Source organism: Ruminococcus sp. (assembly GCF_017549005.1).
Classification (GTDB): domain Bacteria; phylum Bacillota; class Clostridia; order Oscillospirales; family Ruminococcaceae; genus Ruminococcus.
Genome location: NZ_JAFYYT010000055.1, coordinates 57672 through 107604 on the forward strand (window position 1 = coordinate 57672; position 49933 = coordinate 107604).

Annotated in this window: 40 protein-coding genes (1 of these 40 running past the window's edge); 38 read left to right on the forward strand and 2 right to left on the reverse strand. The window is 48.0% G+C overall.

Going from position 1 to position 49933, the window contains the following annotated elements; translation table 11 throughout:
• From thiI to IKW96_RS13975, 33 genes are all read left to right on the forward strand, one after another.
• Positions 1-816 carry the 3' portion of a tRNA uracil 4-sulfurtransferase ThiI gene (thiI, locus tag IKW96_RS13815; protein ID WP_296576156.1) on the forward strand. The gene continues 363 nt to the left of window position 1, outside the view, so only the last 816 of its 1179 coding nucleotides appear in the window; its start codon lies off the left edge, out of view; the stop codon is at positions 814-816.
• Positions 817-885: 69 nt separating this feature from the next.
• Positions 886-1422 (forward strand): CinA family protein, encoded by a 537-nt coding sequence (locus tag IKW96_RS13820; protein WP_296576158.1) that lies wholly within the window; start codon positions 886-888, stop codon positions 1420-1422.
• Positions 1422-3185, forward strand: a complete 1764-nt coding sequence (gene srtB / locus IKW96_RS13825) for a class B sortase (protein WP_296576162.1) — start codon at positions 1422-1424, stop codon at positions 3183-3185. The genes IKW96_RS13820 and srtB overlap by 1 nt, the downstream gene beginning before the upstream one ends.
• A 6-nt stretch (positions 3186-3191) precedes the next feature.
• Positions 3192-4142: a class B sortase gene (locus IKW96_RS13830; protein WP_296576167.1), complete on the forward strand. Its 951-nt coding sequence runs from the start codon at positions 3192-3194 to the stop codon at positions 4140-4142.
• Between the two features lie 31 nt (positions 4143-4173).
• Positions 4174-5475, forward strand: coding sequence for a SpoIID/LytB domain-containing protein (locus tag IKW96_RS13835; protein WP_296576173.1), 1302 nt, complete (start codon positions 4174-4176; stop codon positions 5473-5475).
• A gap of 413 nt (positions 5476-5888) precedes the next feature.
• Positions 5889-6320: a division/cell wall cluster transcriptional repressor MraZ gene (locus IKW96_RS13840; RefSeq protein ID WP_296576177.1), complete on the forward strand. Its 432-nt coding sequence runs from the start codon at positions 5889-5891 to the stop codon at positions 6318-6320.
• Between the two features lie 58 nt (positions 6321-6378).
• Positions 6379-7320 carry a 16S rRNA (cytosine(1402)-N(4))-methyltransferase RsmH gene (gene rsmH, locus IKW96_RS13845; protein ID WP_296576180.1) on the forward strand — a complete coding sequence of 314 codons (942 nt, stop codon included), beginning with the start codon at positions 6379-6381 and terminating at the stop codon, positions 7318-7320.
• Positions 7313-7816, forward strand: a complete 504-nt coding sequence (locus IKW96_RS13850; protein ID WP_296576183.1) for a hypothetical protein — start codon at positions 7313-7315, stop codon at positions 7814-7816. Before rsmH ends, IKW96_RS13850 begins: the two co-directional genes overlap by 8 nt.
• Positions 7817-8143: 327 nt before the next feature.
• Complete coding sequence (locus IKW96_RS13855) at positions 8144-10567, forward strand: penicillin-binding transpeptidase domain-containing protein (protein WP_296576186.1); 2424 nt, start codon at positions 8144-8146, stop codon at positions 10565-10567.
• Between the two features lie 69 nt (positions 10568-10636).
• A complete protein-coding gene (locus tag IKW96_RS13860) occupies positions 10637-12076 on the forward strand; it encodes a UDP-N-acetylmuramoyl-L-alanyl-D-glutamate--2,6-diaminopimelate ligase (RefSeq protein WP_296576189.1) in 1440 nt (479 codons plus the stop codon).
• Between the two features lie 25 nt (positions 12077-12101).
• A complete protein-coding gene (mraY, locus tag IKW96_RS13865) occupies positions 12102-13145 on the forward strand; it encodes a phospho-N-acetylmuramoyl-pentapeptide-transferase (protein ID WP_296576193.1) in 1044 nt (347 codons plus the stop codon).
• Between the two features lie 32 nt (positions 13146-13177).
• Positions 13178-14458 (forward strand): FtsW/RodA/SpoVE family cell cycle protein, encoded by a 1281-nt coding sequence (locus IKW96_RS13870; protein ID WP_296576196.1) that lies wholly within the window; start codon positions 13178-13180, stop codon positions 14456-14458.
• A 2-nt stretch (positions 14459-14460) separates the two neighbouring features.
• Positions 14461-15594 carry an undecaprenyldiphospho-muramoylpentapeptide beta-N-acetylglucosaminyltransferase gene (gene murG, locus IKW96_RS13875; RefSeq protein ID WP_296576200.1) on the forward strand — a complete coding sequence of 378 codons (1134 nt, stop codon included), beginning with the start codon at positions 14461-14463 and terminating at the stop codon, positions 15592-15594.
• Entirely contained in the window at positions 15591-16469 is an 879-nt protein-coding gene (locus IKW96_RS13880) for an alpha/beta hydrolase (protein WP_296576203.1), read from the forward strand. Before murG ends, IKW96_RS13880 begins: the two co-directional genes overlap by 4 nt.
• Before the next feature lie 52 nt (positions 16470-16521).
• A complete protein-coding gene (murA, locus tag IKW96_RS13885; protein WP_296576206.1) occupies positions 16522-17781 on the forward strand; it encodes a UDP-N-acetylglucosamine 1-carboxyvinyltransferase in 1260 nt (419 codons plus the stop codon).
• Positions 17782-17803: 22 nt separating this feature from the next.
• Positions 17804-19042, forward strand: coding sequence for an FtsQ-type POTRA domain-containing protein (locus tag IKW96_RS13890; protein ID WP_296576210.1), 1239 nt, complete (start codon positions 17804-17806; stop codon positions 19040-19042).
• Positions 19043-19230: 188 nt separating this feature from the next.
• Complete coding sequence (ftsZ, locus tag IKW96_RS13895) at positions 19231-20382, forward strand: cell division protein FtsZ (protein ID WP_296576214.1); 1152 nt, start codon at positions 19231-19233, stop codon at positions 20380-20382.
• 187 nt (positions 20383-20569) lie between these two features.
• Positions 20570-21190 carry a helix-turn-helix transcriptional regulator gene (locus IKW96_RS13900; RefSeq protein ID WP_296576217.1) on the forward strand — a complete coding sequence of 207 codons (621 nt, stop codon included), beginning with the start codon at positions 20570-20572 and terminating at the stop codon, positions 21188-21190.
• 388 nt (positions 21191-21578) lie between these two features.
• A complete protein-coding gene (locus tag IKW96_RS13905; RefSeq protein ID WP_296576222.1) occupies positions 21579-23033 on the forward strand; it encodes a hypothetical protein in 1455 nt (484 codons plus the stop codon).
• A gap of 111 nt (positions 23034-23144) precedes the next feature.
• Entirely contained in the window at positions 23145-23714 is a 570-nt protein-coding gene (locus tag IKW96_RS13910) for a sigma-70 family RNA polymerase sigma factor (protein ID WP_296576225.1), read from the forward strand.
• A gap of 97 nt (positions 23715-23811) precedes the next feature.
• Entirely contained in the window at positions 23812-24087 is a 276-nt protein-coding gene (locus IKW96_RS13915) for a zinc-ribbon domain containing protein (protein ID WP_294752007.1), read from the forward strand.
• 98 nt (positions 24088-24185) lie between these two features.
• Positions 24186-25622: a Nif3-like dinuclear metal center hexameric protein gene (locus tag IKW96_RS13920; protein ID WP_296576229.1), complete on the forward strand. Its 1437-nt coding sequence runs from the start codon at positions 24186-24188 to the stop codon at positions 25620-25622.
• Between the two features lie 9 nt (positions 25623-25631).
• Positions 25632-26459 carry a putative RNA methyltransferase gene (locus IKW96_RS13925; protein WP_296576232.1) on the forward strand — a complete coding sequence of 276 codons (828 nt, stop codon included), beginning with the start codon at positions 25632-25634 and terminating at the stop codon, positions 26457-26459.
• A 110-nt stretch (positions 26460-26569) separates the two neighbouring features.
• Positions 26570-28318 (forward strand): NFACT RNA binding domain-containing protein, encoded by a 1749-nt coding sequence (locus IKW96_RS13930; protein WP_296576236.1) that lies wholly within the window; start codon positions 26570-26572, stop codon positions 28316-28318.
• A 1-nt stretch (position 28319) separates the two neighbouring features.
• The gene (locus IKW96_RS13935; RefSeq protein ID WP_296576240.1) at positions 28320-28838 is read left to right on the forward strand and encodes a DNA-3-methyladenine glycosylase; all 519 of its coding nucleotides are present in this window, start codon (positions 28320-28322) and stop codon (positions 28836-28838) included.
• A gap of 5 nt (positions 28839-28843) precedes the next feature.
• Complete coding sequence (locus tag IKW96_RS13940; protein ID WP_296576243.1) at positions 28844-29629, forward strand: AraC family transcriptional regulator; 786 nt, start codon at positions 28844-28846, stop codon at positions 29627-29629.
• Positions 29630-29954: 325 nt separating this feature from the next.
• Positions 29955-30764, forward strand: coding sequence for a polyphosphate polymerase domain-containing protein (locus IKW96_RS13945; RefSeq protein WP_296576245.1), 810 nt, complete (start codon positions 29955-29957; stop codon positions 30762-30764).
• Between the two features lie 4 nt (positions 30765-30768).
• On the forward strand, positions 30769-31512 hold the full coding sequence (locus tag IKW96_RS13950; RefSeq protein ID WP_296576248.1) for a DUF4956 domain-containing protein: 744 nt from the start codon (positions 30769-30771) through the stop codon (positions 31510-31512).
• Positions 31513-31620: 108 nt separating this feature from the next.
• Positions 31621-32961 (forward strand): carbohydrate-binding domain-containing protein, encoded by a 1341-nt coding sequence (locus IKW96_RS13955; RefSeq protein ID WP_296576251.1) that lies wholly within the window; start codon positions 31621-31623, stop codon positions 32959-32961.
• A 548-nt stretch (positions 32962-33509) separates the two neighbouring features.
• Positions 33510-34154: a hypothetical protein gene (locus IKW96_RS13960; RefSeq protein WP_296576253.1), complete on the forward strand. Its 645-nt coding sequence runs from the start codon at positions 33510-33512 to the stop codon at positions 34152-34154.
• A gap of 47 nt (positions 34155-34201) precedes the next feature.
• Positions 34202-36799 carry an ATP-dependent chaperone ClpB gene (gene clpB, locus IKW96_RS13965; protein ID WP_296576257.1) on the forward strand — a complete coding sequence of 866 codons (2598 nt, stop codon included), beginning with the start codon at positions 34202-34204 and terminating at the stop codon, positions 36797-36799.
• 567 nt (positions 36800-37366) lie between these two features.
• Positions 37367-37642: an HU family DNA-binding protein gene (locus IKW96_RS13970; protein ID WP_294752033.1), complete on the forward strand. Its 276-nt coding sequence runs from the start codon at positions 37367-37369 to the stop codon at positions 37640-37642.
• Positions 37643-37661: 19 nt separating this feature from the next.
• Positions 37662-38099: a DUF6465 family protein gene (locus IKW96_RS13975; protein WP_296576262.1), complete on the forward strand. Its 438-nt coding sequence runs from the start codon at positions 37662-37664 to the stop codon at positions 38097-38099.
• Positions 38100-38220: 121 nt separating this feature from the next.
• Here the strand turns inward: IKW96_RS13975 and IKW96_RS13980 are convergent, their stop codons facing one another.
• Positions 38221-40395 (reverse strand): dockerin type I repeat-containing protein, encoded by a 2175-nt coding sequence (locus tag IKW96_RS13980; protein ID WP_296576269.1) that lies wholly within the window; start codon positions 40393-40395, stop codon positions 38221-38223.
• 313 nt (positions 40396-40708) lie between these two features.
• On the opposite strand from IKW96_RS13980, the gene IKW96_RS13985 reads away from it, so the two are divergent.
• From IKW96_RS13985 to IKW96_RS14000, 4 genes are all read left to right on the forward strand, one after another.
• Positions 40709-42715 carry a dockerin type I domain-containing protein gene (locus IKW96_RS13985; protein ID WP_296576272.1) on the forward strand — a complete coding sequence of 669 codons (2007 nt, stop codon included), beginning with the start codon at positions 40709-40711 and terminating at the stop codon, positions 42713-42715.
• 37 nt (positions 42716-42752) lie between these two features.
• Positions 42753-44903 (forward strand): glycosyl hydrolase, encoded by a 2151-nt coding sequence (locus IKW96_RS13990; protein ID WP_296576275.1) that lies wholly within the window; start codon positions 42753-42755, stop codon positions 44901-44903.
• Positions 44904-45210: 307 nt separating this feature from the next.
• Positions 45211-47178 (forward strand): GGDEF domain-containing protein, encoded by a 1968-nt coding sequence (locus IKW96_RS13995; RefSeq protein ID WP_296576278.1) that lies wholly within the window; start codon positions 45211-45213, stop codon positions 47176-47178.
• Positions 47150-47701: a GNAT family N-acetyltransferase gene (locus IKW96_RS14000; RefSeq protein ID WP_296576280.1), complete on the forward strand. Its 552-nt coding sequence runs from the start codon at positions 47150-47152 to the stop codon at positions 47699-47701. The genes IKW96_RS13995 and IKW96_RS14000 overlap by 29 nt, the downstream gene beginning before the upstream one ends.
• Before the next feature lie 28 nt (positions 47702-47729).
• On the opposite strand, the gene cls is transcribed toward IKW96_RS14000, so the two are convergent.
• Positions 47730-49262: a cardiolipin synthase gene (gene cls, locus IKW96_RS14005; protein WP_296576283.1), complete on the reverse strand. Its 1533-nt coding sequence runs from the start codon at positions 49260-49262 to the stop codon at positions 47730-47732.
• Between the two features lie 74 nt (positions 49263-49336).
• Here cls and IKW96_RS14010 point away from each other — a divergent pair, with 74 nt between their 5' ends.
• Positions 49337-49780, forward strand: a complete 444-nt coding sequence (locus IKW96_RS14010) for a thioesterase family protein (protein ID WP_296576286.1) — start codon at positions 49337-49339, stop codon at positions 49778-49780.
• Positions 49781-49933: the final 153 nt, after the last annotated feature.

The window sequence follows — 49933 nt, forward strand, 5'->3', positions numbered from 1 at the left end:
TCTCCCGAGATATGCATGGAGCTTGGCGGAAAGCTCCTCGAGAAGTTTCCGCATCTGACCGTTGATGTCAAGAACCCCGAAGTCACGGTAACTGTTGAGATACGCGACGAGAACGCTTTCGTTCACGCCGAGAACATCAAGGGAGCAGGCGGACTTCCCGTTGGAAGCAGCGGAAAGGCTATGCTTCTCCTTTCAGGGGGTATTGACAGCCCCGTGGCAGGCTACATGATGGCAAAGCGCGGTATCCACATCGCCGCTATCCACTATGTGAGCCCTCCCTATACATCCGACCGCGCACAGCTCAAGGTGGAGCAGCTCTGTCAGAAGCTGACGGACTACTGCGGCGGCATCGCATTCTACTGCGTACCCTTTACCGAGCTTCAGGAGGCTATCAAGGACCACTGCCCCGAGGAATTCTTTACTATTATAATGAGAAGGCTCATGATGGAGATAGCTCAGCGCATCGCCGAAAAGGACAACTGTCTTGCACTTATCACAGGCGAGAGCGTGGGACAGGTGGCAAGTCAGACGATGGCGGCTATGGTCTGCACCGACGCAGCCTGCCGTATACCCGTGTTCCGTCCCTGCGTGGGCATGGACAAGACCGAGATAATCGAAATCGCACGTAAAATAGATACATTCGACACATCAGTGCTCCCGTATGAGGACTGCTGTACCGTATTCACTCCCCGTCACCCGAAGGTAAGACCTGTGCTCAGTGATGTGGAAAAAGCTCAGAACAGCTTTGATTTTGAGCCGCTCATACAGAAAGCTGTCGAGGGAACTGTTATGAAGACCTTTAATTACGGAGATTAATTTTAAGTTTTTCACAAATTAATCACATCATTTTTGTGAGATATTAACTAAAGCAAGGACGGCGATTTAGTGGTAAGCGTTAAATTTTCTGAAACTGATACCGATAAACTTGACAAAACAGTAGAAAATGTTGTAAAATTATTAGAACGAAAAAGTCTGACCATTGCTACAGCGGAGAGCTGTACGGGAGGACTTCTTTCAGAGCTTATAACATCAGTATCGGGCGCGTCTGCGGTATTCGAGCTTGGGATATGTACTTATTCCGAGCGAATCAAGACCGAATTTCTGGGAGTTCCTGCCGAAACGATTCGGGCTTTCGGCGTAGTGAGCGAACAGACGGCATTGAGTATGGTCAGAGGGCTGAAACAGCGCTCAGGAGCAGACGTGTGCGTTTCCGTGACGGGTATTGCAGGTCCATCGGGCGGAACTGCTGATACTCCCGTGGGAACGGTCTATATCGGTTTCGATATTTGCGGCAGGGAATTTGTAAAACTTCCGGAGCTATGTAAGCTCAGCGACATGAGCAGGGCGAATATCAGAAAATGCGCCGCTGCTTATGCCTTTGAAATCGTCGAAAAAATGCTGATGGAGGAGATTACAGACTGATGAGCGACAAGTTCAATGAAGAAAGCTCAGAGGCTCAGCGCAGAGCTGAAAAAATAAAAGCGATCAGAAGGTCGATACACAGTGAAGCGGAAGTCGCTCCTACGACCTATGATAATAAAAACGAAACAGAACGCACGGAGAGCATATCCGACCGCATAATGAGAGCCAAGGAAAAGAAAATGGCTACAGCGGCGGACATACTTGAAGAGCTTGACGCTGCTATCGCTTACGAAAAGGCAGCGGCTGCAAAAATGGCTGAAGAAGCTGCCAGAGTTGCGGAGAAGGCTGCCGAAAGCGCTTCACCTGATATATCCGATCTGCTTGACGGACTTGAGACACCCGCACATGAGGAACTCAAGGAGATAGCGGAGGAGATCGCAGGCGACTTTACAGAAGTTGCCGATACGGTCACTGATAAGGTGGAGGATTTCACAGAGGTCTCCCACGAGGCAGAAGAAGAGGAAATAGACCTTGAAGAGGTATTTTCCGTAAAGCCTGAAGCTGATGAAGAACCCACAAGGGTCATGTCAAGCGAGGCTGTCATGAAAGCGGCAAAAGAAGAAGGCGTTCAGCATACAGACAGTGAGGCTGCTGCCGCAACGGCTGGTCCTGCCGAAAGCATACTGAAGGCGGAACACGGTACACATCAGGCGCAGCACAGGGAGTTTGCTCCCGAAAATGCCGGAAATGCGGCGGAAGAAGCCGTATTACCCGAAAAAAAGAAGAAACACAAGAAGAAAAAGAAGAAAAAAAGCTTCAAACAGCGGCTTATCGACCTTGTTCCCCATAAGGGCGACGGCGTCGGTGAGTGCATAAGAAAGATCGTATTCCTCTGCTCGATAATTGCCATAGTTGTCTGCGGATACATGGTTGGCGATTACTACTATGACCTGTGGTCAAGCAGGAACAAGACCGAGAAGATCATGGAGATATACGATACTGCGACTGAAAAGAAAAAGCCTCCCGTACAGAAGAAAGAGGAAGATAAAAGGAAGAAGTATACTCTCCTCGAGGGCGCGCGCAAGCTCCTTGAGATAAATCCCGATATCGTCGGAGTAATAAGCATACCCGACACTCTTCTCAACAATCCTGTTTTGCAGGCGGAGGACAATAAAAAGTACCTCAATACGAAGTACGACCTTACTGAGAATATCGCGGGCGAGATCTTCCTCGATTACAGAAACCACTTTGACGAGGTGGACGAGGAAGGCTATCTTAAATGCCCGAATTCGGACAATCTTATCCTTTACGGACACAATATGTACGATGATCAGTTGTTCGGATCACTTAAATACTATGTCAGAAATGAGGCGTATTACGGACTTCACCCCGTTATAAACCTCAGCTCTAATTACGAGAATTATCAGTACAAGATATTTGCATTTTTCATACTTGACGCCGACGATGAGACCGATACACGATTTGACTGCTGGAACGATCTCGACTTTGACAGCGAGGACGATTTCTACAATTTCGTCAACGAGGCAAAGAGAAGAACTATCCGCACCAACGATGTAGACGTAAAGTACGGCGATCCGCTGCTTACACTTTCCACCTGCAACAGCTATCTCCCCGATGAACGTGCCCGTCTTATAATACTTGCAAGACTGGTAAGAGAGGGCGAGGATCCGATGAAGGGTACTCAGGACAGTCAGCCGAACCCCAATATCAAGTGGCCGACGCTGTTCTACGCTGATCACCCCAACGAACATTACGATCCTGATGCAGAATTTGTACCCTACGGCCCCAAGGAAGGAAAGTGATAAGCCATGAGCAAAGCTATTAAGATCATTTCAGCCTGCGCTGCCTGTGCAGCGGCGGTAGGTCTCGGAACTGCGGCTGTATTGCTGAACAAGGACAGGAAAGCTGCTCCTACTCCAAGCGTCGTACAAACCACCGCAGCTGTTACCGAGCCTGTTGCAGACCTGCCTGAGAAGCTGTCGGATAAGTACAGCTATGTTCCGTCGGAAACCGGCGTGAGCGAAAGGACAAAGTCTCTCAAGAGGCTCAATAAGGATATCATGGGATATATCAAGATCGACGGTACCCAGGTGGATTATCCGTTTGTGCATGATCCCGGCGAGGTACCTGCAAACGATCCGTACTATGGACCCGACGCATGGCCGCCCAATATGTTCTATCTTGAAAAGGACCTTTTCAGACAGTACTACGACAGGGGAACGCTCTATGCAGATTACAGGGACGTCTTCGGCAGCAACGATCTTGAACACTCCGAGAACCTGGTCATCTACGGTCACAGCTGGTATGACGGAACGATGATGGGTTCACTGAGAAAATACCGTGCAGGCTTTGATTTCTATAATCAGTACCCGTTTATAAAGGTCAGCTCCAATTACAGGGACTATGATTACGTTATATTCGCTTACCTTGTAACGAGCGGCACCTACGACGCTACGGATTTCCACTACTGGAATATGGAAGAGCTCGACAGCGAGGAGGAGTTCAACTTCTACATCGACTGCTGCAAGCGTTCGTGGGGCATTGACACGGGAATAGATGTTAAATACGGCGATAAACTGCTGACGCTCTCCACCTGCTATGCAGACTGGGACAATTCGAGGTTCCTTGTTGTGGCAAGAAGGCTGAGAGAGGGGGAGGTCGCAGGAGACCTCAATTCCATTCAGCATACGGAAGCCTTTATGCAGGCACAGAAGGAGGCAGCTGAAAAAGCCGCTGCCGAACAGCCTCAGCAGCAGTAAGCGCCTTACTATATAATAAAAGGAGATCGTTATGAAGGTACAGACAATGCTTAAAAGAGCAGCAGCTGTCACTTCGGGAGCATTGGTGCTCTCGGCTTCTACGGGTATAGTAATTGCGGAAGACGGCACAATTGCAGCGGAAAATACTTCCGCCGTGACCGAAACCGCTGTAAGCGATACCACATCCAGATTAACGGAAGCCGTTACCGAAGCCCTTGCAGAAAACGAGGACGAGGAACAGAACAAACCCGTTGACTGGGAAAAAGCTGACATCAGCGATTACGATTCCAGCCTTACACTTATAAGCTACGAGCTCGCTACCCCCGAAATGGCAAAGGTGGGCGAGCCTGTTGACCCATATGCAGGGCTTTCCGAGGAAGAGCGCAAGGCTCTCGAGGAAGCTGTTGCAAAGAAGAAGAATGCACTCAGAAAGGCTACGCCCACTCTGTCAAAGAATGCGGCGGTAAGCCGTACAAAAACACCTACTGCGGTGGAGCTCGTTACTTCGGGAGCAACTGTGGGAGATATACCATCCTCGCAGCCTGACCCGAACCTCGAAGCAAAGCCCGGACAGTTCGCATTCGTTACATACGGCTGGGGACACGGAGTGGGAATGAGCCAGAACGGCGCTAATTTCTATGCTGCCTATGCAGGCTGGACATATCAGGATATCCTGTACCACTACTACCCCGGAACCGAACTTATGAACACAGGCGAGACAGACGAGGAAGAGCTCACCATAGCTCATAAGCCTGCAGGCGATACCCTCAAGGTAGTCTCCGAGATAGTGAACCGCGAGGTTGGCGGAAGCTTCTCCTATGAAGCTATCAAGGCACAGGCAGTTGCCGTATATACTTATCTTAAATATAACCACGACGATTCCAGTGACCTGAGAGGCAAGGAAGACCCTCCGCAGATAGTCATCGACGCCTGCAACGAGGTTCTCGGCGAAGCGCTTTTCTATGACGGCAATTATGCCCTGACAGTATTCTCCGCTTCAAGCGGCGGCTGCTCGGCAAACTGCTACGAGGTATTCTATGCGGATTATCCTTACCTGAGAAGCGTGCCCAGCGATTACGACGCGGCGTTTGATCCGCATTGGGGAACAGTTACGTATATGGAAGCTGATACAGTAAAGAAAAAGCTTGAATCAGCATATCATATAACTCTTTCCGACGATCCTGACAACTGGATCCAGCCTGTTTATTCCGAGCAGACGGGATACGTTACGGAAGTCAGCATCGACGGACAGAAAACCATAAAGGGATATCCCTTCTCTATGATGATGGGACTTAAATCCTCCAAATTCAATCTTACATATACAAATGATTGATAAACGGCTTTGAGCCGGTACAAGTATTACAGAACAAAAGAAATAAGTCTTTGGATAGATGAGAGGCACAGCCTTAGTGTATCCGGAGGCTTATTTCTCCTTTTGGGTGATGAAAGGTGAAGCCGAGAGGTGAAAAAAACCTTAAAAATACTCGAAAAGGTGAAAAAAGGTGAAAACTTAGCAAAATAAATTAACAATAGCAAAAACGTTTGTTCTGCTTTTGGTTAAACTTTGAACAAAATCCACAAAATATCGCGGATTATCGCGTTAACTCTTGTAAAAAACTCCATCTTGACCTTGACTCTGAATAATGGTAAAATATGTTTAGGGTGAAAAAAGGTGATTGGAAGTGAAATTTTCCAAATTAGGGTGAATCAGTCCTAAGAGTTTGCAAGAAAGCGAGGCGAAGTTCTATGTCAGATCTGTTGTGCGGTACTTATTATCCAAGCATAGATCAGAAGGGCCGTATGAGCTTCCCGACAAAGCTGCGCGAAATACTCGGACCGGAGTTCTTTCTCTGTCAGGGACATGATGACGCCTATATCGCCGTATACTCGCCAGAGGCATTTCAGGAATACTGCGAGACTCTTAATTCCATACCCGGCAAGAAGGGAAGCGACATAAGACGTAAGCTTCTTGCAGGTGCTGATAAGCAGGTCCCCGATAAGCAGGGACGTATCTTTATCACACAGCAGCTCAGAGATCATGCAGGGATAACCGACGAGGTAGTCGTTATCGGTGCAAACAGAAGAGCTGAGATATGGAACAAGTCCAGATGGGAAGAATTCAACAGCAATATCTCGCAGGACGAGATCAACGATGTGCTTGCTGATCTGGTTCTGTGATACAGACGTTTTTGCCTTTATGTCCGGTACACACCGGAACTAAGGAGAGAAATATCTAATGGAATTCAGCCACATACCTGTAATGTTAGAGGAATGCATGGACGGGCTTGACATACGTCCCGACGGTATCTATGTTGACGGTACCGCAGGAGGCGCAGGCCACTCCTCTGCAATCGCTGCCCGGCTCAGTGAAAAGGGCAGACTTATCGCTCTTGACAGAGATCCTGACGCGGTCGCTGCTGCGACGGAACGTCTTTCTGTCTATCCCAATGCAAGGGTGTATCACAGGAATTATTCCGAGATAAGAGCAGTCCTCGATGAACTTGATATAGAATACGTCGACGGTATCCTCATGGATCTTGGCGTATCTTCATTCCAGCTCGACGAGGGAAGCAGAGGTTTCTCGTACCACTCCGACGCTCCGCTTGATATGAGAATGAGCAAGGAGGGCATGAGTGCAGCCGATGTTGTGAATACCTATTCCGAATCCGAGCTTGCAAGGATAATATTCGAGTACGGGGAAGAAAAATTCTCCAGAAGAATTGCCTCGAATATAGTCAGCGCAAGAGAGGCTTCGCCGATAGAAACAACATTGCAGCTCGCAGATATAATCAGGGACAGCGTTCCGCAGAAGGCGAGAAGAGAAAAGAACCCTTGTAAAAAGACCTTTCAGGCAATAAGGATAGCGGTCAACGGAGAATTTGAGCACCTTGAAAAAGGTCTCGAGGACGCATTCTTCAGTCTGAGAGCAGGGGGACGCCTTGCAGTTATAACCTTCCATTCCTTAGAGGACAGGATAGTAAAGAAAAAGTTCGCGGAATGGTGCAGAGGCTGTGTCTGTCCTCCCGATTTTCCCCAGTGTGTATGCGGACGCAAGCCGCAGGGAAATCTTGTGAACAGAAAGCCCTTAGAGGCAAAAGAACAAGAACTTGAAAGAAACAACAGAAGCAGAAGCGCAAAGCTCAGAATAATAGAAAGGAGTGCGGAAAGCAATGGCTGAAAACACTGTACGCTATTATTATACGGACGAAAGCTATGACGACGCCGAGCGGGACGAGACAACCGGAAACGGCGATGTTGTGCGCGATGACGCTGAGCGTAAGCAGGAGATACGTATGACAAAGAATGAAGCCCGAAGCGGTTCATTGATGATGATAATTTTCGTATCTGTCTTAGCTGCCGCACTGCTCGGTTCGGTGATCTATTCGCTTGACAGACGCAATACCATGTACAATAAGGTGTTCGCTCTGAACGAGAAGCTCGATAGCGCCGCAGCCGAAAATGTTAGACTCCAGTCTGAACTTGAAGGTAAGGTATCGGCAAAGAGTATAGAGGAATATGCAGCCTCACTCGGAATGGAGAAGATAAACCCTTCCCAGATAAATTACATTAAGATACAGACAGGCGATGTCGTAACTATTCCCGAACAGGAAAAGGGCCTGATAGCGAAAATAAAGTCCTTTTTCGACAAGTGTGTGGAATATTTCAGAGGGTAGTACCAATATAAATATAAACAGACGGACTGCCCCGTATAAAATGAATACTATCGGCAACCTGAAAAATATATAACTGCCGAAGTCATATGTAGAACAAGGAGATACAGCGGGTGATCAATTAAGGAATGGCAGTTCCCGGGCTCTGGGCGTGAATTAAAGGGCTCGGGAACGGCGGTTCCGCGCTTGAATAGCGATAAATCCTTCGTCGTATCAAAAGAAAAGGACATCCGGAAAGAAAAATAAGATGTTCAGAGGCGGGGCACACAAACACCCTGCCTTTATTTATTTTTACAGATATTCAGTCAATCACGGAAGGAAGAATTTTCAGTGATAAATACAAATCCGTCAAATGCAATGCGGTTCAGGACCAAATTTGTGATGACAGCTGTGTTCAGCGTTCTTTTTACGGCAGTTGCCGCAAATTTCTTCAAGATATCGGTGCTTGAGAACAAGTCGTATCAGGAAAAAGCGAACGATCAGCATTTTGCCTCTATGTCCATAACGGCGCACAGAGGCTCTATATATGATACAAACGGAGTCGCTCTTGCCAAGAGCGCCACTGTGTACACGGTCTTTGTTGACCCCAAGCAGTTCAAGGAGGACAAGGAAAGACTTTCAAAGCTCATCGAAAAGCGCAACCTTGACAAGGCAAACGGTACCTACGAGCCGAAGTACGACGAGGAAGGCAAGGAGATAGACGCTCTCCCTGCCTCTATAGATGAGGTGGTCGACAGCGCTACCGAATTTATCTCCGTAAAGCTTGAGATACCACAGAGAAAATTCAGGGACGCCATCGAAAAGGAAGGACAGTACGTAAAGCTCAAGGACAAGGTGGAAAAGGGCACAGTTGACGAGATATACAGCTATTTCGAGGATCTGGGCTTCGTTTCCATAGGCTATGACGAGGATACAAAGCGCTATTATCCTCAGCAGGACCTTGCGGCGACTGTTGTCGGCTACACAAACGGAAACGTTTCCTACGGAATAGAGGCTTCATACGACGAATACCTCTCGGGTATCGACGGAAGAACTATCTCTGCAAAGGACTCCCACGGAAACGCTCTCCCTTACAAGTACTCAAAGACCTATGATCCTAAGGACGGCTCTGACGTGTACCTCACTATCGACAGAGAGATACAGTATATCCTCGAAAAGTACCTTAAAGAGATGTCCGACGACCATTATATCAAGAACCGTGCCTGTGCCATACTAATGAACCCGAAAACAGGAGCTGTAATGGGAATGGCAACGTATCCGGGCTTTGACCTCAATAATCCGGGCGAGCTGAATACGGATATGCTCCTCGAGAAGATATATGCGGAAGAAAATGACTACAATCCTACAGAAAAGGAAAAGGAGGAGTACGAATCCGAGGCTCTCGAAAGACAGAAGAGGAATAAATGCATAAGCGAGCGTTACGAGCCCGGTTCGGTATTCAAGGTTATAACTGCTGCTGCAACTCTTGAGGAAAAGACCATAGATACCGAAGAATGGTCACATTATTGCAGCGGTGTTGAGATACTCAAGGACGGCGACAGTGACTTCCCTATACACTGTCATGAGAGATACACAGGTCACGGCGTTGTGGGCTTCCAGGACGCACTCACCAAATCCTGCAACCCTGCGTTCATGGAACTTGGAAAGATACTCGGTATCGAGAGATTCCACAATTATTTCGAATCTTTCGGTTTCCTTGAAAAAACAGGCATAGACCTTCCTTATGAGGTAGTAGGAGATATACCGCCTGTTACCGAAACAGACGGCAGAGCCGCCATGACGCATATCGACCTTGCATACTCCTCATTCGGACAGTGCGAGACCGTTACTCCTATAGAGCTCATAACAGCGTGCAGCGCCGTTATCAACGGTGGATACCTGCTGAAGCCCTATGTGGTCGACAGAGTAGTTGACGGCGACGGAAATATAGTCCTCAACAACGAGCGTACCGTAAGACGTCAGGTGATATCCGAGGATACCTCCGCAAAAATGCGTCAGGCTCTTGAAACGGTAGTCAATGACAACAAAACGGGAAACGCATACATAAAGGGTTACGCTATAGGCGGAAAATCAGGAACCTCCGAGCGCCGAAGCGAAAGGGAGGTAATGCGTAACCTTTATGACAATAACGATACCGAGGGAACAGGCATGGAGTACGGAGCTTCGTATATGTGCTTTGCCCCTGCGGACGATCCCGAGCTCATACTTCTTGTTCTCGGCGATATGCCTTATGCAGGCGATCAGCAGTACTACGGAAGCAGCGTTGCAAAGCCGTGCGCTGTGAGCATTCTTGAAGAGATACTCCCGTACCTCAGCATAAGTCCTGAGTACAATGAGGAGGAACGTCAGAACCTTGACATCAGAGTTCCGATCCTTACTGGTTCAAGCATTGACGACGCGATAAAGCAGCTTGACGAAAAGGGCATAAAGCACAAGGAGTTCGGCAACGGTATCGAAGTCGTTGAGCAGTCACCGATGACGGGCAAGACAATGGCCAAGGACGGCTGCGTATACCTTTATACCGAAAAGCTCAGCGAAAGCGAGAAAATGGTACAGGTACCTTATCTTATCGGAGTTTCACCTCAGGTGGCGAATGAGTCGCTGAGCGTATACGACCTTAACTATGTGGCAAAGGGCGTTCTCAGCGCACAGGACGGATCGGCTGTAAAGAAGCAGACTCCCGAGGGCGGCAGCTATGTTCCGAGAGGAACAGTGGTAGAACTCGAATTTGAGACTGAAAAGTTTACTGACTGATGTATAAATAAGGAAAAATACAGAGAAAACTATAAAGAAAGAGAAACAGAAAGACAGGAGGCAGACAAAATGAAATTAAGTGATCTTATCGAAAATAACGCTGTTACGGCTATCGGCGATACCGAGATAAGCTCTGTGACAGATGATACGCGCAAGGTGACTGAGGGAAGCCTCTTTGTCTGCGTAAAGGGCGGAAGCTTTGACGGACATACGGCGGCTGCGGAAATGCTTGAAAAGGGAGCTGCTGCAGTAGTCTGCGAGCGTGATCTCGGGCTTGGCGACAGGCAGATACTTACCGATAATTCGAGAAAACTCTACGGGCAGATATGCTCCGCATGGTTCGGACATCCCGAGAGAAAAATGAAGATGATAGGCGTAACAGGCACCAACGGCAAGACCACCATCACCAACGTCATCAAGCATATCCTCATGAAAAACGGTCACAAAACAGGACTTGTGGGAACTATACAGAACGAGATCGGCGACGAGGTGCTCCACACTGACAATACAACGCCTATGGCATACGATTTCATGGCTCTGCTGGCGAAAATGGCAGAGGCAGGCTGCGAGTACGTTGTCATGGAGGTCTCCTCCTTCGGTCTGTGCCAGTACAGGATAGGCTCCTCATATTTTGATGTGGCGGTATTTACCAACCTCACACAGGATCACCTTGATTACCACAAGGACATGGAGGACTATTATCAGGCAAAGAGAATGCTGTTTGACATCTGCGACTGTGCCGTGATAAATATCGACGACGATTACGGAAAGCGCCTCTTCGGCGAGGTCAGCTGTAAGCGATACGGCTTCAGCGTAAAGGAGAATGCGGATATCTATGCAGACGGCATAAAGATAAAGTCCACAGGCTCGAGTTTCTGGTTCTGCCGCGACGGCAAGTCTCACCTTATAAAGACGAGAATGCCGGGACTTTTCAATGTTTCCAATATCACAGCGGCTATAGCCGCCTGCCTTGAAGAGGGGCTCACTATCGAGAGCATCATACCTGCCATAGAGGGTTACAACGGAGTTAAGGGACGCTGTGAGATAATCCCCACAGGCCGTGATTTTACAGTAATATGCGACTACGCCCACACTCCCGACGCCGTTGAGAACATACTCAGGAGCGTAAAGGAGTACACTGAAAACGACCTTATCTGCCTTTTCGGCTGCGGCGGAAACCGCGACTCGGCAAAGCGCCCGAAAATGGCAAGGGCTGCTGCGAAATACGCCGACAAGCTCATAGTTACCTCGGATAATCCGCGAAATGAAAAGCCCGAAGCCATTATTGACGATATTCTGGCAGGACTTGACGGAATGTCCGTGAACTACGACGTTGTTGTGGACAGAAGAGAAGCTATATATCATGCCTTGAAAATTGCTGAGAAAGGTGATATAATAGTACTTGCGGGCAAGGGTCATGAGGATTATCAGATCCTTGCAGGCATGGAGCATATCCATTTCGACGAGCGGGAGGTCGTTGCAGACGGACTGAAACTGCTTGATCAATAAGAAAAACTGGAGTTGTTAGAAAAAAATGTCAATATCTTTCTGGATAATCAATATTGTAACGGTACTTTTATCCTTTGTGATAGCAGGAGTTTCGGGCATATTCCTTGTGCCCTTCCTCCACAGGATAAAGTTCGGTCAGCCTATCAAGACTGAGGACGGCCCCAAATGGCACGCTAAGAAACAGGGAACTCCCACAATGGGCGGTTTCATGTTCATAATCTCGACTATCATATCGGCTATAGCGGGCTACTGGCTGTTCAGGCTCAAAATAGGCGTCGATACAACCAATAAGGAGAGCTTCAATGCGTTCTACCGTATGCTGAGCTGTATAATCTATGCCGCTTCATTCGGTATCATCGGCTTTATCGACGACTTTACAAAGATAGCAAGAAAGAAGAATGACGGACTCAGCCCTTGGCAGAAGATAGCACTGCAGCTTCTGTTCTCAGTGGGCTTCCTCTTTGCGATAAGGAGCTTCGGCGACAAGTCCACAAAGATAGACTTAGGCTTCTGGACCAGCCCGTCCCTTGGCATTTTCTATTATATATTAATGATGGCCCTGATAATTTACCTCACAAATGCGGTAAATCTCACAGACGGAGTTGACGGCCTGTGCGGCTCGGTAACATTTGTGGCAATGCTCACATTCACGGTGGCGAGCTCGATCGTGGGCGAGTACGAGATGACCTGCCTTACAATGGCTCTTGCAGGCGGCTGTCTCGGATTCCTCCTCTGGAACCTCAACCCTGCAAAGTGCTTCATGGGCGATACGGGCTCCATGTTCCTCGGCGCAGCCGTAACGGGCATAGGACTTGTTCTCCACAAGCATCTGCTCCTTATCCTTGTAGCAATGGTCTATATCCTCGAAGCTCTTTCCGTAATGATACAGGTGCTCTACTTCAAGCACACCAAGAAGAAGTACGGCGAGGGCAGACGTATATTCAAGATGACTCCTATACACCACCACTTTGAGATGAGCGGCTTCAGCGAGTACAAGATAGTGATAACATTTTCGCTGGTCGGCATTATTTTCGGAGTTTTGGGAATAATTACACTGCTGGCATTCTGATACGGCAAATCCACGGACCATAAGGAGAAAAAATGGCTTCAAGCAAAAAAAATACAAAAAAGCGGCTTGCAATACCGAATCCCTTTTCGGGCGGCAGGCGGGGAGACCTCAGTCTTTCGTTCTTTGCTTATGTTATGATACTGCTTGTAGTGGGCATCGTAATGATGTCCTCCGCAAGCTATGCGTGGGCGTACAGCGAGCACGGCGGCGACGGTCTTTATTATGCGAAAAATCAGGCGAAACACGCTGTTATCGGCTTTATCGCCATGATTTTTTTTATGAAGATGGACTATCACAACTTCAAGAACATAAAGCTGCCCATACTCAAGAAGCTGAATATAGCAAGCTTCCTGTATTTCGGCGGAATAGTTCTGCTCGTTGCTGTACTTCTCATCGGTAACGACGAGGGCGGCTCGATGGGCGCGAGAAGATGGATAGATATCGGACCTCTCAATTTACAGCCATCAGAGGTGGCTAAGCTTGCACTGATAATTTTCTTTGCCTACAGCATGGAGCGCGACGGCAAGAAAATGAACACATTCAGGACGGGAATAGTTAAATATGCCCTTATCCTCGGCGTATATCTCGGACTTATCGTCCTTGAGAAGCATATTTCGGGCTGTATACTCCTGGGAACTATAGCAGTTGCTATGATACTGTGCGGAGGCGTCAACAAGAAGCATTTCCTCGGTCTCGGTGCAGCGGCTATCGGTATCGCCATAGCGTACATCTCATGGCAGGCGCAGATCCCGGGAAGCTATGTAAGCAAGCGTATCCATGCATGGAAAATGCCATTTGAGGATAAGCTTGGCGATTCATGGCAGACGGGAAACTCCCTCATCGCTATCGGTTCGGGCGGACTTTTCGGACTCGGTCTCGGAAACTCCCGTCAGAAGTACCTCTATCTTCCGGAAACGAAGAACGACTTCGTATTCCCCATAGTATGCGAGGAGCTCGGCTTTGCAGGAGCTCTTGCCATAATAATCGTATTCTTCCTCCTCGTAGTTGAGGGCTATTCCATAGCTGTCCGCTGCAAGGACCGCTTCGGTATGCTCATAGCAGTAGGCATAACCACTCAGATAGGCATACAGACGGTGCTGAACCTTGCCGTTGTAAGCAATCTCGTACCGAATACAGGTATCAGCCTGCCGTTTTTCAGCTACGGTGGAACGGCGCTTATAATGCAGCTTGCGGAAATGGGAATAATGCTGAATATATCCCAGCAGAGATACTATCCCGACGAAAAGGCGAAGGCGGTCGGGAAAAAGAGAACGGGGCGCAGCGTGAAAAAGGCTGAGCCAAAAGGAGCATGAGTATGAAAGTGCTTATCGCGTGCGGCGGAACGGGCGGACATATCAACCCGGGTCTCGCCATTGCGGATATCATAAAAAAGAAGTACCCCGACGCCGAGTTCCTTTTTGCAGGGACTCCCAGGGGAATGGAGTCAAAGCTTGTCCCAAAGGCAGGCTATAAACTGGAGACTATCAAGGTCGCAGGCTTTCAGCGAAAGATATCCCTTGAGAATATCGGCAGAAATGCAAAGGCTCTTGCCTATCTTGTCACATCGGGCAGGAGAGCGAAGCAGATAATCGGGGAATTTAAGCCCGATATCGCCATAGGAACAGGCGGCTATGCGGCAGGACCTGTAATACGCAAGGCTGCAAGAATGGGTATCCCCACGGCTATCCACGAACAGAACGCTTATCCGGGTGTTACGAACAAGCTTCTCTCAAAGGAAGTTGACTATGTCATGCTCACTGTCAAGGAAGCCCTTGACTTCATGGACAAGAGCAAGTTCGAGTACAGCGTTACAGGACTTCCCGTAAGGAGCAATATCAATACCATGAGCCGTGAGGAAGCACGTAAGAAGCTGGGCTTCGACGACAGCTTCACAATACTTTCATTCGGCGGAAGTCTCGGCGCAGGCTGTATAAACGACACAATGACAGAGGTCATAAAGTGGCACACAGGAAAAGGACTTGCAATAAACCATATCCACGGCTACGGCGGCATGGGAAAGGAGACCTTCCCCCAGGCTATGAAAGCCGCAGGTATACCGCTCAAGTCCGAAAGACTGAGGATAACCGAGTATATAAACGATATGGACGTATGTCTTGCGGCGGCAGACCTTGTTATCTGCCGTTCGGGAGCCTCCACCCTTGCCGAGCTTGAAGCGGCTGGAAAGGCTTCCATACTTATCCCGTCGCCTATAGTTGCGGGGAACCACCAGTATCACAATGCAATGGTGCTCGGCAATGCAGGAGCGGCAGTTGTTATCGAGCAGAAGGACGTTACCAACGAACGCATGATAGCCGAGATCGAGAAGCTCTACGGTGATCCGGCAAGGGTAAAGACAATGTCCGGAAGCGCTGCTAAGCTCCACCTTTCGGACACAAACGACCGCATACTCGAGGTCATCGACAAGCTCATTGCAAAGGCGGAAAAATGAACATTAAAAATACAGTTCCGGTAAACGGTACAGAGCTCAATGTCTATACAGAGGGAAACGGCGCTATTACCATAGTATTTATGGCAGGCAACGGCGTGACCTGTCCCGTGCTTGAATACAAGCCTGTTTACAGGAGAATGTCCGTGAAATACCGTATCGCGGTGATCGAAAAGGCAGGCTACGGCTTCAGCGGCAGCGCGACAACTCCGCGTACTGTTGAAAATCTCGTTTCCGAGGACAGAGAAGCCCTTCGCATGGCAGGGATCGAACCTCCCTACGTGCTCGCTGCTCATTCCTATTCGGGATTTGAGGCTGTATACTGGGCGAATACATATCCCGACGAGGTAAAAGCCGTTCTCAGCATGGATATGGGCGTACCCGATATGGCAGTATCGCAGGCTGAGGAAATCGGTGAGGAAAAGCGCCGCGGCATGGTGAAAAAGCAGGCCGGGCTCATGGAAAAGGTGGCAAAGGGCGGATTCATTACCAGGCTGCTGAAAAACAGGCTTGAAAATGTATCGGGACTTCTCAGCGGCAGCGTGCTTACCGATGACGAGAAGAAGATATACCGCGAATTATTCTATAAAAACATCGCACACGGCGAATTTACGGACGAAGGTCTGCTTATGACGGAAAATGCGCGTAAGGCGCAGAGCACGGGACTCCTGAAATGTCCCTGCTGCTTTTTCATCAGCGACATGAAAACTCCCGCGAAAAAGGTCTCATGGCGTCAGGCGGGCGTTGATTATGCAGGAAGGTGCGGCGGAGAAGTTCATCTGTCCGACAAAGGACACATGATGTACGCCGTTATTCCCGACGAGATGTCGGGAACGTTTGACAGCTTCCTGACAAGACATAATATATCACAGGAGTAACAGCAATACCGCTTACAGCATACAATACATAAAAATGCTGTGGGGTGGTATAATGCAGAAATTCATAATAAACGGCGGCAGGCGGCTGAGAGGCGAGCTTGCCTTGCAGGGGAGCAAAAACAGTTCCCTTCCTATAATGGCTGCGTCGCTGCTGTGCTGCGGCGAGTGTACGCTGCACAGCTGTCCGGGGCTGACCGATGTTTACGCGGCTTCAAGGATACTCAACTGCGTTGGCTGCAGGTGCAGCTTTTCTGAGAACACCGCGTCGATAGACTCCTCCGTAGTGGCGGAAACGACTGTATGCGAGGAGCTCATGCGCGAAATGCGCTCGTCCATAATCTTCATGGGAGCCATGCTCGGCAGGACAGGGGAGTGTACAGTAAGCGTCCCCGGAGGCTGTGAGTTGGGCCCCCGTCCTATAGATATGCACCTTGCAGCTCTCAGAAAAATGGGAGTGGATATCCGCGACAACGGCGGAAGTATAGTTTGTAAAGCTGCTTCGGGAAGAGCAAAGGGCGCAAAGATAAACCTTGCCTTCCCGTCTGTGGGAGCTACCGAGAATGTCATTCTCTGCGCTGTTACGGCAGAGGGCGAAACGGTCATAAACAATGCGGCGCGCGAGCCCGAGATACGTGATCTCTGCGCTTTTCTGAGAAGCTGCGGAGCTGACATAAGTGGCGACGGCGAGAGCCGCATCATTATCAGAGGAAAACAACAGCTTCACGGCTGTGAATATACAATAATGCCCGACAGGATAGTGGCGGCTACCTACCTTTCCATGGCAGCTGCAACAAAGGGCGAGCTGATACTTACAAATGCCTGTATCCCTGAGACAGAGCCGTTCTTATCGGTACTCGAGCAGACGGGATGCAGTATTTATACATCTGAAAAAAAGATATATCTTCGCAGCGGTTCGAGACTGAGGGCAATACGGGACAGGATAAGGACAATGCCCCACCCGGGTTTCCCCACGGACGCTCAGGCTGTGCTTATGGCGGCGCTTTCAGCCGCAGACGGAACAAGCGTGTTCGAGGAGAACATTTTCGACTGCCGCTACAGGCATACGGAGGCACTCATAAAAATGGGAGCCGATATACAGGTGCTCGGCAAGGTCGCTGTGGTCAAGGGAGTTGAGAAGCTCCACGGAGCAAAGGTCGAAGCCACCGACCTCCGCGGCGGAGCAGCCATGGTTATCGCGGCTCTCTGTGCAGAGGGCAGCTCCGAGATAACAAAGATATGTCATATTGACAGAGGCTATGAAAATATGGAAGAAGCCGTTAGTCTTCTGGGCGGAGATATACGCCGGAGCTGAGGCGGAAAGATATGGAGAAAGTATGAAAGACGTTGAAAAGACCAGTGTTGAAAGGCAGAACAGCCGAAAGCGCATAAGAAGACGCCAGAGGTGGACGAATGTCTATGTACTTGTGGTCATACTGCTTGCACTGACCGCAGGAATAACGATCAGTTACACCTTTTTGTTCAATATAAGCGAGATACGTGTGGCAGGACAGTCGGATATGTACACTGCGGAGGAGATAGTTGATGCTTCCGGAATAAAGGAGGGGGATAACCTTCTGCGGCTTGACTGCAAAAAGAGCGCTCAGCGCATACTTGACAAGCTTTTGTACGTGGAGACAGCCGATGTGGACAGGAAGTTCCCGTCATCGCTGGAAATAACGGTAACACGCTGTATCCCTGCATTCAACGTTAATTACGGCAACGGAACGCTTCTTGTCAGCAAAAAAGGCAAGATACTGGCGGATAACGGTTTTATAACCCCGGATCTTCCCATTATCTACGGACTGGATCCTGCCGACAAGACTCCGGGTAAAATGACAGCTTCGGAAAACAAGCACAAAAACGAGGCGTTTGAGGCTCTTATCTCAAGTATCATAAAAATGGGCGACGGCAAGATAATGACAGTCGATATGAGCGACGAGCACAATATAATGGTGAAATACAAGAACGAAATGATCTTTAAAATGGGCAACTGGAACGACGTTGAGTATAAGCTCACCCTTGCGGAAAATATCATGAATACCGAAGATGTCAAGGGCAAAAAGGGCTATCTCACCATGATCGGCACCAATCAGTGCAGCTTCAGACCCAGTGACGGACCTGTTGCCGTACCGGGAAGTCCCGAAGCAGTTACAGAGCCAATCACCGACGAATACGGCAATCCTATCAAGGGCGAGCGCGATCCTGCTCAGGAGGCTGAATTTGAGAAGAGAAACAGGAACCGCGGCACTGAACAGCAGACAACTGCCCAGAATTACGCAGGCTACGGCGAAGATCAGTGGTCAGACAGCGGTTCGGATTGGTCCGACAACAGCGGCAGCCAGTGGTCAGCGGACAATAGCCAGCAATGGACGGATTATAGCGGAAATCAGTGGGCTGACAACAGCTCGTCACAATGGTCCGAAACTCCGACTACTCAGTGGTCGGACAACAGTGCAGGCGGCTACGACGGCGGCAGCCAGTGGAGCGGCGGCGACGACAGCGGATACACAGCCGAAACCTCGGCATATAGCGGATATGACAGCGGCAGCGTAACACAGGCGGAACAGTGGTGATAAAAAATATCCCATGTACAAAACGCTGTATTTATACTGCTCGTTCTTGTGAAAATCGCTGAAAATAAAAAATGTTTAATTAGGACTTGAAAAAAATGCTGCATTATGCTAAAATATAAAGTGTATTTATAGACTGATATATAAATTAGATGATTTAAAGGATAATATAAATAGTAGGAGGAGTTCAAATGTCAGATTTCAATTATGAGGAAACACTCGAACCCGATGTTAACATTAAGGTCATCGGAGTTGGCGGCGGTGGTGGAAACGCCGTAAACTGTATGGTAGATTCGGGTGTCAATAATATAGAATATATTGCTATCAACACAGACGCCAAGGCACTCAACAAGTCCAAGGCTACCACAAGGATACCGATCGGTGCAAAGCTCACAAAGGGCAGAGGCGCAGGAAACAAGCCTGAGATCGGTCAGCGCAGTGCCGAGGAGAACCGTGACGAGATCGAGACACACCTCAAGGGTGCTGACATGATCTTCATCACTGCCGGTATGGGCGGCGGTACAGGTACGGGAGCTGCTCCTGTAGTTGCAAAGATCGCCAAGGAAATGGATATCCTTACAGTTGCAGTCGTTACAAAGCCCTTCCTCTTCGAGAGAGAGCAGAAAATGGCTCAGGCTGAGAGAGGTATCGCAGAGCTCAGAAAGTATGTTGACTCCCTTATCGTTATCCCTAATGAAAGACTTCTTGTTGGACTTGACAAGCCCCTTACAATGCTCCAGTCCTTTGCACTGTCAGACGACGTGCTCAAGACAGGTGTAAAGAGCATTTCGGACCTCATCGTTGAAGAGGGTTATATCAACCTTGACTTCGCCGATGTTTCCACTATCATGAGAAACGCAGGCTATGCTCACATGGCTATCGGTCACGGTACAGGTAAGGACAAGGCAAGAGACGCTGCAAATGCCGTTATCTCCAGCCCGCTTCTTGAGACATCTATCTCAGGCGCTAAGAGACTCCTTATCAATATCGCAATGTCCGAGGATATACTTTCATCCGATGTTGACGCAGCTACAAAGATGATCACAGATACAGCTGCTGACGGAGTTGAGTTCATCTTCGGTACAGCATTCAAGGAAGATATGCAGGACGAGATGACTATCACAGTTATCGCTGCAGGCTTCGACGATATGGATTCTGCAAACGACGCTGCTGTAGCAGCTGCTGATTCCGCAGCTGAGAGCCACGAGGAGGACATTATCCCGATAGACAATCCTCTTATTGACGGACTTGGCTTCGGTGCTCCGAGCAGTGCTCCGAGACCTGCCTCGACAGCAAATCAGGATTATGACCTTGACGACATCTTCAAGATGCTCGGCAACTAAGACTTATATAAGCGGTCCGAATGGACCGCTTTTGTTTTATGCGGAAATCGGCTTGAAACAGGGCTGTCAAAAGGTTTTGACAGCGTTTTTACGGCGTCTGCAAAAGATGTTTGGTTGCAAAAATGCAGACCGTCTGCTATGATGAGTTCAGACAAGGGAGAGCCCCTTGCGGAAAGGAGTGGAACGTATGGAGCTTAGCAGCAGGATAAAGGAACTGAGAACTGAAAAAGGCTGGTCGCAGGAGGCACTGGCAGAACGCGCGTATGTCAGCCGCCAGACCATATCAAACTGGGAGACCGAGAAAAGCTATCCCGATGTCCACAGTCTGCTTATCCTCAGCGATGTGTTCGGCGTTTCTCTTGACGAGCTTATCAAAGGAGATGTTGAAACTATGAAAGAGACTGTTACAAAGAATGACGGAAAAGAAATGAAAAAGCTTTATAATCTTACAGGTACAGAATTCCTTGCAGGTCTGGCTTCGGCTGTTCTTGGCAGTGTGGTGGAAGTCGAGGTGTTAAAATTGTTATTTGCGATGCTTACCGGAGCATTTCTGACGGTAACTTTTATATCATTTCGCAAAATGGGACAGATGCAGGCAGAGCACGATGTTCAGACATACCGCGAGGTCATCGCGTTCATGAACGGTGAAACTCTTGATGACATCGAAAAGACAAAGGAGCTTGAAAAGCGGAAGGGCTTAAAAAAGGAACGTATTTTGACTTTGGTTTTGATTTTGGGTATAGGCCTGGCAATTGAGGTTGTCGTATTTTTCATTTTGTCTCTGGAGAGCCGCGGGTATTTTTTATAATGAAGGAGAGAGTGCCCTTCGGCTTTATCCTTGATGTCTGCAAAAGCACATTTTGTATAGCTTTTGTATTTCCAAACTGTAACTAAATATATTTTTATAACTCTAAAAAGTAAAGATGTTGACACTGAAATCCCGAACGAGCAGTTTTTACTGTATTTTTATAGTAAATTGCACTAAAATCAATTCAAATTTTCTACATTTCAATAGTTGAAATAATATAATAAATATGTTATAATTTACATAAGGCAAAATCATCAGAACCTGTATTCATGGACTGTGAAGGCTTTTTTATATGCAATATCACTAATCCCGCCTTCATAGCGCTCGAATATGGGTTCTTATTCCTTAATTTTTTACCTCGGTCTGACCGAGGGGAACGGAGAGTACCATGAGCGAACCAACACCAACCGTATTAAGAGAGACCAAGATCGGTCAGAAGGGATTCATCAAAGAGGACGTTATTACTTACCTTGATGAGCTCAATTCCAAGATAGTTGCCCTTGAAGAAGACAACAAGGCTTTGAAGGAAAAAGGGGGACAGGCCGATCCTGAGGAAATAAATAAGTATAAGTCCCAGATCGAAAACCTCCAGGAGAAACTCAATACCTCCAATAATGCTCTCAGAGCTGCCAAAAAGGAAAACGAAGACCTTCAGAATACAATAAACCAGCTCAAGGCGCAGGGAGGCGGTCAGCAGGCTGCCGCTGCACTGGAAGCTGCAAAGAAGGAAATAGATACACTCAAGGAAAAGCTCAGGATCGCAGAGCAGAAAGCTGCTGCAGGTGCTGCTAATCCGCAGGCCAACGCACAGACAACTGCCGCTCTTGAAGCTGCAAAGAAGGAGATCGAGGATCTCAGGAACAGACTCAAGGCTGCCGAGCAGAAGGCTGCTTCCGCAGGTGCTGCACCTGCCGGCGGAGCTGCTGACGCAGAGCTTGCAAGAGCTAAGCAGGAGATCGCAAAGATCTCAGACGAGCTCACGGCAAAGACCAAGGAGATCGCTGACCTCACAAGCAAGCTTGAGGCTAAGACCAAGGAAGCTGCAGACAAGGAAGCTGAGATCTCCAAGCTCAACGACGAGATCGTTGACCTCAAGGAGAACGCTACTCCTTCCTTCGATATGGGCGCTCTCTTCACTGAGGCTCAGAAGAACGTAACTCAGATCCAGAACAAGGCTAAGAAGGACGCTGAGGCAGTTACCAAGGAAGCTAACGACAAGGCTGCTCAGGTCATCAAGGACGCTAATATCGAAGCTGAGAAGGCAGTTGCAAACGCAAACGTTGCAGCTGAGGCCTGCATCAAGGAAGCTAACGAGCAGGCTCGCAATACAGTTAACGAGGCAAATGCGCACGCTGACAAGGTAAATGCGATGTCCAAGACTGTTCGCGAAATGCTCCTCACAGAGATCGAGAGCATCAACAGCAAGTTCACAGATATCGCTTCTGTACTCAATAACCTTACAGGTCAGTGCTCGGGCAGAATGAACGACGCACAGAATATCATCAGCGAGGCTCGCAAAGCGGTTGATACTCAGAAGAACGAGGGCGTTGTAAAGAGAACAGATCCTCCGAGAGCTGAATTCAAGCCTTCAAAGGCTCCTAAGGGAGATATTTCCGAACTTCCCTCGGCAAAGATTAATGAGGCGAAGAGCGACAATAACGCAGACTTGAACAAGAACAACAGCTTGAATAATAAGCCTGCACAGCCTAATAACCAGGCAAATGCACAGAATCAGCAGAACAAGCCTGCACAGGCTGCAAACAAGAGCGCAAGCTTCAATTTTGATATGGCTGAGCTCCTCAAGGCTGCTGAGGAAGAAGCTGCCAAGGACGGCGAAAACTAATAGAAATACTTATCCGTTTCCCCTCGGTCTGACCGGGGGGACGGGTAATAAACCAAAATTATCGGATATGCAGATTGTTGGGTGGATATCTTGCTTGATTTGGATTTCAATTTGAATGAACTTAACAGTAAAACGGATGAAGAGCTTGCCGTTCTCGGCAAGACGGACAAAACGGCTGCGGCTGTGCTTATCTCACGTTTTTCAAAGCTTATTTTTATTAAATCGGAAATTTATGCAAACTCCGAGACCGACAGTGATGACCTGCATCAGGAGGGTATGATCAGCCTGCTGAAAGCCATTGAGGCTTACGATCCGCACAAGGGCGTGAAGTTTTCCACCTTTGCGGAGGTGTGTATCGTCAACCGTATGAGGACTCTGTCAAAGAAGTCCGTCAGGGATCTCAGCTTTGCCGAGAGAGTTGACGAGGAGGAGGCTGCCGACGTACTGTCTGTCGAGGAAACTCCTGAAAGTATTTATTTTTATAAGGAATTCTTTTCCGGGCTTTGGAAAGACATCTGTTCGGTCCTTTCTCTTACCGAGCTGAACGTGCTTACGCTCTGCGTAAAGGGCGACAGCTATAAGAGTGCTGCGGAAAAACTGGGGATGACTGAGAAATCAGTTGATAACGCCATGCAGCGTGCAAGGAAGAAGATCCGTGCTCTCATGCATGACGCAAATTGAATATGACCGTGTAGCTCAAGCCAGAAGAGCGTTGTTTTACAAAGATGTGGGTGGAAATCCAACCGTGGTCGAAAATAATTAAGCGAGGTATAGTACTATGTACGAAGACAAGACATTAGTTTGCAAGGAGTGCGGAAACGAGTTTATTTTCTCCGCAGGCGAACAGGAATTTTATGCAGAGAAAGGTTTCGTTAACGAGCCCCAGAGATGCAAATCATGTCGTGACGCAAGAAAAAACGCAGGTAAGGCTGAGCGTGTAATGTACACAGCGGTTTGCGCGTCATGCGGCGGTGAAGCAAAGGTACCTTTCGAGCCAAAGGAAGGAAGAGCAGTTTACTGCAGCGATTGCTTTGCAAAAATGAACGAGTCGTAATTAATGAGACCGAAAGCACAGTCGGAAACGGCTGTGCTTGGTTTTGTTTATGCGTACCGTTATGCGGTGCGCTATTTCTTTATAGATGAGGTGCAGAAATGCTTGATAACAGACTGAAAAAGATAGCTGAGCTCGTCAGCGGAAAAGGAACAGCGGTGGACGTGGGTACTGACCATGCCTATCTTGCGGCGGAACTTGTAACGAGCGGAAAATGCAGCAGGGTCATAGCTTCGGATATAAAGGAGGGTCCCCTTGAATCGGCGCGGAACACCGTGGAAAGGTACGGTGTGCAGGACAAGGTGGAGCTGATACTTTCCGACGGCCTTGAAAATGTTCCTCTCGAGGGCGTGTCTGATATCATTATCGCAGGCATGGGCGGAGAGACTATCGCTGACATAGTCGGCAGGATAAAAGAGGACGACATCCGTCTTATAATGCAGCCCATGACAAAGGTGGAGCTCCTGCGCCGAAAGCTTTACGAGATGTGCTATGAGATAACCGGGGAGCATATAGTTGCAGACGGCGATAAGATGTACGTTATCATTGTTGCCGAGAAAGCAGGGGACTGGCGGCTGCTCACCGAGTCCGAATCGCTTTACGGCTTTTTTGAAGACGCTGGGCTCGGAGATGAATACCGCAGGAAAGAGGCACAGAGACTGGCAAAGGTGAGCGAAGCCCTAAAAGGCAGCGGGAACACTTCGGGTGCTCAGCATTATGCGGCTCTTGCTTATAAAATGGAAAACGGCGGCGACAGCGTCAGGATTAACGATATCTACGCATATCTCGACTCGCTGTATCCGTTCTCATCACAGGACAGCTGGGACAATTCGGGACTTCTCGTTGAAAACTACGATATGGAGTGTGACAAGGTGCTCCTGTCACTTGATATTACCCGTAAAGTGGTGGACGAAGCTGCTAATAAAGGCGCAGAACTTATAATTTCACATCATCCCGTGATATTTGAGCCTCTTAAAGCTATAACTCGTGAAAGCACGGTCTATGAGCTTATCGACAGAGGCATAGCAGCCCTGTGTATGCATACAAACCTCGATATCAGCGAGGGAGGTACTAACGGAGTTATCCTCAGGGAGCTCGGAAAGAAGTACGCTCTTGCAGGAAATCCCGAGCCCTTTGAGGAAATAGGCGGCGGCAGGCATTACGGCTGGATAGTTCAGCTTGCCGAGCCGATAGCACCTGCTGAACTTGCACAGGGCCTCAAAGCCATATTCGGCTGCGAGTATGTCCGCATGAGCAGACGCAGACACAAGATATCAAGGCTTGCATTCTGTTCGGGCTCGGGCGGTTCAATGCTTGGGGAAGCTCTTGCAAAGGGCTGCGACGCGCTGATAACGGGCGACGTTAAGCACGATGTGTGGATATCCGCCAATAACAGCGGCATATCGCTGTTCGACTGCGGTCACTTCCATACCGAGAATATAGTTCTCACAGAGCTGCGCCGCGTACTTGAGGAGAAGTTCCCACAGCTCGATGTTGAGATAGCCGAAAAGAGCATTGACCCCTGCGAATACGTCTGAGGTGAGGGCATGAGTATATTTATATGTCCCGTCTGCGGCGAAAAGCTGGAGCTTTCCGATAATTCCTATATATGCCCGAAGCGTCACAGCTTCGATAAAGCGAAGAGCGGCTACGTTAATTTGCTGCTGTCAAAGCACGTCGGAAAGGCAGTTCACGGTGACAACAGGTTCATGATACAGGCAAGGCGAAGCTTCCTGAACAAGGGCTACTATGAGCCGCTCAGTACAGCTCTGTGTGAGGCTGTCTGCACTCACATAAACGGCAGGTCGATTCTTGACGCAGGCTGCGGCGAGGGCTACTACACAGCCGCAATAATTGAACAGCTCCGACAGCACAATATTGCTGCGGAGGTGTATGGAATAGACATATCCAAAGCAGCGGTCGAGTACTCGGCAAAGAGGTGCAAAGAAGCGGAAATGGCGGTAGCAAGCGTGTTCCACATACCGGTTGCTGATAAAAGCTGCGATATGCTCGTTACACTTTTTGCGCCCTACTGCGGAGAAGAGTTCCTCCGTGTCCTCAGGGACGACGGCATAATGATAATGGCGATACCCTCGGCAGACCACCTGTGGGAGCTGAAACAGGCGATATATGACACTCCTTATAAGAACGAGGTAAAGCCTTATGAGCTGGAGGGCTTCGAGCTGCTTGAGCAGAAGCGCATAACCTACGATATGCACATTGAGACACAGGAGGACATTGACGCACTGTTTTCAATGACGCCCTATTACTACCGAACGGGCAGGGAGCAGCAGGAGCGGTTGTCACGAATAGGCTGTATTACCACAAAAGCTGACTTTGAATTGCTCGTATACCGCAAATTTTGGTTAGAATAAAACCGCACAAAATGCTATAATTAGATTGTAGAGAAGTATGTGCGGTCATGAGAACGCAGTAACCGTGTAAGCATGGCTCTGCGTTCATTTTTTGGAAAAGGATTGATAATATGGCTCTGGACGGAGCTTTTCTGTACGCAGTCAGACAGGAGCTTCTGCCCCTGATAGGCGGAAGAGTTGAAAAAATACATCAGCCCTCACGGGAGGAAGTAATAATATCCATACGCACCAGAAGCGGCAGCAGCAAGCTCTATATTTCTGCGAATGCAGGAAGTGCGAGAGTGCATATAACAGAAAACAGCGTTGACAATCCCCAGACTCCGCCGATGTTCTGTATGCTCCTGAGGAAGCGCCTCGGCAGCGGAAAACTGGTGGATATACGTCAGGACGGACTTGAAAGGATACTTTTCCTCGATTTCGAGTGCGTCAACGAGCTTGGCGATATGGTGACCGTTACCCTTGCCTGCGAAATAATGGGGCGCTGTTCAAATTTAGTGATAATCTGCGGCGGAAAGGTCGTGGACAGCATAAAGCGTGTGGACGAGGATATGTCCCGCGAAAGACTTGTCCTACCGGGCATGAACTACACTATGCCGCCGAGGGACGACAGGCTCAACTTCCTTGAGGCTGAGCCCGATGAAATAAAGGAGAGGCTCGCAGATACCGAGCCTAAGGAACTCTCAAAGGCTCTCATAAGGATATTCGAGGGAATTTCTCCTATACTTGCAAGAGAATGGGCGTTTTTTGCCGGCAGGGGAGTTCATATCGAAAGCGACACGATAAATAATGACCAGCTTGACCGGCTGTTATTTGCGATAAAGCGCACCCGGGAACAGCTTCTCGGCGGAGAATGCTGCTTCTCGGCAGTCAGCGACAAGGAGGGACAGCTGAAGGACTTCTCTTTCATTCGGCTCTCACAGTTCGGAACACTTATGTATACAAAGGAACTGGGGAGCGCTTCGGAGCTGCTGGACTATTTCTACTCCGAGCGCGACAGGGCGGCGCGTACAAAGCAGCGTGCAAACGACCTTTTCAAGCTGCTCATGAACCTTACAGACAGAACGGCGCGTCGAATAGCGGCGCAGCGCGAGGAACTCGACGCCTGTGCGGACAAGGAGCACGCAAAGCTCTGCGGCGACCTGATATCCGCGAATATGTACCGCATACAGAAGGGTGACAGTTCTGCAACTGTGGAGAATTTCTACGACGAGAGCTGTCCGCAGATGACGATACAGCTCGATGTGAGGAAAACTCCTGCACAGAACGCGCAGCACTATTATAATGAGTATAAAAAGTCGGTAACGGCAGAGGAAAAACTTGCCGTTCAGATACAGAAGGGCGAAGAGGAACTGCAATATCTGGAAAGCGTTTTTGATTCGCTCACAAGAGCCTCCTCCGAGAATGATATTATCCAGCTTAGGCTGGAGCTTCGGGAACAGGGCTATGTAAAGTATGCAGGCGGCAAGGCGAAGCCGCCGAAGGCTCTTCCGCCTGTGGAGTACAGGTCGAGCGACGGCTTTACTATCCTGGTGGGGCGCAATAACAAGCAGAATGACCAGCTGAGTCTGAAATTTGCCGAGAAATCAGACATATGGCTCCACACACAGCTGATAACTGGTTCCCACGTGCTTATTCTCACGGACGGAGCCGTGCCGCCGGACAAAACTATAGAAGAGGCGGCAGTAATTGCAGCTGTCAACAGCAGCGGCAGGAGCTCGGGACTTGTTCCCGTGGATTACTGCCTTGCAAAATTTGTGAAGAAGCCTGCGGGCGCAAAGCCCGGAAAGGTCATTTTCACCAATTACAAAACTGCCTTTGTCAAGCCCGATACCGAGCTTGAGCAGAGCCTCAGGGTGTGATATGGGCAGGCGTATCGACGCGGAGTTCTTTCACCGCGACGCGCTTGACGTAGCTCCCGACCTTGTGGGGAAGATACTGGTGCACAGGCTTCCCGACGGAACAGAGCTGCGTGAGCGTATAGCGGAGACCGAGGCCTACCGCGGGGAAGAGGATAAGGGCTGCCATGCTTCAAAAGGGCGGACGAAGCGCACAGAGCTCCTTTACGGAGAGAGCGGCATGATATATGTCTACCTTTGCTATGGTATGCACTGGCTGATGAACGTTATAACGGGCGAAACGGATCAGCCGCAGGGAGTTCTTCTCAGAGCAGGCGTGATATACGGCGGACCTGCGAAGCTGACAAAGAACATGAGGATAGACGGAAGCTTCAATGGTATGTCTCTGCAGGGCAATGAGGAGATCTGGTTCGAGGACGACGGCTGTCGTCCGAGGATAAGAACGGCGCCGCGTGTCGGTATCGACTACGCAGGCGATTACTGGAAAGAAATCGAATGGCGTTTTATCGCCGACGGGGAGTGATAATAATGAACATACGCTGTTTAGGCTGCAACTCCGTTTACGACAGCAACTCAGTGTTCCGCAGGGCGGCAACAGGTGAGAATATGCTTATGCTGACGAGAAGCAAGTGTAGGTTCAGTGTAAAGGGACTTGTTATGAAAGTACCTGCGGATACTCTGATAATATTTGACGGTAAGTATCCCGTGGAGTACGCAGCTGAGGGATGTCCTCTGGTCTGTGACTGGATATGCTTTGACGGAGAAAAGGAACAGGAGTTCCTTGATTCGCTGGAGCTTACGTACAACAGACCCATATGCTCTGCGGACGCAGAGACCATATCCGATCTCATAAGGAATATAGGCGATGAGTTTTATTCGTTCGGTACGCGCCGTGTGAAAACTCTTGACAGCCTTATGCGTACCCTCCTTGTAAAGGCAGGGGACAGCACAGGTGCGGGCGAAGATACAGAAAAGAGCTCGGCACCCCATTACGATACCCTGGCTGAGATCAGAAGGAAGATATACCGCAGTCCGGAAATGAAATGGAATGTTGATACAATGGCGGCTTACGCAAAGATGTCGCGTTCCTATTTTCAGCATCTGTACCATGATACCTTCGGGGTTTCATGTATTACAGACGTTATCAACGGCAAGATAGAAAAAGCCAAAAAGCTCCTTAGCGAGACAGACAGCACAGTTTCGCATATAGCGTCAATGTGCGGCTATGAAAACGAGGAGCACTTCATGCGCCAGTTCAAGAAAACAGTAGGAGTTACGCCTACTGCGTTCAGAAAAAAGCCGGTAAGCGCATAAGCTCCTGTACTATAGGAGCTGTATTTTTGACATGATATTATACTATTGGTCAAAAATTGCTGTTTTATAACAAAACTATTCATTTTATGCCATTTTTTTGATAAGCTTAAAAAATATGGTGAAAAAGTGAAAAAACACTGCCTCGTAAAACCACGTAATATTGCTGAAAAAACAGAATTTAACAAAAAAATCCCCTTAAAAGATGAAATATGAGTGAAACGAAATAACTTTAAGACTATTTTAAGGAACTAACGCTATACTATAATCAAATGATACGAAAGGAGTGTGAGACTCCGTGCAGTTAGGCGCTGTGACGGAGACAGTTATGGCAATTAATACATTCGCGCGTAAAGAAATCAAATTCCTCCTTAATATGGATCAGTATCACGGACTTATGGAGGTCATATCAGAGTACATGAACCCTGATAAGTTCTGCATAGGCGGAAAAGAATACGGAATCTACAACATCTACTACGACACACCAGACGACTATCTAATCAGAGAATCCCTTGCAAAGCCTTACTACAAGGAAAAGATCAGACTTCGCAGCTACTATTCACCTGCTGCTCCTACTGACACGGTATTCCTTGAAATAAAGAAGAAGATAGGCGGTATCGTAACGAAGAGAAGAGTTTCCATGACTCTTGAAGAGTCTGACGCTTATTTCCGTGACCGCTCCAAGCCTAAATTTACAAAGTATATCACACAGCAGGTATTTGGAGAGCTGGACGTATTTCTGGACAGCTACCCTATCTCACCGAAGCAGTACATAAGCTATCAGCGAGAGGCTTTCTTCGGTAAGTACGACAATGATTTCCGACTGACATTTGACAGAAAAATCACCGAGCGCCGCTATGATCTCGGACTCAACTACGAGAGCTACGGCAATTACATAATCGGTGCGGATCAGAGACTCATGGAGATCAAGGTCTCGAATGCGATACCCGACTGGCTCGTAAACAAGCTCTCAGAGCTTCAGATCTACAAGACGAGCTTTTCAAAATACGGAAGAGCTTATCAGAACTTCGTAAAGAGCCAGATAGAGGACGGTCAGCTTGCAAACGGCAAGAGACGTATCTATATCTCGGGAATTTCAATGGTAAATAATCATATTATGATGAACAGGAGCGTTTAATTTTATGTTTGAACATGGATTTTTTGGAAATGTGCTGTCAAAGTACTACGAGTCCTCGGACTCTGTGATCAATAACGGCAATTCCATTCTGAACACTATCAAGCCCGCAGAGTTCTTTGTATGCGTTGGCGCTGCAATACTGATAGGCTTTCTCATAAGCCTCATCTACATGGGCACACACAGAAAGGAAGGCTATTCACAGAGTTATGTTCTGACAATGATCATGCTTCCGACGATCGTTTCACTTATACTTCTTCTTATCAACACCACAGCAGGCGCTCTCAGCCTTGCAGGTGCATTCACGCTGGTAAGGTTCCGAAGCGTTGCAGGCGATCCGAAGGATATAGCATATATCTTCTTCTCAATGGCTGCAGGTGTTGCCTGCGGAATCGGATACATCGGCTTTGCTGTAGTATTCTTCGTTGTACTCGGCATTATCCTCTTTGTCCTCAGCGAGACTGATTTCGGCGGCTGCAAGAAGAGACATATGACTCTCAAGATAGCTATCCCCGAGAACCTCGACTACCAGGGCGTATTTGAGCCAGTACTTGCCAAGTACACTACATTCTACAAGCTCAGAAGAGTTAAGACCACAAACTTCGGTACACTTTTCGAGCTTATCTACAGCGTAGATGTTCTCGACAACATCGACCAGAAGAAGTTTATAGACGAGCTTCGTACCCATAACGGAAACATGACTATCAATCTTGTTTTCTTCAGATACGATGACAAGATCTATGAAAATTAAGAATCCCTCGTAACAATTAGATAAAATACCCTCTCAACCTTTGCCGAACTTGATTAGCCAGATTAAGTTCGGCAAATTTTGCTTGTGAGGAAATAAGGAGATATGTATATGAAGTTTAGAAGGATATTGGCGGCTATCTCAGCATTTTCACTTATGATGACCGTATGCTCATGCGGCAAGGACGAGGAGAAAAATAACTCCGGTACAGAGGATACCTCGGTTGCGGAAGAGGTAACAGACAGCGGAAATGACGGCAGGAGCACCGAAAAGGGAACAAAGTCCACTGACAGGAAGACTACCACAAAAGCGGCTGACAAGTCTGAAAAGACCACTAAGACCACCAAAGCAGGGGAGAAAAAGGCTGATGTGACAACTACCGCCCCAAAGAGCGGCACACCTGCCGCGACTACTGCTGCAAACGGTGGAAACGGCGGTAATAACAACAGCAGCAATGATAACAGCAGCGCCGGTAATAACAACGGCGGCGGAGAAGCTCCTGCCGAGAACAATAATGAAAACTTCGAGGCAAAGGAGTATACGGCTGAGATAGAGCTCGGAGCAACTCCTAAGGTAACGGGTACCCGCGTAAGCGTGAACGGCTCTGTTGTGACTATAACCGCAGGCGGAGACTTCATATTCTACGGTACTGTCAATGACGGTCAGATATGCGTTAATACCGCTACGGAGGAAAAGGTCACAGTTATCCTTGACGGAGTTAATATAACCAATTCCAACGGTCCTGCTATCTTTATAAACGAGGCAAAGAGATGTACCATAAAGTCACGCGAGGGTACTGTGAACTACCTCAGCGACGGCGGTAAGGACAAGGAGAACAACGCTGTTATCTTCTCCAACGATACTGTGCGTCTCAAGGGCAACGGCGAGCTGAACATAACTGCGAACAATGCTCACGGTATCTCCAGTGATGACGATATCATCATCGACAACGGTACATATAATATAACCTCAAAAAAATCGGGACTTATCGCTCATGACGATATTACCATAAACGAGGGCAGGCTCAATATAAAGGGCGGTACAAACGGTATAAAGTCAAAGGGAACTCTCAACATAAACGGCGGATATTCCGTTATTTCGGGCGGTACGAAGGAAGAGAAGAGCTCGGTATACTCAGAGCACAGCTTCAGCTACACAGGCGGTTATGTCTATGCAGCAGGCAATAAGGTCTCGGTTCCTTCCTACTGTGAAAATCCGTTCATTGTTGCAGACCTGGGCAGTTCAATGGATGCAGGTAGCGATGTGAAGATGTACCTCAACGGCAATGAAATGATATCCTTCCAGCCTCATAACAGCTTCCGCTGTCTGATGATGCTCGCTCCCGAGGTAAGCAGCGGCAACAGTTTCAGAGTTTCTGTTAACGTTAAGGGAAGTGAGGACTTCTCTGTGAGCGACGGCTGCAATCAGTATTCTGTTCAGCTTTCAGACTAAAAATGACAAAAGTTTTTGCTAAGTATAAAATGAAATAAAACAAAATTGATACAAATTGTAAATAAGAGAAAACAGAAAACATATTCATAAAAAATTAACGTGAAAAATAGTGAAAAAACAGGCTAAAGTACACGATATTATATTTTTGTGTATTAATGTATATTGAAAAGTACGTAGATATGCAATATAATAATATCAGCAAATGAAGATTATTGGTATTCAGCATCAAGTACCCTCCCCTCTCATGTGCTTGATATTGAGTATTAGTTTCACTTGCACGCCATAGAAATAGTTTTGTCAAGTAATAAAACTAACCCCTTTCATTTGTAATTTTTTCATGTTTTCTATTCTCAATAACTTATTTTAACTTATTGTCTATGGCTCGGTCCACAGTGCTAAACGATTTGATCGTTTGGGCCGATTCTCCGCTCCTCGTGAGCGGAATTTTTTTACTCTGTGAAATTTGTGTGAAAGATTATATAATCTGATTGACAAATTCTATAATCCGTGATATTATATATATAACGAAGAAGGGAAGTGATGTGCCCATGAAAAAAAGCGTTTACAGTCTTGTTCTTATGGACGATGTCATAAAAGCCGTCGATGAACAGGCGTACAGGCTCGGGACGAGCCGCTCAAACCTCATAAATCAGATACTTGCGGAGCATCTTTCCTGTGTTACTCCGGAAATGCGTATGCGGGAAATATTCGGGCAGGTGGCTCAGCTGGTCAGCAGCTCGTTCAGGATCCAGGAGCAGCGTTCGCCTTCACTGATGACGGTCAGGACGGCTCTCGAGTACAAGTACCGTCCGACTATCAGCTACAAGGTGGAGCTTGAACGTTCGCCGCAGCAGTACCTCGGTACCTTGCGTGTGAATATAAGGACGCAGAGCGCGGCTCTGACGGATATGTTCCACAGCTTCTTTGCCTACAGGGCAAAGCTGGAAAGCGCCTATCTCTCAGGCGTCGGCGTTGAGGGATACAGCTGCGAGATAGGGGACGGAAGCTTCTCAAGAAAGCTCATAAATACGGGAGCTCTTACGGGTGAACAGGCAGGGGAGGCTATAGGCGAGTACATCAAGGACCTCGACCACGCCGTAAAGACATATTTTGCGGCTCCTGAAGCCTTTGCCGAGAGCGCACGGATCCTGGAAAAGAATTACCGCGCCCTTTTGAGCAGATATATTATTTAGGAAGAAGAAAGTAAGGATAAATCTGAAAATGACAGGAGGATATTGTTATGAATGCAGAGAAATTAACTCAGAAGTCCATTGACGCTGTAAGAAAGGCTCAGAGTATTGCTGTTATGCAGTCAAACTCGGTCATTGAGCCGATACATCTTCTTGCGGGACTTGTAAGACAGGAGGGCGGTCTTATTCCGCAGCTCCTGAAAAAAATGAATATAGATGAGGATATCTTCGACAGTGAAGTCGAGAAGAAGATAAACGGACTTCCGAAGGTGACCGGAAGCGGCAGGAGCAGCAACCTCGGCATTTCCGCAGAGTGCGACCGCGTCCTCACAAATGCCGAAAGTATTGCTTCAAATATGAAGGACGAGTTCGTGTCCGTTGAGCACCTTATGCTTGCGCTTATCGACTGCAAGGACAGAGATGTGACACAGCTTTTCAGTACATTCAATATAACTAAGGACGGTTTTCTCGGAGCTCTTATGTCGGTTAGGGGAAATACACGAGTTACTACGGAAAATCCTGAGGATACCTATGATGTCCTCACGAAATACGGTCAGGAGCTCGTCGGCCTTGCCAGGCGAAACAAGCTCGACCCGGTTATCGGACGTGACAGCGAGATACGCAATGTTATCCGGATACTGTCAAGAAAGACGAAAAACAACCCTGTCCTCATTGGTGAGCCGGGCGTCGGAAAAACTGCCATTGCAGAGGGACTTGCCCTTCGTATCGTTGCCGGGGACGTTCCAGACAGCCTCAAGGACAGAAAGGTGTTCTCCCTTGATATGGGTGCTCTCGTCGCAGGAGCAAAGTACAGAGGCGAGTTTGAGGAGCGTCTGAAAGCTGTCCTCAATGAGATAAAGAACAGCAACGGTCAGATACTCCTGTTTATCGACGAGCTGCATACCATTGTGGGCGCAGGAAAGACTGACGGCGCTATGGACGCAGGCAACCTGCTGAAGCCTATGCTTGCAAGGGGCGAGCTCCATTGTATCGGCGCTACGACCCTCAATGAGTATCGTCAGTACATCGAGAAGGATCCTGCCCTCGAAAGACGTTTCCAGCCCGTAATGGTAGACGAGCCGAGCGTTGAGGATACTATTTCTATCCTCCGTGGACTTAAAGAGCGCTATGAAGTCTTCCACGGCGTCAAAATAAGCGATAATGCTCTTATTTCGGCAGCTGTACTGTCAAACAGATACATCACCGACCGTTTCCTCCCCGACAAGGCTATCGACCTTATTGATGAAGCCTGCGCGACTATCCGCACGGAAATGGACTCAATGCCTACAGAGCTGGATGTTATCTCACGTAAGATAGTTCAGCTTGAAATTGAAGAGGCTGCTCTCAAAAAGGAAAGCGACAACATCTCTCAGGAGCATCTTGAGGAGATACAGAAGGAGCTTGCGGAGCTTCGTGAGAAGTTCAACAGCATGAAGGCAAAGTGGGAGAACGAAAAGAACGATATATCAGCCGTTCAGAAGCTCCGTGAGGAGATAGAGCGCACAGGCGGCGAAATAGATAAGGCAGAGCGCGAGTACGACCTGAACAAGGCGGCAGAGCTCAAATACGGCAAGCTGCCGCAGCTGCAGAAAGAGCTGGAGGAGCTTGAAAAGCAGGCAGAGCATGACGTTGAGAACGGTAGGCTGCTCCGTGACAAGGTCACTGAGGACGAGATCGCAAAGATCGTATGCCGCTGGACCGGTATCCCTGTTTCAAAGCTCATGGAGGGCGAAAAGGAAAAGATACTGGGACTTGAAGGCTTGCTCCACAAGAGAGTTATCGGTCAGGACGAAGCAGTTACTAAGGTAAGCGAGGCTATTCTCCGTTCACGTGCAGGCATACAGGCTCCCGACAGACCTATCGGTTCGTTCCTGTTCCTCGGCCCTACAGGTGTTGGTAAGACAGAGCTTGCAAAGGCTCTTTCGGAGATACTCTTCGACGACGAGAGGAATATAATCCGTATCGACATGAGCGAATACATGGAGAAATTCAGCGTAAGCCGCCTTATCGGAGCGCCTCCAGGTTACGTCGGTTACGACGAGGGCGGTCAGCTCACAGAGGCTGTACGCAGAAAGCCTTATTCCGTAGTGCTCTTTGATGAGATAGAAAAGGCTCATCCCGACGTTTTCAATATCCTTTTACAGGTCCTTGACGACGGACGTATAACCGATTCTCAGGGCAGGACTGTGGACTTCAAGAATACTATTATAATTCTTACTTCAAACCTTGGTTCGCCTTATATACTTGACGGTATCGACGAAAACGGCGAGATAACCGAAGAAGCGCGCGCACAGGTGGAGGGACTGCTGAAAACTCAGTTCAGACCTGAGTTCCTTAACCGTCTTGACGAGATAATCTTCTACAAGCCCCTTGCAAAGACTGAGATAATAAAGATAGTTGACCTCATGCTCGCAGACCTGCAGAAGCGCCTTGACGACAAGCATATCCGCATAAATGTCAGCGAAGCCGCTAAAAACTACATCGTAGACTGCGGCTACGACCCGAACTTCGGCGCGAGACCGCTCAGAAGGTTCATTCAGCGCAATATCGAGACCCTTGCGGCTAAACGTATCATTGGCGGAAACCTCGGCGCAGGTGACGTTATTGATATAGACCTTGACGCAAACGGAAAACTGGTTGCGGATTAAGACTATGATAATGCATAATTAATATCATAATTGTATTTTATGAGGGCGGAGTTTATCCGCCCTTTTTGTTCTGACGAAAAAAGCTTTCTATAAGGGGGCTGAAACAGGCTGTTATTAAACGGAAAACCGTTTAATAAGGAAAAAATAATTTTGAGGTTCTCTGTTATGCACAAAAGCTGAGGCTTGTATTTGGTTAAGCTGTTGTAAAATCTCGGGCAAGCAATATGCGCTTCTACAAATTTAATTACGGATTCCGCATTCCTGATTTCAGAATTGGTCTGCCAATTTTCTGAAAATTGGTCAACAACTTTTGCGTTTTTCAGTGTGCCTGTATTCCTTTATATTTCGGAATATATTGGTCGTTTTGTACTGTGGGTAATATAAAATTTCGCGCAAAAAATTTTTTTGAACGTAAAATAGGCAAATACTATGTTTGATTTGTATAAAAAATCCCCTGCAAATGGCTGTATATACGTCAATTTGTCTTTTTTTCATGAATTACTTGACAAATTGGAATATTGGGTATATAATTCAATTGTAAAATCTTATTTATGGAGGATACTAACTATGACAAAGACCGAATTAATCAGTGCAGTAGCTGACAAGGCTGACTTCACAAAGAAGAACGCTGAGACTGCTGTAAACGCAATCATCTCAACAATCACAGACGCTCTCGCAGGCGGTGAGAAGGTTTCTATCGTTGGATTTGGTACATTTGAGGTTCGTGACCGTAAGGCTAAGCAGGTCATCAACCCTCAGACAAAGAAGATGATGACTGCTCCTGCTTCTAAGGCTCCTGCTTTCAAGGCTGGTCAGGCGCTCAAGAACGCTGTAAACAAGTAATTCTAAGGAGGATACTATCATGGCTGAGAAAACTGCAGAAAAGAAAGTAGTAGATACAGTTGCTGCTGCTCCTGCTGAGGAGAAGAAGGCTCCTGCTAAGAAGGCTCCCGCTGCTAAGACAGCTGCTGCAAAGAAGCCTGCTGAAAAGAAGGTTGCAGCAAAGAAGCCCGCAGCAAAGAAGCCTGCTGAGAAGAAGGCTGCTGCTAAGAAGCCTGCTGCAAAGAAGGCTCCTGCTAAGAAGCCTGCTGCTAAGAAGACTGCTGCAGCTGCCGTAGACAGCAAGGTAGTTATTCAGGCAATGGGTTCAGAGGTTAGCACCGCTGACCTTATTGCAAAGGCTACAAAGGCTTCAGGCGTTAAGAAAGCCGATAAGGTTGATATCTATATAAGACCTGACGTTAACAGAGTTTATTATGTTGTTAACGGCGATATCCTTGGCGATTTTAACCTCTTCTAAGAATGATAAAAGCTCCGCTTTATGCGGAGCTTTCTTGCATATAAAAGGGGCATACGGAAGGCTCTCCCGAGGGAGAGCCTTTATTTTATCTATATCATGTTTTCTTTGTTCTGACATTTTTTTAAAGCCCCAGGAGCTTGTTCTGTATGAGCTGTGCGTCAAGTACGGTTATTCCGTCTCCGTTGAGGTCGGCTATGTTCACGCCGCGCTTTGTGATACGGCGTTCGTCTGTGCCATCAAGTCCGTACTTGTTGGGGTTCGCAAGTGACTGCATTATGAGTACGGCGTCAGCCATGTCCAGCGTATTGTCGCAGTTTGCGTCGCCTGTTTCGCCGCCGTACTTTACTATTTCAAGATCTCCGAGAATGATGTAATTGCTCTTGGTATCAATTCGCAGAGCTCCCGATACCGTGTCCCCCTTGCGGATATCAAAATTGATCTCATATCCGGGGTGCATATGCGCGTCCATATCTATTCTGAAAGCGTCCATATCCTTGAGCTTGAAGCCGTAGTTAGTTATTCCGTATTCAAAGGATTCGACCTCTGCATTGTCTATGCGAATGAACTTCGAAGCTGCATCGGGCTGGTTGATGTATACTCTGAATGTGAAGTCGTTAAGACCGTAAAGCTCCTTTTCGTATTTATCTCCCTTTACATTGAGATTTATGGAGCTGTATCCCGTCTTTCCGCCAATTTTAACGATATAAGCGCTTCCGCCATAAAGCTTTGGGAACTCGTCTGCTGTATAGGTCTTGCCGGTAAAATCGGATATGGTTATGTACTCGGGAGCAATTTTTTCAACTTCCCATACGTAATCGGTCCTCAGTGTCTCGCCGTAGCCCTTGTTGTTATGCCTTGAAACTGAATGGTAGGCATTTATAACAAGTCCGCTGAGATCGAGTTCCTCGCCCTCGGTATAGATAGTCTTTGTTGGGAGAGTCTTAATGCTGTCGAAGTGGTCAACGCCTGTGCCGTACATCCATCTTTCGGGCTCTTCTGTGGTGGTTGTGGTTTCGATCTTTGTATCGCAGATGAATGATGTGGTTGTGGTAGTTGTTGTGACCTTTGTTGTAACTGTTTCGGCGTCGGGGGATGTTGTGACAACTGCCTTGCCAGGAAGGGCTATCTCGTATATCTGACGCATACTTGCTTCATATGTGTATATGCTGTCAAACTTGATGTACACGGTATCGCCCTTGACGAGGTTGTTGAGTATATCACAATCGGCAGGCTCGGCAGCCTTGGCTGTGTTGTATCTGCCGTGGGTGCGGAAGGTGATATATCTGCCGTATTTTGCAATGACCGTGTCCGTGAATTCAAGCTGTTCAGGAGTTCCGCACCAGCCGAAGTCCTTGCAGTCGTCGCATACTCTCTGACCGAGGTTCGTGTTTATAAGGTGGTTGCGGGGAACTTCACTGCCGCAGTGGGGGCATACGTCTTTTTCAGCGGAATCGAGCTTATCAACGCTGATTATTATTCTGGTATTGTTGTCGCCCTTGTACTGGAATGAAGCTGTTACTTCCTCGCCGGGTTCAAGTCTTGTGAACTCCTTGCTGTAGATGAGGGCGTAGTCCATGTTGAGGTAGTATCTGCCGTGTTTCCTGAACTGTACGCAGTTGAGGTCTACAGCTTCGATAGTGTCGGTAAATTCAGCCTGATCTGGGATATCCTGATCGGGGATATCCTCGGAAGAAATGACTTCTGCGCTTGTTATTGCAGTGATCGTGGGCATATCGTCGATAATTTCGTACTCAAAAGATGTTTTTACTGTATTTCCGAGCCTGAAAGGTTCGGCTTCGGGGTAAGTAAGATTCTTATCTATTTTGAATACGCCGTACCGGGCAAAGAATATGAACTGACCTGCCTTGTATACCACCTTGTCGGTGAAGGTCTTTGATGGACCGTTGGTAACGTTTATTTCGGCTTTCTGTGTCACTTTTCCCTGCTTGTAGAAGATCGAAGCCGTACCTTCTTTTAGTCCCGTTACCTTCATGCCTGTGGAGTCAAGGGAGATTATGTCCTCGCCCTCAATTGTCCACGAGTCAGGAAGAGCTGTTCCGCAGCGTTTGATAGTAACCGTATCTCCTACGTATACGCTGTATCTGGAACTAAGGAGCGCAAACTGGTTTCCGCCTGCTATGGTGGTCGTGGGTGGTATCGTTGGCTGGATATCTGTTATCTCAGCGGTCACGGTATCAGCCGTCTGCGAAGTCTCCGCATATACAGACGGAGCTGTGATAAACGATGCCAGCATTGCCGATGTGACTATCAGCGATAATATTTTTCGTACTTTCATGGTGATCTCTCCTTTACATTGGGATTTTTTATGTCAATTTATGCCTGTTTTTATGATGTTCTGAAATGTGTGATACCTCCTTTTATTAGCCTTTCTATTACTTAGACGTTTGAATCAGATGATTCTCTCACATTTTTTTCAAAAAAATTTTCCGGCGGCAGAAAAATATATGTGCATGATAGTGAAATAGCTCAAAAGTACATTTTATAAGCGCTAATCGCCATTGAAAAGTACATATATCCATTATATAATATATAGTGTAATGGTATGCAGTCGGCATACAGGCGGATATTGATATAATGGAGGAATAAAAATGAAAAGCAGATTTTTTAAGCTCAGAGCTGCTGCAGCGGCTGCGGCGGTAATGATGACCCTTTCGGCGGCAGCTCCTGTGTATGTACCTTTTGGGGGCACGTCCGTGATGACTGCCTTTGCAGCTGAGAGCAGCGTAAAGGTGCTGAGCTCGGCAGGCTTCGGCGAGGGTATCTGCGCAACATGGAGCTCGGTTTCGGGAGCTTCGGGCTACAATGTATATGTTGACGGAAATAAGCTGGACGATATGCTCATAAGGCAGTACAAGGGCTATATGCGCGCTGACGCTGTGGGCCTCAAGGCAGGCAGCCACACTATGAAGATAGTTCCTGTTATCGGCGGCAGGGAGGACAGCTCAAAGGCGGCGGAGACAAAGGCAAGTGCCTATGCTCACGACAGGAGCGGCTTCGGCTTTGTAAACGGCAGTTCCGGCGGCGCGTACAACGACGACGGTACGCTTAAAAGCGACGCTGTTGTGGTATATGTCACCAATGAGAACAAGGACACTGTGACCGCAAGCATCGACGCTACAGGCAAGGGTGCGGAGGTGCTGACAGGTGTGCAGAATATCATACTCGGCTACAAGAAGGGCAAGGAGAAAAGACCGCTGGATATACGCTTTATCGGCAATATCACCGACCCTGCCGTGCTTACGAAGGGCGACCTCATGGTGGACTCCGTAACGGCAGGCTGTACCATTGAGGGTATCGGCAGCGATGCTACTTTCAACGGCTTCGGTCTTGTCATGAAGAACTGCTCCAATGTTGAGGTAAGAAATATCGGCTTTATGAACTGTAACAGCAATGAGGGCGACGATTGCGGACTTCAGCAGAAAAATAACCATATATGGGTGCATAACTGCGATTTCTTCTACGGCGACGCAGGCTCCGATTCAGACCAGGCAAAGGGCGACGGTGCTCTCGATACAAAGACTTCTGCCTATGTTACTCATTCCTACAACCATTTCTGGGATAACGGAAAGTGCAATTTACAGGGAATGAAGTCGGAATCCACCGAAAATTACATCACCTACCACCATAACTGGTACGACCATTCCGATTCGCGTCACCCGAGAATAAGGACCTGTTCAGTACACTGCTACAACAACTACTTTGACGGCAATGCAAAGTACGGCGTGGGAGTTACTATGGGAGCTTCATGCTTTGTGGAGAATAACTTCTTCCGCAACTGCAAATACCCCATGCTTATCTCCATGCAGGGCTCGGACGACATCACAGGCGGAACTTTTTCGGGCGAGGACGGCGGTATCATAAAGTCATACGGCAACATTATAAAAGGACAGAAGGCTTTTACCACCTATCAGCAGAACAGTACGGATTTCGACGCCTATGAGGCTTCTTCAAGGAATGAGAGGATAGGCGGCGATGTAAAGGCTAAGAACGGCGGCACTTCGTACAACAACTTCGATACCTCGGAGATAATGTACAAGTATGCTCCCGATAAGGCTGAGGACGTGCCTGCAATAGTTACTGCAAAGGCAGGAAGAGTTGACGGCGGCGATTTCAAGTGGAAGTTCGACAATGCAGTTGACGACGAGGCTTATGCTGTGAACAAGGAGCTGAAGGCTGCTCTTTCTGCATATAAGGACAGCATAATTGCTGTGGGAAGCGGCTTCAAGGCTGACGATACGCCTGCGCCTGTGGTAACTACTACTGAGGCGGCAACGACTTCCACAACAACTTCAACTGCGACGACCACTCCCGAGACTACCACTGCAGCAGAAACAACAACTACTGTTCCTGCAACTACGGCTTCGGAAGCTCAGAAGCAGGGTACAGCAGGCGACGCTAACGGCGACGGTGCTGTTGATATGTCGGACGCGGTGCTCATAATGCAGTCCCTTGCAAATCCCGACAAATACGTTATAGCTGCGGAAAATGAGCTGTATGCTGATGTGAACGGCAGAGGAAACGGAATAACCTCTTCCGACGCTCTCGCAATACAGAAATATCTGCTCGGACTGATAAAGGCTCTGCCTGAGTCCTGAAAAATAGAAAACTTTCCATTTCAAGGAGGATAAAAACATGAACAGAAAGATAAGAAAACTTATATCCCTTGCGGCGGCAGGTGTTCTTGCTGCTGTACAGGTAAGCTCTGTACCGTTATTCACTTCCGTTGCGGCTGATGACGCGGCTGCTACGAAGTTCCCCTACACTATCGAGGGCGAGGACATGGAGGGCGCCGAGCTCTGGGATAAGATCTATCAGACGGAGCTTCCCGGCTATTCGGGCAAGGGCTTCTTCTACCTCACGGCAAAGCCCGCTTCATTTGAGGTCACTGTTCCCGAGGACGGAATGTACTCCATAACTGTTCACGGCGCTCAGATACTCAATCAGGAGGGCAGACAGCAGGCTGTTTCTATCAATGGTGTGAAGTATACCACTCAGGCGGCTTATTCCGATGAATGGAAGGATTACGATTTCGGCATGGTACGCATGAACAAGGGCGTCAATACCGTTGAGTTCATCTGCGAGTACGGCTATATGGCCATTGATACGGTAACTGTTTCACAGGCTGTTTTCCCTGACCTCTCAAAGGCAAGCGGCACGACCTGCGACCCTGACGCAACTCCCGAGACAAAGGCTCTTATGGCTTATCTCAAGAGCGTTTACGGAAAGCATATCCTCTCGGGACAGCAGGAGATATACGGCGGCGGTCATGAAGTTGCAACGACTATCCGCTTTGACGCTGAAAAGAAAAAGTGCGTGGATCAGGACGGCAAGGAGTATAAATTCGACGAGGCTGATATCTCGACTGCGGACGACGGCTCAAAGTTCGTATGGAAATGCTTCGACGAGGACGGTCAGCAGTACAGCTATCAGACTCAGAACCGCAATTATATCCTCAACGATTACAACTACGAGGTGAGATATCTCAAGGAGCTCACAGGCGAGGAGCCTGCTATCCGCGGCTTCGACTTCGGAAGCTACTGCCCCTGCTATGCGTGGGACGACGGCGTTGCAAGACGTATGATAGACTGGGCAAAGAACAAGAACGGTATCTGTACGGCTTCATGGCACGTTAACGTTCCTGTTACAAAGGCGGATTATACTCTCGGCGAGCCTCTTGACTTCGGCAGGACCACTTACAAGCCCAATACCGACTTCGTGACCGCAAACTGCATGGTAAAGGGCACTATGGAGTATGACTACTTCCAGCTCTGTATGAAAAATCTTGCGGCTGAGCTGAAAAAGCTCCAGGACGCAGGAGTTCCCGTTATATTCAGACCTTTCCACGAAGCAGAGGGTAATCCCAGCAACACTCAGGACCCCATCGACGGCTCGGGAGCATGGTTCTGGTGGTCAAAGGAGGGCGCTGTGGTATACAACAAGCTCTGGACTTTCTTACAGGATACCCTCAGGGACGAGTACGGTCTCCACAACCTCATCTATGAGCAGAATCTATATGCATGGTCGGACAACTCTGCAAAGTGGTACTCGGGCGACGATAAGGTCGATATCGTAGGCTACGATAAGTACAACTGCCAGTACAACCGACATGACGGTAAGCAGTCAGGAACTCCAAATGAGGACGCTGAGGCAGGTCTGTTCTATACTCTCAACAAGTTCGTAAAGGGCAATAAAATGGTCTCAATGCCTGAAAATGACACAGTTCCCAGTCTGAAGAACATGACTGTCGAACACGCTTACTGGCTGTACTTCTGTCCGTGGTACGATTCCGAGCAGGAGCACTTCCTCTGCGGCAAGGAGTATCAGGACCCAAAGACTCTTACTGAGCTTTATCAGAGTGATTTCTGCATAACTCTTTCTGAGCTCCCTAAGGACCTCTACAAGAGCGGCAGCGGTGAGCAGCCGAAAACAACGACTACTACCGCAAAGACTACGACAACGACAACTACTGCAACAACTACGGCGTCTGCGACCGTTACGTCTGTTACTTCTTCGTCTACAGCTCCTGCTGAGACAGATGTTAAGTACGGCGACGCAAACTGCGACGGTGAGATAGATATGTCGGACGCTGTGCTCATTATGCAGGCGCTTGCAAATCCAAACAAGTACGGTATAAACGGCAGCGACAGCAAGCATATCACCGAAAAGGGCGAGAAGAACGCGGACGTTGATGTAACTGTAAAGGGCGTTACTACCAACGACGCTCTCCGCATTCAGGAGTTCCTCCTCGGTAAGCTCACAACACTTGAACCGAATGGAAAATAACGGATAATATGACGCCATACGGAAGATATGCTTCTGTATGGCGTTTTTACGTCTGTTTATTATTATTTGTTTAAAATCGTACTTTTTTACCAAAAATACTTGAAATCCAACAGCAAATATGTTATAATAAGTGTATGTTTTATAGCGATTCAAAAAAATAAATGTCCTGTCCGTATATTTTTCGGGCAGAACAGTTCCACTCGGGGAAATTGGAACTGCATTAAAAGCATATATAAGACATTAACAGGATATTACAGACATATCTTCCAATCAATTTCTTTTTTTATCATACAAAAGGGGTGTATTAATGGAGAAAATAATCGAAATCGCAGTTATTGTTGCAGGAATCGATGAAGAATACCAGAATAGCGTCATCGAGGGTATCATAAGCTGTGCCAAGGAGAATAACGCCAATATCTCATGCTTCAGCGCGTTCGGCGGAGTCCTTGCCAACAGCAAGTACGACGTGGGCGAGTACAATATCTATTCCCTCATCAACTTTGAAAAATTTGACGGAGTTATTCTCCTCAGCAATACCATAAGCGATCCCATAGAAAAAGAAAAGATCGTCAACCGCGTGAAAAAGTCGGGGCTTCCTGTAAGTATCCTCGACTGCAGCGACTATCACGAATTCCATAACATAAGCATTGACAACTTTACAGCCATGAAGGCTCTTGTGAGCCATGTTATCGAGGCTCACGGCGCAAGGATAATAAACTATATCTCGGGTCCTGTTTCAAATCCCGAGGCTGCCGACCGTCAGAGGGCTTTCTCAGAGGTAGTGACCGAATACTCCATAGAAGTTCCCGAGGAGCGCATTTACCACGGCGATTTCCGGGCAGCTGACGGAAAAAAGGCTATAGATTACTTTTTCAGCAGTGCTCTCGAGCACCCGCAGGCTATAATATGTGCAAACGACGCAATGGCTCTCGCAGCTATCGAGGAGCTCAACAATATGGGCTACAAGGTGCCTGATGATATTATCGTTACGGGTTTTGACAACACCTACAATGCGAAGCACCACCTTCCTGCACTTACTACGGTTTCACGTCCCCTCGACGACGCAGGCTACAAGGCTTGTGAGGTCATTCTGAAAGTTATTAACGGCAAGAAGCAGAAGGAGACCATTGTCCTTGAGTCAAAGCCGGTGTTTACCGAGAGCTGCGGCTGCAGGACAGCGGAGAAAATAGATATCGACGAATACAAGACGGCTACATACAAAATGCTGAACAGCTTCAAGAACGATATCTCACTGCTCAACCGTATGACCGCTCAGCTTGCGGAAAACGAGACTCCCGACGAAAATATCCGCACAGTTGCCAGCCTTATCCACGAGGTACAGTGCGAGCGCTTTGCTATATGTCTCTGCTCCAACTGGGATCAGGTCATTACGGGCAAGGCTTCGGACGAAATGCCGGAGATATACCAGATACAGGGCTATACCGAAAAAATGAGCGCACCGCTGATACTGGTGAACGGAAGAAATCACCCCGTTACAGCCTTTGACAGCAGCGATATGCTCCCGACCCCTGTTTCGGGAGGCGGAAACGTAAGCTATTTCCTGCCTCTGCACTTCCGCGAGCGCTGTCTCGGCTACTATGTATTCATAAACAGCACTTTCCCGTTAAAGAGTCTGCTTTGTCACGCTCTCATGCTGAATATAAGCAACTCTATCGAGAATATATGCAAGCTGCTCCACCTGAACAGCATGATAAGCGAGCTCGACAAGCTCTATACCGTTGATCCGCTCTGTAACATCTTCAACAGAAATGGATTTATCAGAACAGCAGGTCAGATATACAATTCCTGCCAGAATGCGGGCAGGAAGGTGCTTATTTCCTTCATTGACATGGACGGGCTCAAGTATATCAACGATAATTTCGGCCATAAGGAGGGCGATTATGCTCTCCAGCACCTTGCAAGGATAATCAAGGACTGCTGCAAGAGCGGCAGGATATGCGCCCGTTTTGGCGGCGACGAGTTCATAATACTCGGTGCAAACGCTACTGACGAGGACATTCCCGCACTCGAAAGCACCTTCAATATACAGCTTGAAAGCATAAACCGCATTATCAGAAAGCCTTATAAGATCTCAGCGAGCATAGGTTCCATAGTTACCGACGCAACTGCCGATGTTACGCTCTTTAATCTTATAACACAGGCTGACGAGATAATGTACGAAAACAAGAAGCGTAAGAGAACTTCCCGTTATCTGCGACGGGATCAGGAACATGATGATGTGAATTATGACACACCTTGGAACTATAAGGCTTGAAACGAGCAGACTGATACTCAGAAGATTTGAGGAAGCCGATACCGAGACCGCTTTCCATGTGTGGACCAGCGACCCTAAGGTAACGAAATACCTGCGCTGGGAACACCACCGCAGCATAGCACAGATGCAGGCTCTCGGACAGTCGTGGCTGATGAAATACAGCGACCCTCAGTGGTATCACTGGGTAATAGTGCCGAAGGAAGTGGGATTCCCCATAGGAACTATCTCTGCTGCCAATGTCTATAACGATACCGATACCATAGAGGTGGGCTTCTGCATAGGCTCGGAATACTGGGGGCTCGGTTATATCACCGAGGCCTTTGCGGCAGTTATCGAGTTCTTCTTCGAGGAAGTCCGTGCAAACAGGATAGAAGCAAAATACGCCCCGGAGAACAAAGCTTCGGGGCGCGTAATGGAGAAATGCGGTCTTACATTCGAGGGTACTCTCAGGAGCTCCGACCGCATACACTCGGGTCTTACCGACGTTTGTGTATGCAGTCTCCTCGCAAAAGACTATTTCTGACGATATATTTTACATCTTTGCGATAATATCACAGCAGGGGAGCAAATATATTCAGTATTGCTCCCGCTATTTTTTTGACTACCGACCTCTGAGCACATTCCCCGGCGGTTATGAGATGTGAAGCCGATACTGTTCTTTCAAAGTCGGCAACGATGTCCTTTATGACGGATACATCGTACAGCACCGAGCCGCACTCAAAATGCAGGTAAAAGCTGCGGTAATCAAAGTTTATTGTTCCTACAACTGCCGTTATACCGTCGGCTACGCAGGTCTTGGCGTGGATAAATCCAGGGGTATACTCGTATATCTTTACGCCCATAGCCGTGAGCCTTTCGTAGTTGTTCCAGGCTATCATGTGGACGTACCACTTATCGGGGATATGCGGAGTTATTATTCTCACATCTACGCCTTTTTTTGCGGCAAATCCCAGAGCGTTTGTCATTTCCTCGTCAAGTATGAGATATGGTGTGGTTATACAGACGTAGCTCCTTGCATTGCTGATAAGCTCGAGGTATACGCGCTTTCCCACAGGCTCTTCATCAAGTGGAGAGTCAGAGAAAGGCTGTATAAAGCCGTCGGCTCCGCCTGTATTGCCTTCAGCTGTGAGCGGCGGTGAGAATTTGCGTATCTCAGCGCTTTCAGCCTTTCCCCAAAGCTGAAGGAACATTACGGTGTAGTTCCAGACAGCCTGTCCGCGGATCATTATTGCCGTGTCCTTCCAGTGTCCGAAACGCTCCTTACGGTTGATGTACTCGTCTGCAAGGTTGGTTCCGCCGTTGAAAGCGGTATGACCGTCTATGACAACTATCTTGCGGTGATCGCGGTTGTTCTGCACAGAAGATATCATTGGGCGGAAAGGGTTGAAGACCTTGCATTTTACGCCGTTTTCCTCAAGTCTGCGGAACGGCTTTACGGAATTGAGCATTCCCGTGCCGATACCGTCGTACATCAGCCTCACATCGACGCCTGCCTTTGACTTGCGGATAAGGAGCTCAGATATAGTATCGAACATATAGCCCTTGCTGATTATGAAGAACTCCAGAAAGATGAAATGCTCTGCTTTTTCAAGCTCGGCGATCAGAGCCTCGAACTGCATCTCACCTAAAGGGAAGTAACGGATATCGGTATTTCGGTACACGGGATAAAGCCCGTAAGCCGATATATATCGGGCAAGGTTAAGCGAATCGGGACAGTCGCACGAAAGCTCATCCATAACTGATCTATTCTGTACAAGAAGCTCTTTTGACTGCTTCTGATTGCGCATATCAAGTGACTTCGGGAACTGCTGCGAGAGCTTGAGATAAAGGTAGGAAACTCCGCCGAACAGAGGGAAAATGCTTATTGCAACTATCCATGCCATTCTGTAGGAGATAGGCTCGTTTTTGTTTGTGATGTACACTAAAAGCACGATATCCAGTACTATCAGCAGGAAATACACCAGAACAAAGCGTTCGCCAAGTCTTGTCACCATAAAAAGCAGGAAGAATATCTGTAAAAGCAGAAGAATTACAAAAGCAGCATTTGTACTGAGCAGACTGCTCAGCAGTTTTTTCAGCTTCATAGCTCACCTCCGGAGATAATTATTATCATAATGATATTATTATACCACATTTTTTTATTGAAAGGAAGATTATTTTGAACAAAATCCGCCCTTATGAAAGAAAGGTTTTTTATTACGAAACTGACAAAATGGGGATAGTTCACCATTCAAACTACATCAGAATATTCGAGGAGGCACGTGTACACTACCTCAGCGAGGCTGGACTGCCATTCCCGAAAATAGAGGGAATGGGGATACTTATGCCCGTGCTTTCCGTTGAAGCCGTATACAAGCGTCCGCTCCGATTTGACGAGACTTTTGCTGTGTATCTAAAAATCGACAAGTTCAACGGAACTACACTCCACGTTTCATACAGGCTGGTCAGCCGCGACACAGGAGAGGTATGCGTTGAGGGTGGATCTTCACACTGCTTCACCGATACTGATCTCAGGGTGCTCCGCACAAAAAACAAATACCCCGAGGTCTATGACGTGTTCGCTAAATACAGCGGTCTCGACTTCGAGGAGATATTTGAATAATATAAACAGCCGACATATGTGCGGTACTCGTAAAGAAGTATATATGGGACTTATCGGGGGAAACCTTTCTGAGGAAAGGTTCTCCCCCGAACCCCCTTCCAAAGACTTTTAACCCAAATTTTTCCAAACAGGACGCCCCCTGTAAGAGTTACA

Bases quoted from the DNA above. Each gene is read 5' to 3' on its own strand.
- IKW96_RS13940 (WP_296576243.1), top strand. From the start codon at position 28,844: ATGAACATACGCTGTTTAGGCTGCAACTCCGTTTACGACAGCAACTCA.
- IKW96_RS13840 (WP_296576177.1), top strand. From the start codon at position 5,889: ATGTCAGATCTGTTGTGCGGTACTTATTATCCAAGCATAGATCAGAAG.
- IKW96_RS13925 (WP_296576232.1), top strand. From the start codon at position 25,632: ATGAGTATATTTATATGTCCCGTCTGCGGCGAAAAGCTGGAGCTTTCC.
- srtB (WP_296576162.1), top strand. From the start codon at position 1,422: ATGAGCGACAAGTTCAATGAAGAAAGCTCAGAGGCTCAGCGCAGAGCT.
- cls (WP_296576283.1), bottom strand. From the start codon at position 49,262: ATGAAGCTGAAAAAACTGCTGAGCAGTCTGCTCAGTACAAATGCTGCT.
- IKW96_RS13975 (WP_296576262.1), top strand. From the start codon at position 37,662: ATGGCTGAGAAAACTGCAGAAAAGAAAGTAGTAGATACAGTTGCTGCT.
- murA (WP_296576206.1), top strand. From the start codon at position 16,522: ATGCAGAAATTCATAATAAACGGCGGCAGGCGGCTGAGAGGCGAGCTT.
- IKW96_RS13995 (WP_296576278.1), top strand. From the start codon at position 45,211: ATGGAGAAAATAATCGAAATCGCAGTTATTGTTGCAGGAATCGATGAA.
- murG (WP_296576200.1), top strand. From the start codon at position 14,461: ATGAAAGTGCTTATCGCGTGCGGCGGAACGGGCGGACATATCAACCCG.
- IKW96_RS13830 (WP_296576167.1), top strand. From the start codon at position 3,192: ATGAGCAAAGCTATTAAGATCATTTCAGCCTGCGCTGCCTGTGCAGCG.
- IKW96_RS13935 (WP_296576240.1), top strand. From the start codon at position 28,320: ATGGGCAGGCGTATCGACGCGGAGTTCTTTCACCGCGACGCGCTTGAC.
- IKW96_RS13955 (WP_296576251.1), top strand. From the start codon at position 31,621: ATGAAGTTTAGAAGGATATTGGCGGCTATCTCAGCATTTTCACTTATG.
- clpB (WP_296576257.1), top strand. From the start codon at position 34,202: ATGAATGCAGAGAAATTAACTCAGAAGTCCATTGACGCTGTAAGAAAG.
- IKW96_RS13970 (WP_294752033.1), top strand. From the start codon at position 37,367: ATGACAAAGACCGAATTAATCAGTGCAGTAGCTGACAAGGCTGACTTC.
- IKW96_RS13990 (WP_296576275.1), top strand. From the start codon at position 42,753: ATGAACAGAAAGATAAGAAAACTTATATCCCTTGCGGCGGCAGGTGTT.
- IKW96_RS13985 (WP_296576272.1), top strand. From the start codon at position 40,709: ATGAAAAGCAGATTTTTTAAGCTCAGAGCTGCTGCAGCGGCTGCGGCG.
- IKW96_RS13890 (WP_296576210.1), top strand. From the start codon at position 17,804: ATGAAAGACGTTGAAAAGACCAGTGTTGAAAGGCAGAACAGCCGAAAG.
- ftsZ (WP_296576214.1), top strand. From the start codon at position 19,231: ATGTCAGATTTCAATTATGAGGAAACACTCGAACCCGATGTTAACATT.
- IKW96_RS13945 (WP_296576245.1), top strand. From the start codon at position 29,955: ATGGCAATTAATACATTCGCGCGTAAAGAAATCAAATTCCTCCTTAAT.
- IKW96_RS13835 (WP_296576173.1), top strand. From the start codon at position 4,174: ATGAAGGTACAGACAATGCTTAAAAGAGCAGCAGCTGTCACTTCGGGA.
- IKW96_RS13905 (WP_296576222.1), top strand. From the start codon at position 21,579: ATGAGCGAACCAACACCAACCGTATTAAGAGAGACCAAGATCGGTCAG.
- IKW96_RS13960 (WP_296576253.1), top strand. From the start codon at position 33,510: ATGAAAAAAAGCGTTTACAGTCTTGTTCTTATGGACGATGTCATAAAA.
- rsmH (WP_296576180.1), top strand. From the start codon at position 6,379: ATGGAATTCAGCCACATACCTGTAATGTTAGAGGAATGCATGGACGGG.
- IKW96_RS13860 (WP_296576189.1), top strand. From the start codon at position 10,637: ATGAAATTAAGTGATCTTATCGAAAATAACGCTGTTACGGCTATCGGC.
- IKW96_RS13880 (WP_296576203.1), top strand. From the start codon at position 15,591: ATGAACATTAAAAATACAGTTCCGGTAAACGGTACAGAGCTCAATGTC.
- IKW96_RS13980 (WP_296576269.1), bottom strand. From the start codon at position 40,395: ATGAAAGTACGAAAAATATTATCGCTGATAGTCACATCGGCAATGCTG.
- IKW96_RS13900 (WP_296576217.1), top strand. From the start codon at position 20,570: ATGGAGCTTAGCAGCAGGATAAAGGAACTGAGAACTGAAAAAGGCTGG.
- IKW96_RS13915 (WP_294752007.1), top strand. From the start codon at position 23,812: ATGTACGAAGACAAGACATTAGTTTGCAAGGAGTGCGGAAACGAGTTT.
- IKW96_RS14000 (WP_296576280.1), top strand. From the start codon at position 47,150: ATGACACACCTTGGAACTATAAGGCTTGAAACGAGCAGACTGATACTC.
- IKW96_RS13850 (WP_296576183.1), top strand. From the start codon at position 7,313: ATGGCTGAAAACACTGTACGCTATTATTATACGGACGAAAGCTATGAC.
- IKW96_RS13870 (WP_296576196.1), top strand. From the start codon at position 13,178: ATGGCTTCAAGCAAAAAAAATACAAAAAAGCGGCTTGCAATACCGAAT.
- IKW96_RS13930 (WP_296576236.1), top strand. From the start codon at position 26,570: ATGGCTCTGGACGGAGCTTTTCTGTACGCAGTCAGACAGGAGCTTCTG.
- IKW96_RS13920 (WP_296576229.1), top strand. From the start codon at position 24,186: ATGCTTGATAACAGACTGAAAAAGATAGCTGAGCTCGTCAGCGGAAAA.
- mraY (WP_296576193.1), top strand. From the start codon at position 12,102: ATGTCAATATCTTTCTGGATAATCAATATTGTAACGGTACTTTTATCC.
- IKW96_RS13950 (WP_296576248.1), top strand. From the start codon at position 30,769: ATGTTTGAACATGGATTTTTTGGAAATGTGCTGTCAAAGTACTACGAG.